Origin of the sequence: Alcaligenes sp. EGD-AK7, assembly GCF_000465875.3 — a bacterium.
In the GTDB taxonomy this organism is placed as follows: domain Bacteria; phylum Pseudomonadota; class Gammaproteobacteria; order Burkholderiales; family Burkholderiaceae_B; genus Alcaligenes; species Alcaligenes phenolicus.
Window position 1 is genome coordinate 1 of the sequence record NZ_AVOG02000003.1, and the last position, 56,150, is coordinate 56,150.

General features: G+C 57.1%; 57 protein-coding genes, 1 tRNA gene and 1 pseudogene (1 of these 59 running past the window's edge). 20 read left to right on the top strand and 39 right to left on the bottom strand.

Features of this window, described 5'->3' with window-relative positions; genetic code table 11:
* Positions 1–3,182: autotransporter domain-containing protein (locus N879_RS06555; protein ID WP_022983229.1), on the top strand; the 3,182-nt coding region annotated here is incomplete at its 5' end.
* A 34-nt stretch (positions 3,183–3,216) separates the two neighbouring features.
* Here N879_RS06555 and mobA read toward each other — a convergent pair.
* From mobA to N879_RS06570, 3 genes are all read right to left on the bottom strand, one after another.
* On the bottom strand, positions 3,217–3,816 hold the full coding sequence (gene mobA, locus N879_RS06560; protein ID WP_009463881.1) for a molybdenum cofactor guanylyltransferase MobA: 600 nt from the start codon (positions 3,814–3,816) through the stop codon (positions 3,217–3,219).
* Positions 3,813–4,916, bottom strand: coding sequence for a GTP 3',8-cyclase MoaA (gene moaA / locus N879_RS06565; protein WP_022983230.1), 1,104 nt, complete (start codon positions 4,914–4,916; stop codon positions 3,813–3,815). The genes mobA and moaA overlap by 4 nt, the downstream gene beginning before the upstream one ends.
* 210 nt (positions 4,917–5,126) lie before the next feature.
* Positions 5,127–6,233 (bottom strand): substrate-binding domain-containing protein, encoded by a 1,107-nt coding sequence (locus N879_RS06570; RefSeq protein ID WP_022983231.1) that lies wholly within the window; start codon positions 6,231–6,233, stop codon positions 5,127–5,129.
* A gap of 200 nt (positions 6,234–6,433) precedes the next feature.
* On the opposite strand from N879_RS06570, the gene N879_RS06575 reads away from it, so the two are divergent.
* Genes N879_RS06575 through N879_RS06595 form a run of 5 tightly spaced genes read left to right on the top strand, consistent with a single transcriptional unit; the run spans position 6,434 to position 12,587 of the window.
* Positions 6,434–6,940, top strand: coding sequence for a formate dehydrogenase subunit gamma (locus N879_RS06575; RefSeq protein ID WP_009463883.1), 507 nt, complete (start codon positions 6,434–6,436; stop codon positions 6,938–6,940).
* Positions 6,937–8,505 carry a formate dehydrogenase beta subunit gene (locus N879_RS06580; protein ID WP_009463884.1) on the top strand — a complete coding sequence of 523 codons (1,569 nt, stop codon included), beginning with the start codon at positions 6,937–6,939 and terminating at the stop codon, positions 8,503–8,505. The genes N879_RS06575 and N879_RS06580 overlap by 4 nt, the downstream gene beginning before the upstream one ends.
* Positions 8,506–8,518: 13 nt before the next feature.
* Positions 8,519–11,440, top strand: a complete 2,922-nt coding sequence (fdhF, locus tag N879_RS06585) for a formate dehydrogenase subunit alpha (RefSeq protein WP_009463885.1) — start codon at positions 8,519–8,521, stop codon at positions 11,438–11,440.
* A gap of 32 nt (positions 11,441–11,472) precedes the next feature.
* Entirely contained in the window at positions 11,473–12,339 is an 867-nt protein-coding gene (gene fdhD, locus N879_RS06590; RefSeq protein ID WP_022983232.1) for a formate dehydrogenase accessory sulfurtransferase FdhD, read from the top strand.
* Positions 12,336–12,587 (top strand): formate dehydrogenase subunit delta, encoded by a 252-nt coding sequence (locus tag N879_RS06595; protein WP_009463888.1) that lies wholly within the window; start codon positions 12,336–12,338, stop codon positions 12,585–12,587. The genes fdhD and N879_RS06595 overlap by 4 nt, the downstream gene beginning before the upstream one ends.
* 60 nt (positions 12,588–12,647) lie before the next feature.
* Here the strand turns inward: N879_RS06595 and N879_RS06600 are convergent, their stop codons facing one another.
* A complete protein-coding gene (locus N879_RS06600) occupies positions 12,648–13,109 on the bottom strand; it encodes a universal stress protein (protein ID WP_009463889.1) in 462 nt (153 codons plus the stop codon).
* An 87-nt stretch (positions 13,110–13,196) separates the two neighbouring features.
* Positions 13,197–13,538 carry a TIGR01244 family sulfur transferase gene (locus tag N879_RS06605; protein ID WP_009463890.1) on the bottom strand — a complete coding sequence of 114 codons (342 nt, stop codon included), beginning with the start codon at positions 13,536–13,538 and terminating at the stop codon, positions 13,197–13,199.
* 50 nt (positions 13,539–13,588) lie between these two features.
* Here N879_RS06605 and N879_RS06610 point away from each other — a divergent pair, with 50 nt between their 5' ends.
* Positions 13,589–14,185 (top strand): GNAT family N-acetyltransferase, encoded by a 597-nt coding sequence (locus N879_RS06610; RefSeq protein ID WP_022983233.1) that lies wholly within the window; start codon positions 13,589–13,591, stop codon positions 14,183–14,185.
* 9 nt (positions 14,186–14,194) lie between these two features.
* On the opposite strand, the gene N879_RS06615 is transcribed toward N879_RS06610, so the two are convergent.
* Positions 14,195–14,953 (bottom strand): ChbG/HpnK family deacetylase, encoded by a 759-nt coding sequence (locus tag N879_RS06615; RefSeq protein ID WP_022983234.1) that lies wholly within the window; start codon positions 14,951–14,953, stop codon positions 14,195–14,197.
* A gap of 60 nt (positions 14,954–15,013) precedes the next feature.
* On the opposite strand from N879_RS06615, the gene N879_RS06620 reads away from it, so the two are divergent.
* Positions 15,014–15,391 carry a GtrA family protein gene (locus N879_RS06620; protein WP_022983235.1) on the top strand — a complete coding sequence of 126 codons (378 nt, stop codon included), beginning with the start codon at positions 15,014–15,016 and terminating at the stop codon, positions 15,389–15,391.
* Here N879_RS06620 and N879_RS06625 read toward each other — a convergent pair.
* Together N879_RS06625 and N879_RS06630 are read right to left on the bottom strand one after the other, a co-directional pair.
* Complete coding sequence (locus N879_RS06625) at positions 15,330–17,000, bottom strand: ArnT family glycosyltransferase (RefSeq protein WP_082453623.1); 1,671 nt, start codon at positions 16,998–17,000, stop codon at positions 15,330–15,332. The genes N879_RS06620 and N879_RS06625 overlap by 62 nt on opposite strands.
* A 124-nt stretch (positions 17,001–17,124) precedes the next feature.
* On the bottom strand, positions 17,125–18,144 hold the full coding sequence (locus N879_RS06630; RefSeq protein WP_009463894.1) for a glycosyltransferase family 2 protein: 1,020 nt from the start codon (positions 18,142–18,144) through the stop codon (positions 17,125–17,127).
* Between the two features lie 343 nt (positions 18,145–18,487).
* Between N879_RS06630 and N879_RS06635 the strand changes: the two genes are divergently transcribed.
* Together N879_RS06635 and N879_RS06640 are read left to right on the top strand one after the other, a co-directional pair.
* Positions 18,488–18,892, top strand: a complete 405-nt coding sequence (locus N879_RS06635) for a group III truncated hemoglobin (protein ID WP_009463895.1) — start codon at positions 18,488–18,490, stop codon at positions 18,890–18,892.
* A gap of 2 nt (positions 18,893–18,894) precedes the next feature.
* Entirely contained in the window at positions 18,895–19,347 is a 453-nt protein-coding gene (locus tag N879_RS06640; RefSeq protein WP_009463896.1) for an RrF2 family transcriptional regulator, read from the top strand.
* 84 nt (positions 19,348–19,431) lie between these two features.
* Here the strand turns inward: N879_RS06640 and serA are convergent, their stop codons facing one another.
* The 7 genes from serA to N879_RS06675 form a co-directional block, all read right to left on the bottom strand.
* Complete coding sequence (serA, locus tag N879_RS06645; protein WP_022983236.1) at positions 19,432–20,640, bottom strand: phosphoglycerate dehydrogenase; 1,209 nt, start codon at positions 20,638–20,640, stop codon at positions 19,432–19,434.
* 219 nt (positions 20,641–20,859) lie between these two features.
* Positions 20,860–21,861, bottom strand: coding sequence for a cytochrome-c peroxidase (locus N879_RS06650; protein WP_009462237.1), 1,002 nt, complete (start codon positions 21,859–21,861; stop codon positions 20,860–20,862).
* 274 nt (positions 21,862–22,135) lie between these two features.
* Complete coding sequence (locus tag N879_RS06655; RefSeq protein WP_009462239.1) at positions 22,136–22,840, bottom strand: ABC transporter ATP-binding protein; 705 nt, start codon at positions 22,838–22,840, stop codon at positions 22,136–22,138.
* Positions 22,833–23,654: an ABC transporter ATP-binding protein gene (locus N879_RS06660; protein ID WP_009462241.1), complete on the bottom strand. Its 822-nt coding sequence runs from the start codon at positions 23,652–23,654 to the stop codon at positions 22,833–22,835. Before N879_RS06660 ends, N879_RS06655 begins: the two co-directional genes overlap by 8 nt.
* Entirely contained in the window at positions 23,651–24,613 is a 963-nt protein-coding gene (locus N879_RS06665; protein WP_009462243.1) for a branched-chain amino acid ABC transporter permease, read from the bottom strand. Before N879_RS06665 ends, N879_RS06660 begins: the two co-directional genes overlap by 4 nt.
* Before the next feature lie 3 nt (positions 24,614–24,616).
* Positions 24,617–25,537 (bottom strand): branched-chain amino acid ABC transporter permease, encoded by a 921-nt coding sequence (locus N879_RS06670; protein WP_022983237.1) that lies wholly within the window; start codon positions 25,535–25,537, stop codon positions 24,617–24,619.
* Between the two features lie 20 nt (positions 25,538–25,557).
* A complete protein-coding gene (locus N879_RS06675; RefSeq protein WP_009462245.1) occupies positions 25,558–26,727 on the bottom strand; it encodes an ABC transporter substrate-binding protein in 1,170 nt (389 codons plus the stop codon).
* 325 nt (positions 26,728–27,052) lie between these two features.
* Between N879_RS06675 and N879_RS06680 the strand changes: the two genes are divergently transcribed.
* The 4 genes from N879_RS06680 (at position 27,053) to N879_RS06695 (ending at position 29,921) form a co-directional block, all read left to right on the top strand.
* Positions 27,053–27,490 (top strand): Ivy family c-type lysozyme inhibitor, encoded by a 438-nt coding sequence (locus N879_RS06680; RefSeq protein ID WP_009462247.1) that lies wholly within the window; start codon positions 27,053–27,055, stop codon positions 27,488–27,490.
* Between the two features lie 74 nt (positions 27,491–27,564).
* Positions 27,565–27,759, top strand: a complete 195-nt coding sequence (locus N879_RS06685; protein ID WP_022983238.1) for a heavy-metal-associated domain-containing protein — start codon at positions 27,565–27,567, stop codon at positions 27,757–27,759.
* A 230-nt stretch (positions 27,760–27,989) separates the two neighbouring features.
* Positions 27,990–29,054, top strand: coding sequence for a bifunctional DNA-binding transcriptional regulator/O6-methylguanine-DNA methyltransferase Ada (gene ada / locus N879_RS06690; protein ID WP_009462251.1), 1,065 nt, complete (start codon positions 27,990–27,992; stop codon positions 29,052–29,054).
* 117 nt (positions 29,055–29,171) lie between these two features.
* On the top strand, positions 29,172–29,921 hold the full coding sequence (locus N879_RS06695; RefSeq protein WP_009462253.1) for an SDR family oxidoreductase: 750 nt from the start codon (positions 29,172–29,174) through the stop codon (positions 29,919–29,921).
* A gap of 11 nt (positions 29,922–29,932) precedes the next feature.
* Here N879_RS06695 and N879_RS06700 read toward each other — a convergent pair whose 3' ends face one another.
* Genes N879_RS06700 through ccmA form a run of 10 tightly spaced genes read right to left on the bottom strand, consistent with a single transcriptional unit; the run spans position 29,933 to position 37,151 of the window.
* Complete coding sequence (locus tag N879_RS06700; protein ID WP_022983239.1) at positions 29,933–30,670, bottom strand: cytochrome c biogenesis CcdA family protein; 738 nt, start codon at positions 30,668–30,670, stop codon at positions 29,933–29,935.
* A 1-nt stretch (position 30,671) separates the two neighbouring features.
* Positions 30,672–31,547: a c-type cytochrome biogenesis protein CcmI gene (gene ccmI, locus N879_RS06705; protein WP_022983240.1), complete on the bottom strand. Its 876-nt coding sequence runs from the start codon at positions 31,545–31,547 to the stop codon at positions 30,672–30,674.
* Positions 31,544–32,017: a cytochrome c-type biogenesis protein gene (locus N879_RS06710; protein ID WP_009462259.1), complete on the bottom strand. Its 474-nt coding sequence runs from the start codon at positions 32,015–32,017 to the stop codon at positions 31,544–31,546. Before N879_RS06710 ends, ccmI begins: the two co-directional genes overlap by 4 nt.
* Positions 32,014–32,544: a DsbE family thiol:disulfide interchange protein gene (locus tag N879_RS06715; RefSeq protein ID WP_009462261.1), complete on the bottom strand. Its 531-nt coding sequence runs from the start codon at positions 32,542–32,544 to the stop codon at positions 32,014–32,016. The genes N879_RS06710 and N879_RS06715 overlap by 4 nt, the downstream gene beginning before the upstream one ends.
* Positions 32,541–34,508, bottom strand: a complete 1,968-nt coding sequence (locus tag N879_RS06720) for a heme lyase CcmF/NrfE family subunit (RefSeq protein ID WP_022983241.1) — start codon at positions 34,506–34,508, stop codon at positions 32,541–32,543. Before N879_RS06720 ends, N879_RS06715 begins: the two co-directional genes overlap by 4 nt.
* Entirely contained in the window at positions 34,505–34,954 is a 450-nt protein-coding gene (ccmE, locus tag N879_RS06725; RefSeq protein ID WP_022983242.1) for a cytochrome c maturation protein CcmE, read from the bottom strand. Before ccmE ends, N879_RS06720 begins: the two co-directional genes overlap by 4 nt.
* The gene (ccmD, locus tag N879_RS06730; protein ID WP_009462365.1) at positions 34,947–35,132 is read right to left on the bottom strand and encodes a heme exporter protein CcmD; all 186 of its coding nucleotides are present in this window, start codon (positions 35,130–35,132) and stop codon (positions 34,947–34,949) included. Before ccmD ends, ccmE begins: the two co-directional genes overlap by 8 nt.
* Positions 35,132–35,863 carry a heme ABC transporter permease CcmC gene (ccmC, locus tag N879_RS06735; RefSeq protein WP_009462363.1) on the bottom strand — a complete coding sequence of 244 codons (732 nt, stop codon included), beginning with the start codon at positions 35,861–35,863 and terminating at the stop codon, positions 35,132–35,134. Before ccmC ends, ccmD begins: the two co-directional genes overlap by 1 nt.
* 5 nt (positions 35,864–35,868) lie before the next feature.
* The gene (gene ccmB, locus N879_RS06740; protein WP_022983243.1) at positions 35,869–36,537 is read right to left on the bottom strand and encodes a heme exporter protein CcmB; all 669 of its coding nucleotides are present in this window, start codon (positions 36,535–36,537) and stop codon (positions 35,869–35,871) included.
* Positions 36,531–37,151 carry a cytochrome c biogenesis heme-transporting ATPase CcmA gene (gene ccmA / locus N879_RS06745; protein WP_039942524.1) on the bottom strand — a complete coding sequence of 207 codons (621 nt, stop codon included), beginning with the start codon at positions 37,149–37,151 and terminating at the stop codon, positions 36,531–36,533. The genes ccmB and ccmA overlap by 7 nt, the downstream gene beginning before the upstream one ends.
* Before the next feature lie 222 nt (positions 37,152–37,373).
* Here ccmA and N879_RS06750 point away from each other — a divergent pair, with 222 nt between their 5' ends.
* The gene (locus N879_RS06750) at positions 37,374–37,910 is read left to right on the top strand and encodes an ureidoglycolate lyase (RefSeq protein WP_009462358.1); all 537 of its coding nucleotides are present in this window, start codon (positions 37,374–37,376) and stop codon (positions 37,908–37,910) included.
* 45 nt (positions 37,911–37,955) lie between these two features.
* Here the strand turns inward: N879_RS06750 and cynR are convergent, their stop codons facing one another.
* The gene (gene cynR / locus N879_RS06755) at positions 37,956–38,843 is read right to left on the bottom strand and encodes a transcriptional regulator CynR (protein ID WP_009462356.1); all 888 of its coding nucleotides are present in this window, start codon (positions 38,841–38,843) and stop codon (positions 37,956–37,958) included.
* Positions 38,844–38,951: 108 nt separating this feature from the next.
* On the opposite strand from cynR, the gene N879_RS06760 reads away from it, so the two are divergent.
* Both N879_RS06760 and N879_RS06765 read left to right on the top strand, forming a co-directional pair.
* Complete coding sequence (locus N879_RS06760) at positions 38,952–39,602, top strand: carbonic anhydrase (protein WP_022983244.1); 651 nt, start codon at positions 38,952–38,954, stop codon at positions 39,600–39,602.
* Between the two features lie 261 nt (positions 39,603–39,863).
* Positions 39,864–41,663, top strand: a complete 1,800-nt coding sequence (locus N879_RS06765; RefSeq protein ID WP_009462350.1) for an autotransporter domain-containing esterase — start codon at positions 39,864–39,866, stop codon at positions 41,661–41,663.
* An 85-nt stretch (positions 41,664–41,748) separates the two neighbouring features.
* Here N879_RS06765 and N879_RS06770 read toward each other — a convergent pair whose 3' ends face one another.
* The gene (locus tag N879_RS06770) at positions 41,749–42,390 is read right to left on the bottom strand and encodes a DsbA family protein (protein ID WP_009462348.1); all 642 of its coding nucleotides are present in this window, start codon (positions 42,388–42,390) and stop codon (positions 41,749–41,751) included.
* Between the two features lie 491 nt (positions 42,391–42,881).
* Here N879_RS06770 and N879_RS06775 point away from each other — a divergent pair, with 491 nt between their 5' ends.
* Entirely contained in the window at positions 42,882–44,495 is a 1,614-nt protein-coding gene (locus N879_RS06775) for an ABC-F family ATP-binding cassette domain-containing protein (protein WP_009462345.1), read from the top strand.
* Positions 44,496–44,583: 88 nt separating this feature from the next.
* Here N879_RS06775 and N879_RS06780 read toward each other — a convergent pair whose 3' ends face one another.
* The 12 genes and pseudogenes from N879_RS06780 to N879_RS06835 form a co-directional block, all read right to left on the bottom strand.
* Complete coding sequence (locus N879_RS06780) at positions 44,584–45,360, bottom strand: aminoglycoside adenylyltransferase domain-containing protein (protein WP_022983245.1); 777 nt, start codon at positions 45,358–45,360, stop codon at positions 44,584–44,586.
* A 161-nt stretch (positions 45,361–45,521) separates the two neighbouring features.
* Positions 45,522–45,839, bottom strand: coding sequence for a helix-turn-helix domain-containing protein (locus tag N879_RS06785; RefSeq protein WP_009462341.1), 318 nt, complete (start codon positions 45,837–45,839; stop codon positions 45,522–45,524).
* Positions 45,817–46,226 (bottom strand): annotated as a pseudogene (locus N879_RS20965) (type II toxin-antitoxin system RelE/ParE family toxin). Before N879_RS20965 ends, N879_RS06785 begins: the two are co-directional and overlap by 23 nt.
* A gap of 79 nt (positions 46,227–46,305) precedes the next feature.
* A complete protein-coding gene (ychF, locus tag N879_RS06795; RefSeq protein WP_009461081.1) occupies positions 46,306–47,397 on the bottom strand; it encodes a redox-regulated ATPase YchF in 1,092 nt (363 codons plus the stop codon).
* Between the two features lie 131 nt (positions 47,398–47,528).
* On the bottom strand, positions 47,529–48,350 hold the full coding sequence (locus N879_RS06800; RefSeq protein ID WP_009461082.1) for a CPBP family glutamic-type intramembrane protease: 822 nt from the start codon (positions 48,348–48,350) through the stop codon (positions 47,529–47,531).
* Positions 48,351–48,353: 3 nt separating this feature from the next.
* Entirely contained in the window at positions 48,354–48,950 is a 597-nt protein-coding gene (gene pth / locus N879_RS06805) for an aminoacyl-tRNA hydrolase (RefSeq protein ID WP_009461083.1), read from the bottom strand.
* Between the two features lie 128 nt (positions 48,951–49,078).
* Positions 49,079–49,678 carry a 50S ribosomal protein L25/general stress protein Ctc gene (locus tag N879_RS06810; protein WP_009461084.1) on the bottom strand — a complete coding sequence of 200 codons (600 nt, stop codon included), beginning with the start codon at positions 49,676–49,678 and terminating at the stop codon, positions 49,079–49,081.
* A gap of 96 nt (positions 49,679–49,774) precedes the next feature.
* Positions 49,775–50,725 (bottom strand): ribose-phosphate pyrophosphokinase, encoded by a 951-nt coding sequence (locus N879_RS06815; RefSeq protein ID WP_009461085.1) that lies wholly within the window; start codon positions 50,723–50,725, stop codon positions 49,775–49,777.
* A 104-nt stretch (positions 50,726–50,829) separates the two neighbouring features.
* A tRNA-Gln gene (locus N879_RS06820) sits at positions 50,830–50,906 on the bottom strand.
* 5 nt (positions 50,907–50,911) lie between these two features.
* Positions 50,912–51,850 carry a 4-(cytidine 5'-diphospho)-2-C-methyl-D-erythritol kinase gene (gene ispE, locus N879_RS06825; protein WP_009461086.1) on the bottom strand — a complete coding sequence of 313 codons (939 nt, stop codon included), beginning with the start codon at positions 51,848–51,850 and terminating at the stop codon, positions 50,912–50,914.
* 21 nt (positions 51,851–51,871) lie between these two features.
* Complete coding sequence (locus N879_RS06830) at positions 51,872–52,462, bottom strand: outer membrane lipoprotein LolB (RefSeq protein WP_128831687.1); 591 nt, start codon at positions 52,460–52,462, stop codon at positions 51,872–51,874.
* Positions 52,463–52,464: 2 nt separating this feature from the next.
* On the bottom strand, positions 52,465–54,210 hold the full coding sequence (locus tag N879_RS06835; protein ID WP_230940630.1) for a tetratricopeptide repeat protein: 1,746 nt from the start codon (positions 54,208–54,210) through the stop codon (positions 52,465–52,467).
* 122 nt (positions 54,211–54,332) lie between these two features.
* Between N879_RS06835 and mutM the strand changes: the two genes are divergently transcribed.
* Together mutM and N879_RS06845 are read left to right on the top strand one after the other, a co-directional pair.
* Positions 54,333–55,160, top strand: coding sequence for a bifunctional DNA-formamidopyrimidine glycosylase/DNA-(apurinic or apyrimidinic site) lyase (gene mutM, locus N879_RS06840; RefSeq protein WP_009461089.1), 828 nt, complete (start codon positions 54,333–54,335; stop codon positions 55,158–55,160).
* Positions 55,161–55,324: 164 nt separating this feature from the next.
* Positions 55,325–56,150 carry the 5' portion of an MBL fold metallo-hydrolase gene (locus N879_RS06845; protein ID WP_009461090.1) on the top strand. Its footprint extends 131 nt past the window's final position, so the window shows 826 of its 957 coding nt (coding positions 1–826); its start codon is at positions 55,325–55,327; the stop codon falls past the right edge of the window.

Consider the following 56,150-nt stretch of genomic DNA (forward strand, 5'->3'; position numbering starts at 1 on the left):
CCCTGCATGAAGGGCGCGTCGTCGTCAGCCAGGACAGCAATTTAGGCTCCGGTGCACTGAACTTCCAGGGCGGCACCTTAGCCACGACGGACTCTTTTGACAGCACACGCCAGCTCACACTGAATCAAGCCGGCCATCTGGGTGTGGCGGCCAACACGGTACTGGGCTTGAGCGGGCAAATCAGCGGGAGCGGCAATCTGATTAAAGAAGGCGCGGGTACTCTGCGCCTATCCAACACCGCCAACCGCTATGGCAATACACAAATTCTGGCGGGCACCCTGATTGGCAATGCCAGCTCCCTGTCGGGCAATGTACTCAATCAGAGTGCGCTGGTATTCGAGCAAGCCTCAGCTGGGCGATTCCAGGGCGAGCTGTCGGGTGCGGGCTCCCTGCTCAAGACCGGTGCGGGAGCCCTGACGCTATCGGGTAACAATAGCGGCTATACCGGCCACAGCACGGTGTCCGAAGGCACGCTGGCAGTCCTGGGTAAGCTTGGGGGTTCGGCCAGCGTCAAGAACGCCACGCTGCAGTTTGGTGACGGCGTAAGCGGAGCCGCCAGCCACCTGGTGGGTAACCTGAATATTGAGGGTGCAGACAGCGCCTTGTCCGTGCAAGGACCCGCCACCCTCCGCGTGGACGGCACCGTCAATTTGCACGACAACACGGTATTAGACATTGCCGCTGGTCCCAACAGCCCTGCACTGCAGGCTGAGCGCGTGATTCTGGGGGACCAGGTTGCCTTCGCACTGGGTGGCATCAGTCACGCAGGCCAACTGGACAAAGTACTGCTAAGCACACGGGACGGCATACAAGGCGACTTCGCCTCGTATCAGGTGGGTGGCTTCAATGGCACGGTGGACTATCTCAACCTGAACACACACAAGTCCGCTGACCAAACTCAACTACTGGCCAGCTATGGCCTGAGCTGGACCGCCAACAACAATCTGGCCCACGGCACCTTCACCTTGAGCGATGCCAGTAACCGTTTCGTCGTCGGCACGGACTTGACGGACCAGACCCCCAACAGCACCACGGGCTGGAATGGCAACAGCTTGCACAAGGCAGGCGCGGGCACCCTGGTGCTGAGCGGTCAAAACAGCTACACCGGCGGCACCACCTTGGCCGGTGGCCGCCTGGAAGTGTCCCAGGACGCGAACCTGGGCGCAGCCAGCAGTGGACTACGCTTCCAGGGCGGCACTCTGGTCGCCACAGACTCCTTCAGTACTGCTCGTGATATCGCCCTGCTGGACGATGGACGCGTACAAGTCGCCGCAGACACAACACTGACCCTGGCGGGTGCCATCGTCGGTCATGCGGACCTGGTCAAATCCGGTGCGGGATCGCTGCGTTTAAGCAATGAAGCCAATGCCTATCGAAACAGCCGCATTGAAGAAGGAAGCTTGATTGCTCAGGCCGCCACCCTTCCCGGCAACGTGGATAACAAGGGCACCTTGATTTTCGACCAAGCCAGCGACGACACCTATGCCGGCGGTATTTCCGGGACAGGCTCCCTGATCAAAGACGGGGCTGGCACCCTGAACCTGACGGGAGACAGCTCTGCGTTCAAAGGCACCACCACTATTACAGCAGGCAAGTTGGTCTTGAACGGCCACTTGGGCGGCTCCACCACCATTGGGGCCGGCAGCATGCTGGCTGGCAGTGGCGTGGTCGGCTCGGGTGCAGGCAGCAACATCACCGTCACTCAGGGCGGGGTCCTCTCACCGGGAAACTCCATCGGCACCTTGACCATTGACGGCAACTTGAACATCGAGCCAGGCGCCCGTCTGCTCGTCGAGGCCGACCCAGGCAGTACCGCCGCCGACCGAATTCAAGTCACAGGCAAGACAAGCCTGAGCGGCGGCTCGGTCGCCCACATTGGCGCCAACGGCAGCTACGATTTACGCTCCAGCTACACCATTCTGACCTCCGAGGGCGGATTGTCCGGCGAGTTTGGTGACGTCACTTCCGACTTCGCCTTCCTGAACCCCTCCCTGTCGTACGACTACCAGAACGGTCGTGTCGCCCTGGTGCTGGAACGCAATGACCAGGCAATGACCTCCGCTGCACGGACACGTAATCAACAGGCCAGCGCCAAGGCCATAGAAAGCATTGGCATACAGGACAGACATGCTGTCTATGATGCTGTCGCCCAACTACCCAATGACATCGCGTTGCTGCGCGACAGCTTTGACAGTCTGTCGGGCGAATTGCACGCGTCAAGCAAAACCGTATTGCAAGAGGACAGCCGCCAGATTCGTGATGCAGTCAATGAGCGCCTGCGTTCAGCCAGCCGTGCTGTTGCGGCACAAGCCGCCCCTGTACGCAATGATCAGGGGCAGTTGTCAGCCGCCGATTCCAGCGGGACACACAGCTGGATTCAAGGCATGGGTAGCTGGCGCAACATTGACGCCACCGACAATACCGCCCACGTAAGCAGTTCCAGCAGTGGCTTTTTGATGGGTGTAGACACCAATGTGTCTGACTCGACACGTCTGGGTCTGCTTGCAGGCTATAGCCGTAGCGACATCAAGCTACGAGATCGCTCCTCCAGCGCAAGCAGCGACAACTACCACCTGGGTGCGTATGGGGGAACTCAGTGGGGTGCGCTGGGACTGCGCGGTGGTCTGGCCTACAGCTGGCATGATCTGTCCACAAGCCGCTCGGTATCCGTACCTAGGCTGTCAAGCACGCTGAAGGCGGACTACAGCAGCCAGAGCGCCCAGGCGTTTGCCGAGTTGGGCTATCGCATAAAGGCTGAGGCTGTGGCGCTTGAGCCCTTTGCTCAAGTAGCTTACGTGCACCAGAAAAGCAACAGCTTCACGGAAACAGGCGGGCCAGCCGCTCTGCACGCCGAGCGTCAAAGCAGCAACACGACATTCATGACCTTGGGGACCCGTGCCATGACGGAGTTTGAACTGGGTCGCACCCAAGTTAGTGCCCACGGCTCCGTGGCCTGGCGGCACGCCATGGGTACGGTCAAACCCAGCGCGACCCATGCTTTCTCGGCAGGTTCAGCGTTCACCGTCGTCGGCGCCCCGATTGCCAAAGATAGCGCCATGCTGGAAGCCGGCCTGGAGTTCAAGATCAACCCTCAGTCGGCAATCGGACTGGCGTATCAAGGCCAGTTGGCTCGCTCCGCCCAGGACCACAGTGTGCAGGCTCGCCTCAACATCCGTTTCTAAGTGAATCGCTTGAGCACGAGCAAGCAGGGCTGGTTTACCAGCCCTGCGCTGTTTCCAGGTCCTGCGGAGTATTGATATTGAAGAAAGCATGTTCAGGCGCATCGCGGAAATCCACTTCCACCGCACCTATGCTCTCCAGCCAGCTCATGACACGGCGCTCGCCGCTAAGCAGATAGTCTTTCAGGCCCGCAGCCTGATCGGTGCGCAGTAACAGGCATAAAGGGTGGCTACGCTCTGCCTGCGCGTAGGCAGCCACAGCGCCCTGCTCCTCAACGGCCTTGATCAAACGCTTGCCCAGATCCACTGGCACAAAAGGCAAATCCACCGGGCAGGACAAGGCCCACGGCGTACTGATCTGATCCAGCACACTGGCCAAACCGGCCAGCGGACCCAGATAGCCCTCCAGCTCCAAGACATCAGGGACCACACGCCCCCAATGAACATACTGCTCGGGATTGCGATTGGCACTGATCAAGACTGGCCCCACCTGCGGACGCAGGCGACGTACCAGATGCTGCACCAAAGGCTGGCCCTGCAAGAGCAGCAAGCCTTTATCGATCTGGCCCGACAAATCAAAACGGCGGGCTCGTCCGCCCGCCAGCACAATACCGCTGATGTCCTGTGTGCTTATCATCCGCCGATATAACTCATTTCGATACGGTCACGACTCGTGGTTTGCTCACCCCGAATCTGGGAATATCGGTCCTGCCGTCCCGTCCAGACGCCGTGCATATAGGCGGCTAACTGTTCGTCGGACGCACCCGAGCGCAATTGCGCCCGCACATCATAACCCTGGGAAGCAAACAGGCACAGAAACAGGCGTCCTTCGGGCGAAAGACGCATGCGCGAACAGTCTCCACAGAAGGGTTGAGTGACGCTGGTGATCACGCCAACTTCGCCCGTCCCATCCTTGAAGCGCCAGCGGCTGGCGACTTCGCCACGGTATTGGGCGGCCACTGGCTCCAACTCGAAACGGGACTGGATACGTTCCACAATCTCCGCACCGCTGAGCACTTCTTGCAGATTCCAGCCATTGCTGGTGCCCACGTCCATATATTCAATAAAACGCAGAATCTGGCCCGAGCCTTTGAAGTGCTCCACCATGGGCAAGATCTGATCATCGTTCAGCCCTTTGCGCACCACCATATTGACCTTTACCGGGCTCAAACCCACGGCCTGTGCCTTGGCAATGCCATCCAGTACGGTGGAGACGGACACGCCGCTATCACTCAATTGAGTAAAGCGGGCATCGTCCAAGGCGTCCAAGCTGACGGTGACACGATTCAGACCCGCGTCTTTCAAGACCTGAGCCTTGCGACCCAGCAAGGTGCCATTGGTGGTCAAAGTCAGCTCCACCGCACCACCTTCCGGTGTACGCAGCTTGGCCAACATGGCAATCAGCACTTCAATATTTCGACGCAATAGCGGTTCGCCACCCGTCAGGCGCAGCTTGCGCACGCCCAGAGCAACGGCCTGCCGTGCTACGCGCTCAATCTCTTCAAAACTGAGCAGGGAAGAATGAGGCAGGAACTCGTAGTCCGTGCCAAAGACTTCCCGCGGCATACAGTAGGTACAGCGGAAATTGCACTTGTCAGTCAGGGAAATGCGCAGGTCACGAAATGGGCGGTGACGCTTGTCCAAAGGTTGCCCTGACACAGCGGCAATCCGCACGGTCGGGCGGCGTGCAAGCTCTGCAGCACCCGCTTGCGCCCCCTGCTCGATGCCGGACGGCATAACTCCCGCTCCAGCAGGCTGCGGGTCACTCGGCTCCAAGGGCCGGGCCTCGGAACCTGGGGGAGCTGCTTCTTGATATGGCCTGTACTGAACCTGGTCTACAGACACCGGTTCACGTTTTGGCCCATGCTCATCGCTCATGGTGTTCTCTTTTTCAAGGACAGGGTTCGTCCCCGTCTCATGGTGTGTGTTTTCGTCATGCAATGGGGTCTAACGCCAGAGCATGTCGGCAGCCTGCCCGAATGCCTGTTCCAGCGTCATGATCTGTCCCAAACCCCGTGGGTCGTAACCCACCAGACCTTCCATGAATTGACTATACGCGGAACCGCCAATCACGTTCATCAGTTCCTGCATAGGAGCCTTATCCAGCGCTTCTTGCTCGACCGCAATGAAATAACGCTCCTGGGCCAGGGGAATGAACTCCAGCCCGCATCGACTGGCCGCTGTTTCCACACCCAGGCCGGTATCGGCCATGCCACTGGCAACGTGAGCCGCCACCGCCATATGTGTCAATTCTGTTGTTTCAAAGCCCAGCACCGCATTCGTGTTTACCCCTAACTGCCCCAGCAGCAAGGTCGCCAGAAAGCGGGTACTGGACCCCATCTGACGGTTCACAAAGCGCACATCGGGCCGCAACAAGTCGGCCATGCCGGTGATGTTCTTGGGATTGCCCTTCTCCACAAACAAGCCAGTCCGGCGAGTGGAAAGGAAAATCAGCCTGTGACGCGCCGGAGACAGCCACTGCCCATAACGGCGCATGGCAGCCACCTCGAACTCACCCACCGGAACCTGGAAACCGGCCAGATCGCAATCCCCGCGCTCCAGCGAAGCCAGCGCTTCAATGGCTGTGCGGTAGCGCAGCTCCAGCGGCAGACCATCGTGCTCATTGGCAAAACGCATCAGGCCTTCAATCGCAAATCCGTGACTGGCCTGAAAGCGCAAACGGTCCAGAGGCTGCGCATACAAGCGGCCCAGCTCCTCTTCCAGCTCGGAAGCCATGCTCTCCAGGGTCGGCGTCAGACGCGCATCCAGTCGCCGATTCGCCCACAGCAAACGCTGGGCGAACTCGGTCAGCTTGGTACCTTTGCGCCGGGAGGTTTCCAGCAAGGCCGCATCAAACTGTTTTTCGGCATTACGCAACAAGCCCCAGGCATGTCTGTAGGAAAACTGGCATTCCTTGCTGGCTCCCGCCAAGTGCCCCAGTCGCTCGATGGCACCCAACAAACGCAACACATCCCCCATGGGAAGGTCCACGCCGTCTGCATTTTCCAGAATCCATTCAGAGCGCAGCCGGGCTTTGAATTTCTGTTTGGTCATGTGTTTTTAAGACCAGTGTGTTTTCGTATTTATGTTCTGTGCTGCATGTACCAAACATTATATATGCGAAATATTGCTTATTGAAGTTATGGACTTAAGTGGTTAGATTACAAGGGAAAACACTGTCAAATAATATGCACCGCTGTGCATAAAAAATATGGAGGCGCAGGCACCCTATTCGGGCACCGCGCACACAGGACATGCAAACAACCCCTCATCACCAGGAGCAGGACCTGTCAGGTCTGGCTCCTGAAGAGGTCGCCTTGCAGGCCGTGCAGGAGCACGCCGGCCAGAAAGGTAACCTGTTGCCTATTTTGCACGCGATTCAGGACCGGATTGCCTGTATTCCCGAGTCCGTGGTGCCGGTGCTGGCCGAACAGCTGGCTCTGTCCCGTGCGGAAATCCATGGCGTTATCTCTTTTTACGCCCATTTCCGCACCCAGCCCCACGCGACTCATACCCTGGAAATCTGCCGGGCTGAAGCCTGTCAGGCGCGGGGCGGACTGGAGCTGACGGCTCATGCCCGTCGCCGCCTGAACTGCGACTTCCATGAAAACAGCGACGACGGCCAGTACACGCTGGAGCCTGTCTACTGTCTGGGCCTCTGTGCTCAGTCCCCCGCCGTCATGCTCGATGGCGTACCCCATGCACGCGTCACCCCCGAAAAACTGGATGCCCTGCTAAGCAGCCAGGAGGCCCAGTCATGAGCACCATTACCGTTTACGTTCCGCGCGACACCGCAGCGGTCGCCATGGGCGCCCATGAGATTGCCCAGCAACTGGCGGCCCAGGCTCAGGAGCGCGGTCTGGATGTGCAGATTGTGCGCAATGGCTCGCGTGGTTTGCTATGGCTGGAGCCCATGGTGGAAGTGCAAACAGCTGAAGGCCGCGTCGCTTACGGCCCTGTCCAGACTGAAGATCTGCCCGGTCTGTTCGACGCTGGTTTTCTGCAAGGCGGTGCACATAAGTTGTGCCACGGTCTGACGGACGCCATCCCTTACCTGAAGAATCAGGAACGCCTGACTTTTGCCCGTGTGGGGATTATTGATCCGGTCAGCGTGGCCGATTACCAATCCTGTGGTGGCTTCGAAGGTTTGCGCAAGGCGCTGAGCATGGAACCGGCCGCCATTGTGAAAGAAGTGACCGACTCCGGCCTGCGAGGTCGTGGCGGTGCGGCTTTCCCGACCGGCATCAAATGGAATACGGTACTGAACACCCCGGCACAGCAGAAGTACATTGTCTGTAATGCCGACGAAGGCGACTCGGGCACGTTTTCTGATCGCATGTTGATGGAAGGCGATCCGCTGTGCCTGGTTGAAGGCATGGCGATTGCCGGGCTGGCTGTAGGTGCGACCTATGGCTACATCTACGTGCGTTCCGAATACCCTCTGGCCGTGCAAGCGTTGAACGAAGCCATTGCGGCGGCGCGCGCAGCAGGCTGGCTGGGCAAGAACATTCAAGGCAGCGGCTACGAGTTCGATCTGGAAGTACGCAAAGCAGCCGGCGCCTACATCTGTGGCGAAGAAACCGCCCTGCTCGACAGTCTGGAAGGCAAGCGCGGCATGGTGCGTGTGAAACCGCCTCTGCCCGCCATCAAAGGCCTGTTTGGTCAGCCTACAGTCATCAATAACGTGGTGTCCCTGGCTTCCGTGCCGGTGATTCTGGCCAAGGGCGGTGCTTACTACCAGAACTACGGCATGGGTCGCTCGCGTGGCACACTGGCATTCCAGTTGACCGGCAATCTGCAAAACGGCGGCCTGGTAGAAAAAGCCTTTGGCGTCACCCTGCGCGAATTGCTGTACGACTACGGTGGCGGCAGCGCCAGCGGTCGTCCCTTGCGTGCAGTGCAAGTCGGTGGCCCCTTGGGCGCCTATCTGCCCGAGCACCATTGGGATGTCCCGCTGGACTATGAGGCCTACATGAAGATCAATGCCATGGTCGGTCACGGCGGTCTGGTGGCCTTTGACGACACAGTAGACATGGCCCACATGGCGCAGTACGCCATGGAATTCTGTGCCATCGAATCCTGTGGCAAATGCACACCCTGTCGCATCGGCTCTACGCGTGGTGTGGAGACCATCCAGAAGATCCGTCGCCGCGAAGACATGGACAACCATGTCGAGCTGCTGCGCGACCTGTGCGACACCATGCTCTCCGGGTCCTTGTGCGCCTTGGGCGGCATGACCCCTTATCCCGTCCTGTCCGCGCTGGAACACTTCCCCCAGGATTTTGGACTGGCCCCGCAAACCGAGCAGGACCTGGCCAAGGTCTAAGACGGAGATCACCATGAAAGAAACAGTCGCCGTACGCGAACGTGACCTGGGCACCCCAGCCTCGACCCAGACCGAGATGGTTAACCTGACCATCGATGGCAAATTGATTGAAGTGCCCGTCGGCACTTCCGTGATGCACGCAGCCGCCTTGGCCGGCATCAATATTCCCAAGCTGTGCGCCACCGATTCGCTGGAGGCCTTTGGCTCCTGCCGTCTGTGCCTGGTGGACATTGAAGGCCGTCGCGGCCACCCTGCTTCCTGCACCACCCTGGTGGAAGAAGGCATGGTCGTCCAAACCGAAAACGACACCCTGCACAAGCTGCGCCGCAACGTGATGGAGCTGTACATCTCCGATCACCCGCTGGACTGCCTGACCTGTCCTGCCAACGGCAATTGCGAACTGCAAGACATGGCCGGTGTGGTGGGCCTGCGCAGCGTACGCTATGGCTTTGATGGTGCCAACCACCTGGACGATACCACCGATAATTCCAACCCTTACTTTGCCTACGACTCCAGCAAATGCATTGTCTGCAATCGCTGCGTGCGCGCCTGTGAGGAAGTTCAGGGCACCTTTGCACTAACCATCGACAAGCGTGGTTTTGAATCGCGCGTCACCGCCGGTCAGAACGATGGCTTCCTGGGCAGCGATTGCGTGTCCTGTGGCGCTTGCGTTCAAGCCTGCCCGACCTCTTCCCTGATGGAGAAATCCGTCATCGATCTGGGGCAACCCGAGCACGCCGTCATCACTACTTGCGCCTATTGCGGTGTGGGTTGCGGCTTCAAGGCCGAGATGAAGGGCGACAAGGTCATTCGCATGACACCCTGGAAAAACGGCAAGGCCAACCGTGGCCACGCCTGCGTGAAAGGTCGTTTCGCCTGGGGTTACGCCACGCACCAGGACCGTATCCTGAGCCCCATGATACGCAAGAGCATTACCGACCCCTGGCAGGAAGTGTCGTGGGACGAGGCCATCAATTACGCCGCCTCCGAGTTCCGTCGCATTCAGGATCAGCACGGTCGTGACGCTGTGGGCGGTATCACCTCCTCGCGTTGCACCAACGAAGAAACCTATCTGGTACAAAAACTGGTTCGCGCCGCCTTTGGTACCAATAACGTGGACACCTGCGCCCGCGTGTGTCACTCCCCTACCGGCTACGGCCTGAAGATGACCCTGGGTGAGTCCGCCGGTACGCAAACCTTTGACTCGGTGATGCACACCGACGTGGTGATCGTGATGGGTGCCAACCCCAGCGCCGCTCACCCCGTGTTTGCATCGCGCCTGAAACGTCGCCTGCGCCAAGGTGCCCGCCTGATCGTGATCGACCCGCGCCAGACCGAACTGGTCAGCTCGCCGCACATCCAGGCCGACTACCACCTGCCCCTGCGTCCAGGCACCAACACCGCCATACTGACCGCCATGGCCCACGTTATCGTCACTGAAAATCTGGTGAACGAGGCCTATGTGGCAGAGCGCTGCGATACCGCTGCCTTCAATGAATGGCGCAGCTTTGTCAGCCAGCCCCAGAACTCGCCAGAAGCCATGGCCGAGATCTGCGGTGTATCCGCCGACGACATCCGTGGCGCAGCCCGTCTGTACGCTACCGGCGGCAACGGTTCGATTTACTACGGTCTGGGTGTGACAGAACACAGCCAGGGCTCCACCACCGTAATGGCCATTGCCAACCTGGCCATGGCCACCGGCAACGTAGGCCGCGAAGGTGTGGGTGTGAACCCGCTGCGTGGTCAGAACAACGTGCAAGGCTCCTGCGATATGGGCTCTTTCCCGCACGAGTTCCCCGGCTACCGTCACGTCTCCGACACCAGCGTACGTCAGCAGTTTGAAGAGGCCTGGGGCGTGTCCCTGCAATCTGAACCCGGTCTGCGCATTCCCAATATGTTTGATGCCGCCTTGAGTGGCAGCTTCAAGGGACTGTACTGCCAGGGTGAAGACATTGTTCAGTCCGACCCGAACACCCAACACGTAGCTGCTGCCATGGCCGCCATGGAGTGTGTGGTGGTACAGGATCTGTTCCTGAACGAAACCGCCAAGTACGCCCACGTGTTCCTGCCCGGTTCATCCTTCCTGGAAAAAGACGGCACCTTCACCAACGCCGAGCGCCGCATTTCGCGCGTACGCAAAGTGATGGAGCCCAAGGCGGGCATGGCCGACTGGGAAGTCACCTGCGCCCTGGCCCGTGCTTTGGGCTACCCCATGAACTACGAGCATCCCGGCCAGATCATGGACGAGATCGCCCGTCTGACACCGACCTTTGCTGGCGTGTCTTACGATCGCATCCAGGAACTGGGTGGCAGCGTGCAATGGCCTTGCAACGAACAGGCACCTGAAGGCACCCCCACCATGCACATCGACGAGTTCGTGCGTGGCAAGGGCCGCTTCATGCTGACTCAGTACGTACCCACCGAAGAGCGCAGCAGCCGCAAGTTCCCCTTGCTGCTGACCACCGGCCGTATCCTGTCGCAATACAACGTGGGCGCACAAACCCGCCGTACCGACAACGTGGCCTGGCATGCAGAGGACTTGCTGGAAATTCACCCGGTGGATGCCGAAGATCGCGGCATTCGCAGTGGCGACAAAGTCTCGGTCAAGAGCCGTGCGGGAGAGACCGCCCTGCGCGCGACGGTGACCGAACGAGTGCAGCCAGGGGTGGTCTATACTACTTTCCACTTTCCCGAGTCGGGCGCCAACGTGGTCACCACCAACAACTCGGACTGGGCAACCAACTGCCCCGAGTACAAGGTGACGGCCGTGCAAATTCAGCGCGTGACCTCCGAGTCGGCCTGGCAAAATCGCTGGAACCGTTTCCACGATATTCAGCAGCGTCTCCTGCAAGGCGAGACCGTCCCGGCCGAGGATTTGGCCCAGGCGGATCACAGCCATTCGCATGAGCATGCCGAGGCCGTCGCGAAAGTATGATGCGTCCCAACAGGCCCTAAGGAGTTGCCCACGTGAGCCAGGCAGATTTTCGTGATGCTAGCGCCCCTGCCACCGTATGGCGGCAGGCGCGTACCCCAGCTGAAACACAAGCTGACACCCTGCCCCAAGAGGATCAGGATGCGCTGGCGCGCGAACAAGCCGTGGCTCTGGAGTTCAATGGCATCAGCCATAGTGCCTTGTTGTGCAGCCCCAGTGATCTGGAAGATCTGGCCTACGGATTCTCCATGACCGAGGGCATTATTCGTACCGCTGACGATATACGCGGCGTGGATGTGCTGGAAGGCGAGCGCGGCAGCCTGCTGCAAATCGAGATTGCCAGTGCCTGCCAGCATCAACTCAAGGCGCGTCGCCGTCAGCTGGCTGGCCGTACAGGCTGTGGCCTGTGTGGTCTGGAAAGTCTGGACGAGGTACGCCGACAGCTACCCCGTCTGGACGCTCCCGAGCACCGCCCCGATGCTGCCGCCATCTTCCAGGCCCTGGATGCCTTGCGCTCCAGCCAACCCTTGCATCGTCTGACGGGCGCTACCCATGCGGCGGCCTGGTGCAATCTGCAAGGTGATATCCTGGCCGTGCGCGAGGATGTAGGTCGCCATAATGCGCTGGACAAGCTGCTGGGCCACATGCTGCGCAACGATATTGATCCCCGCTCTGGCATGGTGCTGATCTCCAGCCGTGCCAGCTTCGAGATGGTCCAGAAGGCCGCTGCCATGGGCATCAACTTTGTGGTGGCCGTATCCGCCCCCACCGCCTATGCCGTGCAGATTGCCGATGAACTGGGTGTCATGCTGGCCGCCTTTGCCCGTGACCGCAGCTTCACGCTGTACAGCCATCCCCACTATCTGAATTCTGCCGAGTCACGCTCGGCCACATCACCATGAACATTGTTCCTTTGATTCCCATGGCCAACCAGATCGGTCAGTTCTTTGAAATCCTGAGCAATCGGGAGCAAGGACTGCGCGAGATTGCGGAACATATCCAGAAATTCTGGGACCCGCGCATGCGCCGCTCCCTGCTGGATTTTGTGGAACAAAATCCCAGCGGTAAAAGCGAAGATGGCGAGCTGCTGCCTATTGTTTTGCAGGCAGTCGTGACCCATAAACAGCAGCTGGAGCCACGCAGCCAATAAGACGTGCCGCAGACACAGAAAAGCCCGCCTAGGCGGGCTTTTTCTTTGGGCTGAAAACGATTAATCGCTTTCTTTGACGCGGTACACCAGCACGGTATTCTTGGCCATATTCAGCACCTTGATGGTCACGCTACCCAGCAACAGGCGGGAAAGACCACTGCGGCCGTGGCTACCGATAAAGATCAGGTCGCAGCCTTCCTGCTCAGCGACCTGCACAATCCCATCGGCCACATTGAAATTCGATACGGATCTACCAGTGGCCTTGACGCCAGCGGTCTCGGCACGGTCCAGAATCTGCTGCAAGTACTTCTGCGACTGTTCCTTGGCAGTCTTGTCGTAGTCCTCGTCGGTGATGGCGTAGGCAGCAGCCATACCATCAAAACCAACGGTGGCAGCAAATGGCTGCGTCACGTGCAAAGCCAGAACCTCGGCACCAATTTGGCGGGCAAAGGTCACGCCTTTGTTGGCTGCTTGGGAGGAGAGCTCGGAACCGTCAGTTGGAATCAGAATTTTCTTGAACATGGCATAACCCCTTTGAATGGAGACAGATAGCTTACCGCTGCATACCGACACAGGACAAGCTAGTACAGACCTGAACCTTGAGCCAGGTCAGGATTCGTTCAATGCGCGGAACAATACGGCACAGCGAGTACCCGTGCGGCAGTAGGCCAAAGTCGGGCCTGGCAAGGCTTCAAGCAATTGACCAAAACGAGCAACATCAGCAGAAGTAATAGCGCTACCCACTACTGGCTGATATTCCACCTGCAAGCCTGCCGCCTGGGCGGCCTTCATCACGTCTGCCGACAAGGGCTGGTCGGGACCGCCTTCCATATCGGGACGGTTGATGATGACACTTTTAAAACCGGCATCGGCCACGGCTTGCATGTCCTCTCCCGATAATTGAGGGGCGACGGCCAATTGCTCGGTCAAAAACTGGTGCGGGAAGGACATAGAAACTCCTGAAATCGGGATAAACTAAATCAGTTCAAAGGAAAAATAGTATGTTCCCCCCCGATAGTACGCAAGTCCCTTTCTCTGCCTCCCTGCCGCAAGGCAATCACGCCAGTGCCTTGCTGATACGTCAGGCCACGTTGGACGATATGGCAGCGGTACAAAACATCTATGCTTATCACGTACTGCACAGCACGGCGACCTTTGAACAACGCCCACCGGACGAACAGGAAATGCGTGCCCGCTTCACGCAAGTGCGCGAGCAGAATTTGCCCTGGCTGGTCGCAGAGCTGGACGGGCAGATCGTGGGCTATGCCTACGCAGGAACATATCGCTCCCGCCCGGCCTATCGCTTCACGATAGAAGACTCCATCTATCTGGCTCAAGGTCAGATTGGCAAAGGTCTGGGCAAAGCCTTGCTGGAACAATTGCTGCTGGAGTGTGAGAAAGGCCCGTGGCGGCAAATGGTGGCCATCATCTCCGGCCATGACAGCCGGGGCTCGATTGCCCTGCACCGTTCGCTGGGCTTTGCCCATGTAGGTACTCAGCCAGCCGTGGGCTATAAGTTCCAGCAGTGGATTGATGTGGTCATCATGCAGCGCAGTCTGGGTGACGGCAGCCAAAGCCAGCCAGCCCAGACGCCCTGATCTTCCTTCTCAGGCAATGCGCAGGCTGTATTGATCCAGCCATTGCTGCATCTCATCGCCAGCCAGCACCTCGTACTCTGCCTGACGTTGCAAGCCCACAGGATCGTCCTGCACGCTGCTCAAGGAGGGATGGCACATCATGCTGTCCCCGTGCTGCATCACCGCCAGCCAGGCTTTGACCAAGGCGCTGTAACGCTCCTTGCCACCCTGAAAGTCGTACACGCCGGTGAAGCCGGTATTCAAGGTGACGCCTTTGGCTCTGGCCAGGCGCAGCAAATCCTTGGAACCCAGCCCGGCAATAATCTGCGCCTTGAATCTGTCTTTAAACGCGAAACTCGTAGCCAGACGCTGGGCGCCGGTATAACGCAGCCAAGGCATGGAAGCGGCATAACGGCGCTCCATTTCTGCCAGCAAGGCCTCGCGTATCATGGGTAGCTGATGCACGTGCTGATGCCCGTCGATATAGTCCGGGCCCTGCCCCATCACCTTCTCAAAACGATCCAGCTGGCGAGCCACGCTATCCTTGACCTTCTGGGCATCCAGACGATGCAGCAGGCTGCGGATAATCACCTGCTTGAGCGGCATGGCATACACGCCCGCTTGGGAAGCAAACTCGGTAAAATTCAGGTGCAAACCTTTTTGCAGCGTGCTCTGGCGCAGTGCTGGTGCATTTTGCACAAAGCTGTCCCCATCGACCAGGCAGGATGTTCCTGTCAGGCGCCGGGCCTGGGCCAATTTCAGTATGGCCTCGTCCACGGCGGGGGCCATGCCAAAATCATCCGCGCATATACTGATCTGCCTGTCCTTGGCCACTGCTCGCTCCGCTTTATGTCTCGTCAAATCATTCTGTTCATACTGGTCGGCACTTTGGCCGCCTTCACGCACTGGGGCATTGTAATCGCCCTGGTGCAAACGCTGAGCCTGTCTCCGCTGCTGGCCAATCTTTTTGGCTGGCTGATTGCGTTCCTGGTGTCCTTTGGTGGCCACTACTGGCTGACATTCCGCTCCCAGAATGCCCGCTTTCTGCCGGCTCTGACACGTTTTTTTCTGGTGTCTGCCGCTGGCTTCGCCGTCAACGAAGCCAGCTATGCGTTTTTACTGAATCATTCCGGTCTGCGCTACGACTTGCTGCTGGGCCTGATTCTTATCGGTTTGGCTGTGCTGACGTTTCTGGCTGGGCGGCTTTGGGCGTTCCGCCGCACATAAGCTCGTACTCGTCGTGATCAAAGCGCCATAGAGCAATACGCTGATCTTCATACAGACGCTGAGCATGGTTAAGCACCTGGCTTTGGCGCACGGCATCTGGCGAGCCGATCAACCAGACGACCGCCTTGCTGTCCCGACATAACTGCTGACGAAGGGTTGCCCGATCTATCAAGGTCAGCGCCCCACGTTGCGGCTCAAAGCGAGCTGCCTCCAGCAGCTCCTTGCGCCAACTATCGGTGCGCATGATTTCCGGATCATCCCAGCGCCCCATCACGCTGATATTCTTCAGGCCCGGAACATAGAAGCCCAGGTCATAACGGTAATTATTCAGAAAGACGACACGGTCACCCTTTTGGTATTCACTGGCCAGTACACGGCCCAAGGCCTGACTGTTGACCTGTGGGCGCAGCATCATCGTCACCACGGCAAACGCACAAATCGCAACACAAACACCCAGGCTCCAGACCGCAAAGCGCTCTACCTTTGCTTCCCCATCCTGCTGACTGCGGCGAATCACCACATCCGCCAGAAAAAAAGCCCAAGGGCCAATCGCAGGCAGGACATAGCCCACCAGCTTGGACGCAGGAATGGAAAAGAAAACCAGCACAGTCAGCAATGCCGACAGCATCAAGCCCCGTATCGCTCCCAAACCGTCGGAAGCATTAACAGAACCACGAAAGCGCTTGAACAAGAATGGCGTCCAACCCAAGGTGGCAACAGGCATCAGGGCAAAGTAGAACCAGAAAGGCTGAGGGTTGTTAAAGCCGGCTTCCAGAAAACGCTGGAAGTGCTGATAGACGATGTAATAGTCAAAAAAACCGGGGTAGCGCGCTTGCATGGCCCACATCCATGGCGTGGCAACCAGCAGCAAAACCCCCAGGCCTGTCACAGAAAACAGACGCAACAAAGTACGCCACTGGCCTCGACCCAGCAGCCAGAACACCAAGATACCGCCGGGGATCAAAATCCCGATCAAGCCTTTTGCCAGAAAAGCCAGGCCTGCGGTGGCATACAGCCCCATCAAGGCCCAACGACAGGAGTACCCCTGCTCCATCTGCAAGGCAGCATGCCCCCCCAAGAGCACACAGCTACTGATCAAGGCAGCAACCGTCATGTCCAGATTGGCGTAATGGGATGCACCGAAAAGCAGGGGGCTGCTGACCAGAATCAACGCCGTCCAGCCCGCATGTTGCTGGCTGGCATGACGCTTCAAGAACGCGTGCATACCGGCAATCAACAAGGCCGCCATCAAGGCAGGTACCAGACGAGCAGCCACAAAATTCACCCCCAACACTTTCAGGCTCAGGGCAGTAAGCCAATAATGCAAGGGAGGTTTATGGAAAAACGGCAGGCCGTCCAGACGCGGCACCAGATAATCACCGGATTCCAGCATGGACAGGGCCACGCCGACATAGCGCCCCTCATCCGGAATCAACAAGGGGTACGCCCCCAGGGTCAGCGCAAACCACAGCAGTGCCAGCAGCCCCACGGACACACTAGAGAGCGTACCCAGGCGCTGGACGCCGCAACGTAAGCAATAGGCCGGTCCACTCGCTTGTCCAAGCGGTAGTGTTGCACCGGAAGAGGAAAAGGAATTATCGATACTCATCGCTCAAAGCCAAACCAATAGGGGTAGGCAGCTACTTGCGTAGCTGTCGAAGCGATTCAGAGTATCGATGTAGCGTTCAATTACAAATGAGAGCAGTTCGCCAATTAAACGATCAGGCTTGCCTTCAGCCTTGCTGCGGGTCCTGATCGGGGGTCGCTAACTGCTTCTGGTCAGGTGCCGGTTCAGAGGCCTGAGCCAGCCCCTGCCCACGGCGACGATGCACCAGATACAAGGGCCGGTGCTTGACCTCGGCAAAGATGCTGGCGACATACTCGCCCACCACACCCAGCGAGAGCATATTCACCCCCGCGAAAAACAGTACCACCGTAATCAAGGTTGTCCAGCCGCGGACGGCATCCCCATACAACAAGTGCTTGAAGATAATGAACAAGCCGTAGCTGAAAGACAGCATGGCCAACACTGCACCTAACAGGCTCAATAAACGCAGTGGCCAGGTGGTGAATGCCGTCAAACCATCCACCGCAAAGCGCAATAGTTTAGTGGGACGGAATCGGCTGACACCATGCAAGCGTTCGGCAGGCGAGTAGTAAATGGGCTCGGACGGAAAACCCACCCAGGCAAACAAGCCTTTCATGAAGCGGCTGCGTTCGGGCAAGGCCATCAAGGCATCAACGACGCAGCGATCCATCAGGCGAAAATCGCCTGCATCACGCGGCACACGCAAACCGTTAGAGGTGCGCATCAGCTTGTAAAACAAACTGGTGCCCGCCCGCTTCATCCAGGTCTCGTCGTCACGGGTTTCCCGCACGGCATAGACCATTTCCAGGCCTGTAGACCAGCGCTCCAGCATAGCTTCGATCAAGGCAGGGGGATGCTGCAAATCCGCATCCATGCACACGACTACCTGCCCGCGGCTGGCCTCCAGCCCTGCCGTCAACGCTGCCTCTTTGCCAAAGTTGCGCGATAACTGCAAATAGACCAGTTGAGGGTAGGTTTGACGCAATTGCTCAATAACCAAAGGCGTTGCGTCTGTACTGCCATCGTCAACGAAAATGATTTCAAAGTCCGGAACCAGTTCGCGCAACTTTGCCACCAAAACCGGCAGCAATGCGGGCAGGTTTTCTGCTTCATTCAAACCAGGGATAACGCAAGAAAGCGTTTGGGCCTGTCGTTTTGTAATCATTATTCCTTGAGCACCGTGCTGTAACAAAACCATGGTCTAGCCAACAAAAAGTAATCGTAGCCCGCCAGACCGCCTAGTGCAATTTACCTTCGGTGATACTTGTCTTTCTTAAAGAGCACCGTTCAAGACTTGTACAGCCCTTGCAAGCCGGCCAGACTGGCCAAACACCGCAAACGCAACATCCATACGCTGAAACGTGCAAGCAGTGTAGGAAAGCAAGCGTTGAATCAGCGTGAAATTCGGCGTGAAAATGTTCCGTTCCCAAGCGTTTTCTTTCCGGCTTGACCCCGATGAGTCATACCAATAAGATAGATAAAATATATATCTTTAAATTCAAAATATTATGGCTCTCAACCCTTTGTGTACCCGCCAGGAAATTCATGACCTGGTCTGGGACTTTTACGATCGTATCCGCATGGACGATGTCCTTGGCCCCATTTTCTCCGAGCGCATCAAGGATTGGGATACGCATCTGGGCGTAATGGAAGAGTTCTGGTCATCTCTATTACTCAAGACCGATGGCTTCAATGGCAATCCCATGGCCAAGCATTTGTCGCTCAAGCATATTCAGGCCAGCCACTTTGAACAATGGCTACGCCTGTTCAAGGAAACCTGCCAGGAGCGTGAAAACCAGGCCATGGCCGCGCTGGCATTGGAATATGCCCAGCGCATCGCCCGCAGCTTCTGGTTTGGCTACCAGTTCCAGCACAACCCCACTCAAGTGGCCAGCGAGCTGCAACTGCCCTGATCATGCGTCTGACCAACCTTACCGACTACGCCCTGCGTCAATTGATGTATCTGGGTCAGAACGAAGACAGGCTCTGTACCATCGCGGAAATTGCCCAGTACCACCAGATTTCCCAAGCCCATCTGATGAAAGTCACCCACCTGCTCGCCAAGGGCGGATGGATTCAGACCCAGCGCGGGAAAAACGGCGGAATGCGGCTGGCCCGTGCGCCGGAAGACATCAATCTGGGCGAGCTGGTGCGCTATACCGAAACCGATCTGGCGGTGGTGGAGTGCCTGGGCAGCGGCACCCACTGCATCCTGAGCGGTCGCTGCAACCTGAGCAACATCCTTAAACAGGCGCTGGTCCAGTTCCTGAGTTATCTGGATAACTACACCTTGCGCGACATTATTGTGCCCGGCAGCAGCCCGGAACAGACGATTGCCTGGCCCACCAAGTCCATGCACTCGGCCTGATAGCAGACGGACGGATAGCAGACGAGCAGACGGCCCCGGACTCAAAAGAATCCGGGGCCGTTTGTTTAGGGTCCGACTACCGCTTCAAGCCGGGAAAATCAGATCGCTCCGTACAGTACCAGGATGGGCACGCACAGCTTCCAGCAAACCCTGCTCGGGCACACGATCCAGATCCGTCATGGCATAACCCAACTCGCCTTGCGTTTGCAGCTGCTGGCGGGTGATGTTGATACCGTGCTGGGCCAGAATATTGTTCAAGCTACCCATCGCGCCGGGAACGTTGCGATGAACATGCAGCAGACGCACAGCACCCTGGATGTCGTAGTAAGACACTTCGGGGAAGTTCACCGCGCCCTTGGTAGCGCCGCTACGCAAGTAGCTAACCAGTTTCTCGGCCACTTCACGGCCAATGTTTTCCTGGGATTCCTGAGTACTACCGCCAATATGCGGCGTCAGGATCACATTAGGCATACCGATCAAGGGGCTCTTCAACGGTTCGTCCACGCTTTTCGGTTCGGTTGGGAACACGTCCAGCGCAGCACCTGCCAGATGACCGCTGACCAAGGCTTGGTGCAAGGCATCAATATCCACCACCGTACCGCGCGAAGCATTGATCAGGATGGAGCCGGGTTTCATGGCCGCAATCGTCTCGGCATTCATGATGTTATGCGTGCCCTGCCCGCCTGGTACGTGCAAGGTGACCACATCGGACTCGGCCAGCATCTGCTTCAGGCTGCCATAGACACGGGCATTGCTCAGCGGCAGTTTGGATTCCACATCATGGTAGAGCACACGCATACCCAGCGCTTCGGCCAGAGTACCGACTTGGGAACCAATATTGCCGTAACCAATCACGCCCAAAGTCTTGCCACGGATCTCGAAAGCGCCATCGGCACTTTTGTCCCAGAAACCCTGGTGTACGCGCAGGTTCTTCTCGGGGATACGACGTAGCAACAAGATGGCCTCACCCAGCACCAGCTCGGCAACGGAGCGGGTATTGGAGAACGGCGCATTAAAGACCGGTACACCATGGTTCTGGGCTTGGTCCAGATCCACCTGGTTGGTACCAATACAAAAGCATCCCAGCACTTTGAGCTGGTCTGCGTGCTCCAGCACCCGGCTGTCAAACTGGGTACGGGAACGAATTCCGACAACTTCGGCGCCTTTGACAGCGTCCAGCAGCTCCTGACCCGACAAGGCTCCCTTGTAGGTCTGAATATCGGTCAAACCCGCAGCCTCAAAAACTTCACGGGCGCTAGGATGAATGTTCTCAAACAGGACAATGCGACTCATGATGGTTCCAGTCATTGAAATAGTATCTAAATGGTACTATTTTTTTAGCCCGCCTGATCGAGCATCAACAATAACAGCAGGGGATTCTTGTCTTGAACGCCAAGCAAGGTCATGAATCCACAGCCAAATACAAAAACCCAGGCCAGGAAAATAAAAATCCAGGACCTGGGTCACTTCATGGCGGCCTAGCTCATGAAAAGCCGCCTGAATAGCCTGCTATCAAGAACCAAATGGCACCGGACGTGGTGTGTTGTCACGCGAAGGTGGCAAGATTGGCAGCACGATTTCAGGCTGTTTGCCCGTCAGCGTTTTCAGGAACGCGACGATCTGGGCATTTTCCTCTGCAGAGAAACTGCGACCCAACTGCAGACGACCCATTGTATCCACGGCTTCAGTCAAGGTATTGACGGCACCATCGTGGAAGTAAGGGTAGGTCAGCTCGACGTTACGCAAGGTAGGAACCTTGAAGTTGAAACGGTCAGCATCCTTACCCGTCACAGCCGCACGGCCTTCAGCCGGGTTGGTGGTTTGGTACGGCTCGATCAGACCCATTTTCTGGAAGGAGGTACCGCCCAGATTAGGACCGTTGTGGCAGGCCACACAACCACTATTCTTGAACAGTTGATAGCCAGCCAGCTCCTGATCGGTAATGGCTTTCTTGTCGCCCTTCAGCCAAAGGTCAAAGCGCGAATCAGGCGTCACCAAGGTTTCTTCAAAGGCGGCAATTGCGGAGGTGACTTCATCAATACCGAAGTCGGCCTTGCCAAAGACTTGCTTGAACTCGGCCTTGTACTCGGGGATGGAGCTCAGGAACTCCATGGCCAGCTCGTGTGTGAACGCCATTTCCTTGGGGTTGGCAATCGGGCCACCGGCCTGCTCTTTCAGGTCGCTGGCACGGCCGTCCCAGAACTGGGCCACGTTCAGGCTGGAGTTCAGGACGGTAGGCGAGTTGATGGGGCCTTCCTGCCAGCGATCCCCGATGGAGGTACGGATATTGTCCGTGCCACCCATGCTCAGGTTATGACAGGAGTTACAGGAGATGAAACCAGAACGGGACAGGCGAGGTTCAAACCACAGTTTCTTGCCCAGTTCAACGCGTGCCGGATCAGTGACAACTGCGGCGGGAATCGGCTGTACAGGCTCATTTTCCTGAGCTTGCGCGGCACTGCCGAGCAGTAGACCGGCGGCCAGAGCAGAGAGAGTGAACAGGCGTAATTTCATAACAACTTCCTTATGGGATGACAGAGCTTCCTGCCAGTGAGTGGTCCGGATAGGACCCATAACCCTGCTGGCCTTATGGACATCGTAAGGAATGCCATTTCATTACACATTGATACATCGCAAGGAAATAATCTTTCCAGAGATGCTTAGGGAACTTTCAGAAGAAAGTGCAACTCCTCCGCCACAATCCCCTATAGCGCCTTGACGATAAGCATAAAAAATGCCGCCTGCAATCAAGCAGGCGGCATCTTGGGATTGTTGCAGTTTGTGTTTTTTACACGCCCAGATAGCGCGTCCACAAGGTGCGATCAGCCCCCAATGCTTCGGAGTTCCCCTGCCAGACCAATTTGCCACGTTCCAGAATAATGTGGTGATCCGACAAGGCCATCAGCCGCTCGACATATTTGTCGATCAGCAAGATGGTTTGCCCTTCTTCACGCAAGACGGCCAGACAGTTCCAGATTTCTTCACGCACCTTGGGCGCCAGTCCCTCGGAGGCTTCATCCAGAATCAGCAGCTTGGGGTTGGTGACCAGCGCACGGCCAATGGCTAGCATTTGCTGTTCACCGCCCGAGAGCTGGTTGCCCATATTGGACGCACGCTCACGCAAGCGCGGAAAAAAGTCATAGACACGCTCGGGCGTCCAGGTCTTGTTGGCTTTGGGGTTGCGGTTGCAAGCAAAGGCCGTCAAGTGCTCGGCCACGGTCAGGTTGGGAAAGCACTGACGCCCTTCGGGCACAATGGCAATCCCGGCACGGGCAATACGGTCCGGATTCCAGCCCGCAATGGACTGGCCGTCGAACTTCACATCGCCGCCGCGCACCGGCAACTGGCCCAGAATGGTTTTCAGCAAGGTGGTCTTGCCCATGCCATTACGGCCCAGCACAGTCACAACCTGCCCGCTACGAATGGACAGATCTACCCCGAACAGCACCTGGCTGGCGCCATAGCCGCTTTGTAATTGAGTCGTTTCAAGCATGGCTTTCCACCTTGGTTGGAACTGGCGTGTCGTCGTCGCCCAGATAAGCTTGACGCACAGCCTCGTTATCGCGGATTTCGGCAGCCGTGCCGGTAGCAATAATGTGCCCCGCCACCAGCACAGAAATCCGGTCAGCCAGACGGAAAACGGCTTCCATATCATGCTCGACCAGCAACATGGTGGCTTTGCCACGCATGGTTTCGATCAATTCAGTCAGGCGCAGCGTTTCGTCCGGCCCCATCCCGGCCATAGGCTCATCCAGCAGCAGAACTTGCGGACGGCTGGCCAAAGCCAAGGCGAATTCCACCTTGCGCTGCTCGCCATGCGGCAACACACCGGCCTGGGTATGCAGCAAGGACGCATCAATGGCACATTCGGCAGCCAAAGCACGGGCTTGCTCGTACAGCTCGGTTTCCGCCTGACGAGCACGCCAGAAGCGGAAGCTGCTGCCACTGCATGCCTGCAAAGCCAGCACCAGGTTATCCAGCACCGTGTAGTTCTTGAAGATGTTGGTGATCTGGAACGAACGTGCCAGACCGGCAGCCACACGCTGGTGACCCGACAAGGAAGTCACATCCCGGCCACCCAGCAAGAGCTGGCCCGAATCCGGGGTCAAGGTGCCCGACAGCAAATGAATCAGGGTCGATTTACCAGCCCCGTTCGGGCCGATCAAACCATGAATTTCACCGGGCACCAGGTCCAGGGACACATCATTGGTAGCCTGCAAAGCACCAAAGCGCTTCATCAGACCACGGGCTTGCAAAGCGGCCGAGCCGCTGCCCGCCTTGGAGGCGGTTGCTATCGTGTTCGTCATGCTTGCTCCTTGGCAGTAGTAGCGGGATCAGCGGCCGAGCGGACACGCACCAGTCCGGCCAGCCCCTTGGGTGCAAAAAACACCACCAGCAGCAACAAGATACCCAAAGGCATGTGCCAGTACTCGGTCCAGTTGCGCAGCAACTCTTCCAGCACCAACATCACGAACGCACCCAGAGCACCGCCATACAGCAAGCCAATCCCCCCCACCAGCACCATGATGATCAGGTCAGCCGACTGGGTCCAGTTCATCAGGCTGGGCGAGACAAACAGGTTGTGGTTAGCCAGCAAGGCACCAGCCAGACCCATGATGGCTCCGCTCAAGGTGTAAGCCGTCAGGCGAATGCGGTAGACGGGGTAACCCAAGGTTGTCATGCGGCTTTCGTTTTCACGCGTGCCCATCAAGGCCTGCCCGAAACGGGCTTTAACCAGACGATTGAACAGGAACAGCACCGCCACCAGAATAGCCAGAACCAGGTAGTAAAAGCTCAGCTCATTGCTCAGATCAATCCCGGGCAAGGAGGAATGGCTGTACATGTTCAGACCGTCCTCGCCACCGTACTGGCGCAAGGAAATGAACAGATAAAAGATCATCTGGGCAAACGCCAGCGTGATCATGATGAAGTACACACCACGAGTACGCAGCGACACGGCACCGGTCAGGAAAGCCAGCAAGCCGGAGATCACCATGGCGGCAGGCCAGGCAATCAGGCCACTTTGCACGCCTTCGGTAGCCAGGATACCCACGGTGTAGGCCCCTGCCCCGAAAAACGCGGCATGGCCCAGGGCCACCATCCCGCCATAACCCAGCACCAGATTCAAGGCACTGGCAGCCAGGGCATAGATGAAGATACGGCGTACAAACGAAATGTAGAACTCAAGTCCGTACATCGGTGCAATCAAGGGGAAAGCCAATAAGGCCACCAGCACCAGGGCGGAAAAAATACGCGAAGTAGACATACATTAACCTCGCGCCGGGAACAGGCCCGAAGGACGGAAAACAAGAACAACCGCCATCAGGACATAGATCGAAATGGCAGCAATCGTAGGACCGACGCTGGAAGCCACATCTGCCGGGAAAACGTTACGCAGCAACATGGGCAGGAATGCACGGCCAGCGGTATCAACCATACCCACCAGCAAGGCACCTACAAACGCGCCACGAATCGAGCCAATCCCGCCAATCACGATGCAGACCAGAACCAGGATCAGAATGTCCTCGCCCATACCGATCTGAACCGCGGTAATCGGACCCAACAAGGCACCGGCCAGCGCAGCCAGAGCGGCTCCCAGAGTGAACACACCCAGGAACAGAATAGGCACTCGCACCCCCATCAGGGTGGCCATTTGTCGATTGGAGGCTCCTGCACGCACCAGCACCCCAGCCCGTGTTTTGGTCACGAAGGCATACAGGGCCAGCGCCATCACCAGACCGACCGCAATAATCATCAGACGGAAGGCGGGATAGAGAAAGTCAGGCAAGAGTTCTACCGGCCCGGACAACAAGGCAGGCATATTCAACATAACGGGGGTTGGGCCCCAAATCATTTTGACCACATCATTGGCGATCAAAATAACGGCATAGGTTCCCAGTACCTGAGCCAGGTGATCACGAGTGACCAGCTTGCGCAGAATGAGAATTTCCAAGGCAATACCGACCAGGGCTGTCACCGCCACCGCCACCACAATGGCGGCGGTAAAAGACCCTGTACGCTGCATGGTTTCCGCGGCCACATAGGCTCCCGCCATATAGAGGGAGCCGTGGGCCAGGTTCATGATATCCATAATGCCGAAGACCAACGTCAGGCCCGCGGCAATCAGAAATAACATCAAACCAAACTGCAAACCATTCAGCAATTGCTCGCTAATCAGAATGAGCGACATGCTTTTACCACCTGTGAATCTTAATTAAGTTTGCATTCTTTGGCGTAGACGTCCTGGTAGGAGTCAAACACCTTGCTGACCATACGGTTCACAAGACGTCCGTCCTGATCCTTGACCACTTCACGCAAGTAGTAAGCCTGCACGGGGAAGTTGTTGTTGCCGTAGGTAAATGGGCCGCGAACCGAGTTGTAGTCGGCGGCTTTCAGTGCCTTGAGCACCGCTTCGCGGTCGGATACCTTGCCATCAACCTGTTTGACGGCGGCGTCAATAGCCAGAATCACGTCATAGGCCTGAGCAGCGTAAACCGATGGATAGCGGCCGTCGTAGGCTTTGCGGAACTCTTCCACAAAGGTCTTGTTGGCAGGAACATCCAGGTCAGGCGACCACTGAGCCGTGTTCAACATGCCCAGGATAGGCTCGCCCACGGCGGGGATGATGTCCTCGTCACCCGAGAAGGCTGGGCCCAGCAACACCACATCTTTATTCAGGCCAGCGGCCACGAACTGTTTGATGAAGTTGATGCCCATGGCACCGGGCAGGAAGAAGAACACGGCCTGGGGCTTGGCCGCACGGATCTGTGCCAGTTCAGCCGAGTAGTCAATCTGGCCCAGCTTGGTGTAGAGCTCGTCGTTGACGGGTTTGCCGTAACCACGCTTGAAGCCGTTCAGGTGATCCTTGCCGGCCGGATAGTCAGGGGCAATGATGAACATTTTTTCGTAGTTGCGATCCGCAGCCACTTTACCGGCGGCCTCGTCAAAGGCGTCGTTCTGGTAGGACACACCAAAGAAGTACGGATTACAACCGGCACCGGCCAGTTGGCTGGGGCCCGGGTTGCTGGTCAGGTAAGGCACTTTGGCCGAGAACAGGGCGGGAGCCACTGCCAGTGCCACGTTGGAACCCACGGGGCCGGTAAAGAAGTCGATCTTGTCGCGCTGCACGAAGCGATTGACCAATTGGCGGGCCTGGTCGGGGTTACCGGCCATATCCTGTTGAATGAACTCGGCCGGGAAACCGCCCAGCTTGCCGTCCAGTTGTTTGATGGCCAGATTAAAGCCATCACGAACTTCACCACCAACGGCAGCGAACGGACCGGATGTGTCCATTGCCATCCCCACTTTGATGGTATCGGCATGAGCCAAAGAACCGCCAAAAGCCGCCGCCAGAGCTACGGTCAATGCAATACGTTTCATGTTATCTCCTTGCGCCACCGCGCTTATAGGCTGTCTTTAAATAAGATGCACAGCAGATCGAACTACAAATTCAACTATGCCAACCATTCATTTATAAATAGTTTAGTTATGAAACAATTTTGCTGGCAAGCTGTGGTTTTTACCTACACCCCTCAAATGCCCTGGTAATTCGACAGGAAACAAAGCCCCGTGCCAATCCCATGGACGGATAAGCACTATAACGACTGTAGGGATAGCCGTTTATGCAGGTTTTCCTTGATTTTGTTAACAATCCCGCACTAAGCGCGCTGCTAAACTGAAGGCTCGCCTCATTATTGGAGATCCCATGCGTATTTCCCATTCTCTGTGCCGCCTTGTCCTTGGCAGCGCCCTGCTCGCCCCTTTCCTGAGCAATGCACAGTCCTCGGAATCCGTTTATCTGGCTGACCTGGCCAAGTCCAACAAGCAAGTGGCCCAGCAGTATCAGAGCCTGATGCAGGACGTCGCCAAAAACGCCAGCTGGGTTAAAGATTTCGGTACGGCTTCGCCGGGCGAAACCGTTTCTCTGGATGGCCGCGACTACCAGGTTTTCCAGGGCTGCAAACCCCATGACTGCACCAGCTCCAGCTACGTAGTGCTACTGGACACTCAAAAGCAGACCATCTCCTACGGTGCTTTTGTGGAAAACAAGGAATCAGGCCCAGGTTTGGCCAGCAGCCAGATTCAATGGCTGGGCAATCCCGAGTTTGATCAGATCCGCCTGATGTCACCGGCCCTGTTTTAAAAAAAACAGCACTTGACCTTGCCCCCGTGGCAAGCCTTAAGCTGACTCCATTGTTTTTATCAAAGGAGTCAGCTATGTCCACCTTCTCCGTACCCGACATGACCTGCGGCCACTGTGTACGCAGCATCACTGAAGCCATTCAGGCTGTCGCCCCTCAAGCCACCGTCAGCACGGATCTGGAAAAACACCAGGTTACCGTTCAAGGTCTGGATGGCGCACAAGCCCTGAAAGTGATTGAAGAAGCGGGTTACACCCCCAGCGCCCTGTAAGCACAATGCGCCTTTCAAGGTGCCAGCTCTTCAGAGCCAATAAAAAGGCCGGTTGATACCGGCCTTTTTTTCATGCTGCTTCGTTTAGCACGCACATACCGTCAACAACTGACAGGCTCTTGTGTGGTGTCAGCCGGGTCTGTCAATATTGACCGCAAGAATCGGAGTGCTTGCGATGAAAGACCCGCGTATTCTGGCTTCGTAATTGATGATGTCAGGATCCCTGCCCTATGACTACGAACCCTGCTTACAAAACCGACGATCAGCGCTGGGCGGCTGTGCAGGCACGAGACCCCGCTGCCGATGGCCAGTTCGTCTATGCGGTGCGTACCACAGGCGTGTACTGCCAACCCAGCTCAACAACACGCTTGCCCAAGCGCGAGAATGTCGAATTTTTCGATTCGCCCCAGAACGCTGAAGCAGCAGGCTATCGTTATAGCCGTAGGGCCCATGGCTCTCAAACCAGCGCCGCAGCCGAACGGGCCGCCATCGTGGCTCGTGCCTGCCGCCTGATCGAAACCTCGGAGACGCCGCCATCGCTGGACACGCTGGCAGCCGCGGTGGGCAAAAGCCCCTTCCATTTTCATCGGCTGTTCAAAGCCGAAACAGGTCTGACGCCCAAGGCATACAGCTCGGCCTATCGTGCTCGCAGACTGCGCGAGGAACTGAGCAGTCCGGATACGACCATCACCAATGCGATCTACGACAGCGGATTCAACTCCAACAGCCGATTCTACGAAGCCTCTGAACAGCTGTTAGGCATGCGTGCACGGGACTACCGGGCTGGAGGGGCCGGTGCTGTCATCCGTTTCGCTGTAGGTCAGTGCTCTCTAGGAGCGATTCTGGTAGCCCAAAGCCAACGCGGCATCTGCGCCATCTTGCTGGGCGACGATCCCGATCAACTGGTTCGTGACCTGCAAGATCAGTTTCCCAAAGCCGAAATCATCGGCTGCGACGGGGAGTTCGAGCAATTGATCGCTCAAGTCGTGGGCTTCATCGAAACGCCCTCTATTGGCTTGCACCTGCCACTGGATGTACAAGGAACGGCCTTCCAGGAACGAGTCTGGCGCGCGCTCTGTGAGATCCCGCCAGGCGTCACCGTCAGCTACACCGACATCGCCGAACGCATAGGCTCGCCCAAAGCTGTGCGTGCCGTGGCCCAGGCTTGCGCCAACAACCACATTGCCGTGGCCATCCCATGCCACCGCGTCGTACGCCGGGATGGCGATCTGGCCGGTTACCGCTGGGGGATAGACCGAAAACGTGAACTGCTACGCCGCGAAGTACAAGACTGATAGTCGGCTACCTGCCCCATCATCAAGAACCGGTTTTGAAGGCAAGAAACGGAGTTCCCCGTCAGGCCAGGACACATACGATGTGAGCTCCCAATAGAAATACAGGAGATTTCACTCATGGCTTTGCTTGATGGAAAGGTTGCCCTTGTTACCGGCGCATCCTCTGGTATTGGACGCGCCATCGCATTGATGTTTGCTGAGCAGGGAGCGGCACTTGTTCTTACGGCAAGGCGTAGCGCATTGCTTGATGCCGTCGCCAAGGAGATCCGGCAGTCTGGCGGCCGTGCCGAGTTTGTGACGGGGGACATTACGCAGGCTGAAATCCATGAGCAACTGATCGAAGCCGCGAACAGCAGATTCGGTGGGCTGGATATTGCGATCAATAACGCCGGTATTGTCGGTGCCCTCAAGCCGCTGGCCGAGATGTCACTGGAAGAATGGCAAACAACACTGGATACCAATCTTGAGGCAGCCTTTCTGGGTGCCCGTAGCCAGATTCCAGCCATGCTCCATCGCGGTGGCGGTTCGATTGTTTTCACCTCGAGCTTTGTGGGCACCAGTGTCGGCCTACCCGGGATGAGCGCTTATGGTGCCGCCAAAGCGGCACTCATGGGACTGGTCAAAGGCATCACTGCAGACTATGCGGCGCAAGGAATACGAGCTAACGCTCTATTGCCTGGCGGAACTGACACAGACATTGCCGGGGATCAGAGCACCAAGGATTGGGCGGCGGGGCTGCACGCCATGAAGCGAATCGCCCAACCTGAAGAAATTGCGTCCGCAGCGCTCTTTCTGGCCAGCTCCATGTCCAGTTTTGTGACCGGATCAGCCCTGTTCGCCGATGGCGGCAATGCTGCCGTGAAGTGATAGACGACGGTTCAGCCCAGTTGTCCTAACACCGGGAATGTCTTGAGCACCCAGATCGCAAACCGCGCCAGCTCGCCGGTTGCCATGGCCCAACCCATCACAATCAGCACCAGACCCGCCCCCCAGCGCACATAGCGCCCGATCTTCCTGATCTGGGTCATGCGCTGCAAGAAGGGGGTCAGGAAGCAGGCGGCCAGGATGAAAGGTACGCCCAGACCCAAAGCGTAGACGGACAACAGGATACTGGCCTTGCCCGCACTGGCCGTGCTGGCTCCCATCATCAAAATGCCCGCCAGAATCGGGCCGATGCAGGGAGTCCAGCCAAAGCCGAACGCCAGCCCCATTACCGTTGCCCCGCCAGGGCCTGCCGCTTTGCCGGATTCAAAGCGATAGTAGCGTTGCAGGCTCATGGGCATGCGCAGCACCCCCATCACACTCAAGCCCGCCAAAGCCACCATGACACCTGCCGCCACATTCAACTCATAGCGATAGGCCATCAACAGCTGACCAAGGTAAGAGAGGCTGGCTCCCAAGGCGATAAAAACCAGCGAAAAGCCAGCCACAAAACAAACGCTGCGGCCCAGTAGCTGGCTGCGCTTGACCTGCGTATACACCTGCCCGTCCCCGGCCAGATAAGACAGATAGCCGGGAACCAAGGGCAAGACGCAGGGGGAGAGAAACGAAGCCATCCCCGCCAGAAACGCCGTTATCAGGGCGATCAGGCCCAAATCCAAAGACACTATTTCCATATCAAGGGGCCGTGGCAGGTTCCGCTGCAGGGGCGGCCGGCATACGCATACGTTCGCGCGCCAGTTGCAAGCCCTGGTTCACGACCTTGGCGGTTTCCGAATCGGGTGGAAACTGCGCCAGCAAACGCTGCCAGTAGTCGATCGCCGCCGGATACTCCTCTTTATGCAAAGCGGCAGCGCCGGCCAGCATCAAGCCCAATGGCTCTTCGGGATACAGCTCCAGCGATCGCTTGACCAAACGACCCGGCAAACCGTCCAAGGTATCGACACCGGCCAGCAGCATGGATTCCGCATACTCAGCCAATGCCGTCGGGTCTCCATCCACCACGGCCATGGCCTTGGCATACGCCTGTGTCGCTTCCTGATGGCGGCCGTAATAGCGATGTGAACGGGCCATCATCAACCAGGCGCCCGGATCGTCCGGGTTTTCTTTCAGACGCTGCTCCAGACGGGCCACCATGGCCTCAATATCCACGGGCTGTGCGTTGGCTTGCTGCTGCACGGCGGCAGGATCGAGCATGGCCGGATTGCCCAGATAAAAGTACAAGGCGATAGCCGCGACCGGAATGCTGACCATCAAGGTCCAGGCCAGCTTCGGTGCGCCTGCTTGCTGCACAGATTCCGTTTTCAGCCCTTCGTTTTCTTCCAGCACACGCTGGCGCAAATCCATCTGCGCCTGTTCAAAGTCCTGGGCAGACAAGACACCGGCCTGCTTGTCCCGTTCGATTTCCTTGAGCTGCTCACGCAAAATCGCCAGATTGGCCTGCTTGTGTTCAACCACACGCTGCACGGCGGGCTTGCGCTTGACGCTCAACATCAAATACACCGCGCACAGCAGCACCAGTAGCGCGGCCACAATATAAAAAACAATAGTCACGATTGTTCATCCCGAGAAGAGCCCTGCAAGAGAGCATCGGCTTGACGACGTTGTTCCTCGGTCAAGGCCGTGTCATCACCCGCGCGGCGTCGACGGCGCAGCGTAAAGGCATAGACCAGAAAGCCAGTCAGCAATAACAGAGCTGGCCCGAACCAGAGCAGCAAGGTGGTGGATTTAAAGGGCGGGCGATACAAAATGAAGTCGCCATAGCGATCCACCATATACGTGCGAATCTGATCGGGGCTGCGCCCCTGCCCCAACTGCTCCATGATCTGCTGACGCAAGTCCACCGCCAGCTCGGCACGCGATGCCGCAATGGATTCGTTCTGGCACACCAGACAACGCAGCTCGGCCGCAATTTCCAGCATCACCGATTCCTGGGCGCCCTGTTCCCCCGACTGGGCCTGCGCCGCCGGCACCAGAAACCACACACTGGCCATCAAGGCCACCATCCATTGACGCATCATCATGGCTGCTGCTCCAAACGACGGATCAAAGGCAACAAGGTTTCCTCCATGGATTCACGCGACACGGGGCCTATGTGCTTGAAGCGCACAATGCCCTGCTTGTCGATCACAAAGGTTTCCGGCACACCGTACACACCGAAATCAATGCCCACACGACCGTCCCTGTCCATGACAGAGACTTCATAAGAATTGCCATTGCGTAGCAGCCACTCGCGGCTTTCTTCAGGTACGTCCTTGTAGTTCAAGCCCACAATCGGCACCTTGTGCTTGGTGGACAGCTCTTTGATGAAAGCATGTTCGGTCAGGCACGGGTAGCACCACGAGGCCCACACGTTCAGCAACCAGACGCGTCCCTTCATTTGCTCACCCGAAAAACTGGCTTCGGGATTGTGCAATTGAGGCAGGCTGAATGCCGGAGCCGGTTTATCGACCAAGGGCGAAGGCACTTCGCTGGGCTTCAAGGTCAAACCAATGCCCAGAAATACCAGCAACAGTACAAAACCGATCAAGGGAACAGTAAAACGGTTCATGCCTGCACCTGCGTATTCATGGCTTTGTTTTGCACAGCGGCACGGGTTTGCTTGGCGCGATAACGTCGATCACTGATTGCCAGCGCACCGCCCAAGGCCATCAGCAAACAACCCAGCCAGATAAAGTCCACCAGAGGCTTGTAGTACAGACGAACACTCCAACCGCCCTGATCAAAGTTGTCGCCCAGCGCCACGTAAATATGACGCAAACCATTGGCGTTAATGGCCGATTCCGTCATGGGCAAGGCCGAGGACAGATAGGTGCGCTTTTCCGGATACAAGGTGGACACCACCTTGCCATCCTGCAGCAGTTCTACCGTGCCGCGTTCGGCCGAATAGTTCGGGCCCGGCACAATACGCACGCCCTGGAAGCGCGCGTCATACGCGCCCACCTGCGCCGTCTGACCGGGTTGCAACAAGACATCGGTTTCTGTCTCGTAGTGGCTGACCATGGTCACCCCCAGGACAAAGACAGCGACCCCGATGTGGGCCAGGTGCTGACCCAGCCAACTGCGTGGTTGCGAGAACACGCCGGAACGCGTGGCGCGCACACGCTTGACCACATCAAACAAGCTGCCCAAAACAATCCATATGGCCAGACCCGCGCCCAAGGCGGCGGTGCCCTGCCACTGGCCGTACAACAAAGGAATGGCTGCACCCAGCACGATACTGAACACGATCACCAGGGCCAGTTGGCGCACCATATCCATCATGCTGGCACGCTTCCAATTCGCCATGACGCCAAACACGATCAGAACCAGAGCCGGGATCATCAAAGGCACAAACACCTTGTTGAAATAAGGTGGCCCCACGGAGATTTTGCCCAGGCCCAGCGTATCCATAATCAGGGGATACAAGGTGCCCAACAGCACCGTGCCCGTCACCACTACCAGCAAAACGTTGTTGACCAGCAGCAAGGACTCACGCGACACCACGGCAAACTGCCCACCTGCTCCGACACGCGGTGCGCGCCAGGCAAACAGGATCAGGGAGCTGCCCACAATGACGGCGAACAGACTCAGAATGAACACACCTCGGGCCGGATCTGTAGCAAACGCGTGTACTGAGGTCAGCACGCCGGAGCGCACCAGGAAAGCGCCCAAAATGGACAGCGAGAAGGTGCTGATTGCCAGCAACACGGTCCAGTTCTTGAAGCTGCCACGTTTCTCCGTGACCGCCAGCGAGTGAATCAGGGCGGTCCCCGCCAACCACGGCACAAAGGAGGAGTTCTCTACCGGGTCCCAGAACCACCAGCCGCCCCAACCCAGCTCGTAGTAGGCCCACCAGCTACCTACGGCAATACCCAAGGTCAGAAACAGCCAGGCCGAGGTTGTCCAGGGACGCGACCAACGCGCCCAACTGGCGTCCAGACGGCCTGCCAGCAAAGCGGCAATCGCAAAAGCAAAGGCCACCGAAAAGCCCACATAGCCCATATACAGCAAGGGAGGGTGAACAATCAGGCCAATATCCTGCAAGAGCGTATTCAGATCCAGACCTTCAGCCGGAACCGGGAACATGCGCTCAAAGGGGTTGGAGCTAATCAACACAAACAGCAGAAAACCGGCGGTAATCAGACCCAAGACGCCCAGCACACGGGCCAGCATGGCTTCCGGCAAGGAACGCGAATAAATGCTGACAGCAAAGGCCCAACCCGTTTGCATGAACATCCACAGCAGCAGCGAGCCCTCATGCCCGCCCCACACAGCAGCAATGCGGTAGAACAAAGGCAGTTTGGTGCTGGAGTTCTGCGCCACATAGGCGACAGAGAAATCAAAGCTCACAAAGGACCAGGCCAGACACAGCAAACTGAAGGCCACCAAACCGAATTGCCAGCGGGCTGCGGGACGTGCAAAAGCCATCCAGGCCAAATTGCCACGCCAGGCACCATACAAGGACACAATGCCTTGGGCCAGCGCCAGTACAAAAGTCAGAATCAGGGCAAAGTGTCCAAGCTCCGGGATCATGGCTGGGCTCCTTGTTTCGCGCGCTCGGCCTGCTCCATGGCATGCATGGCCTCGGGCGGCATGTAGTTTTCATCGTGCTTGGCCAGCACTTCTTCCGCCACAAAATGGCCCTGCTCGTTCAAGCGACCTTGGGCCACCACGCCTTTCCCCTCTTGAAACAGGTCCGGCAAAATTCCCGTATAGCTGACAGGCACCTGGGCCGCGCCGTCTGTCACCACAAAGTTCACGGCCATGCCTTGGGCGCCACCACGGCGGATGCTGTCCATCTGCACAATGCCACCCACCCGGAAGGTCCGGTTTTCAGGGCTTTGCCCCTGGCTGACTTCAGTAGGGGTAAAAAAGAACACCAGGCTGCTTTGGAAGGCATTGAGGATCAGGGCGGTTGCCGCCCCCAGCACGATCAATGCGCCCAGAATCAGGACCAGACGATTTTGTCGCTTAGTCATGGCGCTGGCCCCCCAGGGCGCGCTCGTCACGTACCCGCTGCCAGGCCCGTGCCCGCCCTGCCCGGACGCTGAGCACTTCACCCAGCATCAACACGGTACAGGCCAGCACCGAGCCCCACACATACACGGCATAGCCGCCCATAGCGAAAAAATCGCCCACACTCGACCAATGCATCATCAGCCCTCCGTCAAGTTGCGAACCCAGGCGGTATGCGCCTCACGTTCAAGAATCAAATTGCGCACCCGGTACAGTGCGATGGCAATGCTGTAGCACCACATGGCCAGACTCATCAGCAACATGCCCGTCAGCATGACGGTGGCCATGGATGGCGAGCTGGTCAGCGATACCGAAGCCCCCTGATGCAAGGTGTTCCACCACTGCACCGAGAAATAGATAACGGGCACATTCACCACCCCGACCAGGGCCAGGATGGAAGCGGCTTTGTCAGCGCGACGTGGGTCGTCAATGGCACCACGCAAGCCCATGAAACCCATGTACAAAAACAGCAGCAGCAATTCGGAAGTCAGACGGGCATCCCAGACCCACCAGGCGCCCCACATAGGCTTGCCCCACAGGGCTCCGGTTACCAGGGACAAGACCGTACAGATCGCCCCGGTCGGGGCCAGCGCGGCTGCCATCATGGCGGCGGTGCGACTGTTGAAAACCAGGCAGATCAAGGACCAGAAGCCCATGGCCAGATAGATCAGCATGGACATCCAGGACACGGGCACATGCAGAAAAATGATGCGATAGCCTTCGCCTTGCTGGAAGTCGGTAGGGGCCAAAAAGAAGCCTACATAAGCGCCGACCAGAAACAGCAGAAAGGCCAGGATGGCAGCCCAAGGGATAATGCGTCCGGCCAGAACATAGAAGTTTTGAGGAGCGGCGTAGCGATACAGAAAGTTCATGGAATTTACTCAAGAGCAAGGCGCAACGCCGCTGCCGTGGCAGGTGGCGCAAAGAACAAAGCCAACAGTAAAAAAGCGGCCAGAACGGACAGATGCGCTTGCGCACCCAATCCTGCCTGAACCGCTTGCACCGCCCCCGCCCCGAAAACCAGCACGGGCACGTAAAAGGGCAAAATCAATAAAGCCAGCAAAACCCCTGCCGAGCGCAGGCCCAACACCAGAGCCGCGCCAATCGCCCCCAACAAGGTCAGAACGGGCAGGCCCAGCGCCAGGGACAGCATCAGCACGCCCAGGCTGGACGTAGGCAGGCTGAATTGCAGCCCCAGAATCGGAGCCAGCAAAAGCAAGGGCAGGCCTGTCAAAAAGGTATGCGCCAGCACCTTGCCCAAAACCCAAAGGCTAAGCGGCAGGTGAGAAAACAGAACCTGCTCCAGTGCACCATCCTGCTCGTCCTGTTCAAACAGGCGGCTTAGCGACAGCATGGTCGCCAGCAAGGCCGACACCCACAGCACGCCAGGCGCCATCTTGGACAGCAAGGCCGCATCCGCCCCCACACCCAAGGGAAACAGGCTGCACACCACCAAAAAGAAAACCAGTGGAATCAGGACATCGCCGGGGCGACGCATCGCCAGGCGCCACTCGCGCTTCATCAAGGCTAAAAAGAGACTCAACATGCCTGCCCCAGATCCAGGTGCTGCACCTCCAAATCCCAGGGCAAGGTCTGGTGGCTAGTTAGAATGACAGCGCCCTGCTTATGCAGATGCTGCGCAATCAATTCGCCCAGAAACTTCTGACCGGCGCTGTCCAGCGCAGTCAGCTGCTCGTCCAGAATCCACAAGGGGCGATTGCTCAGAGACAGGCGCACCAGAAACACGCGGCGACGTTGTCCGGCTGACAGTTGCCGTACAGGCACACGACGGTAAGCCAGCAAACCGCCAGCCAACAACGCTTGGTCGCAAGCGTCCTGCTCTAGGGGAACGCGATCCTGCATGAGCAGGCTGTCCAGATTTTCTTGCACCGACAAGCTGCTATTGAGTCCAGGCGCATGCCCACCGTAAACCAGTTGTCGTCGGTAATCGCTATCGTTGCTTTGCACGGGACGGTCGTGCCAGATCAGTTGGCCTTCGTCGGCCTGGGCGATATTGGCCAAGATACGCAACAAGCTGGTTTTGCCGCTGCCATTGGGCCCACTGACCAAACAACATTGGCCAGCTTCAAGCCTTAGGCTCAGCTCGGAGAACACACGACGCTGGCCCCGTCTACAGGTCAGCGAAACAGCTTGAAGCACAGCAACCCCTTGTCAAGAAAGCAAACAGAGCGAAGCCGCCCCTGAAAAAAGGCGGCTTGCTTAGCTCGCTAAGTAAAGACGAGCCCTCTTCAAGACAGGGGATGTTTTACTTAGTTCCACAATACCCACGAGAAACTCAAGCTTATTGATCTAGGCCAATCCGGGTTCAAGGCTGCATTCTTGATAAGATGCTGCCTTAGTACTTTCTCTGAGCAATAAACCATGAGCCCCCCAATCACCCTGACTCCCCAGCCCCTCAGCCCCGAGGCTTTTGCTCCTTATGGCTGGATGTTGGGTAAAGGTCTGGCCACGGCGCCAGCGACGGCCGCCTTCAGCAATGCCGCCACTGACTTCTGGCACGAACATGCGTTTGACACAGGTCCAAGCGGTCAGACCGAAGTGCTATGGGTGAATTACCGCATTCAAGACCCCAACATCACGACCCTGGAAAACCACCTGCTGACGCAACAGGCACTGATCCCGCTGACTGGCGAAGTGATCCATATCGTGGCTGACAGCAAGCCCGAAGGAGGTCCGGATTTGTCGACCCTGAAAGCCTTTCGCATTCCTCAAGGGCAAGGCGTCTGCATGCGCCCCGGTTGCTGGCACAGCAGCCGTGTAGCCGGAGGTGAAGTCGCCTGTCTGATGCTGACGCGTATCTCTACCACGGTAGATCTGGTCGCCCATTTGAACGAGGGCAAACCCGCCACGGAAAGCGAGTTGCGTCCTCTGGAACAAAGCGTGGTGGTGGCGCTATAAGGTGCCCGCAGCAGAGCGCGACCATCGCTCTGCCCGACACCCGCATCAAAACGTCGATGCCGCGCCGTATTTCAGCGCCAGCTCAATAAAGGCGCGCATTGCAGCAGATTGATAGGCACCCTTGCGCTGCATCAAAATGGCCCGCCGTTGCGGCGGGGCCGGGTCCAGACTCACAGCCACCAAATACTCGCTATTGCCGGCAATCGCGGCAGGCAACAAGGTCGCCAGACCCGTGCGCCGAACCACCTCGATCACGGCATTGAGCGAGTTCGACTCCATCGAAACCTTCAAATCCAGATCATGCTGACGGCAATGGCGTTCGATCTGCCCACGCGTGGCGAACTCGGGCGTCAACAAAACCAAAGACTCACGCATCAGCGTGTCCCTATCGATGCTGCGGCGCTCGGCCAAGGGGTGCGTGCGGCTCATCACCAACGCCAGCGTCTCCACCAGTAAAGGCTGAAACTCCACGGCAGCCGAAGTCGGCTTTTCAAAAGCGATACCAATATCCAGCTCGTCTTCGACCAATTGCGTTTCCACACGCTCCTGCAGCATTTCCTGCACCACCAGGCGCACATTGGGATAACGGCGGTAAAAGGCCTCTACCAGAGGGCCAATCAAGTAAGACGTAAAGGTAGGCGCCACCGCCACTCGCAAGGAGCCTCGACTCAAATCGCTGACGTCATGCAAGGCCCGCCGCCCTTCTTCCAGATCCTGCAAGGCTTGCCGGGCATAGCGCAAGTAGACCTCGCCCGCATCCGTCAAACGCACAAGACGTCCGGTGCGATCAAACAGTTGTGCGCCCAGATGTTCTTCCAGCTGGCGTACCTGCTGAGACAAGGCCGGTTGAGACACGTGCAAGGCGCGTGCGGCGCGGGTAAAGCTTTGATACTGGGCAACCGCCAGAAAATAATTAAGATGGCGCAAAAGCATAAGGGACCCTTCTATAAGCAAATCCAATGCAAAGCATCAGAAATCGGTATTTTACCTTATGACCCTGAAGGGTTAATCTTCTATCCAAGCCGAACTACAAGGACAAGGATGAAAGACATTATCGACGGTTTCCTGAAATTCCAACGGGAAGCCTATCCCAAGCGCGCCAAGCTCTTCAAAAATCTGGCCACACAACAAAACCCCCGCGCTTTGTTTATCTCTTGCTCCGATAGCCGTCTGGTCCCCGAGCTGGTAACACAACGTGAACCCGGCGATCTGTTCGTGATTCGTAACGCTGGCAACATCGTTCCCTCCTATGGTCCGGAACCCGGTGGTGTGACCGCCTCCGTGGAATACGCCGTGTCCGCCCTGCGTGTATCCGACGTTGTGATTTGTGGACACTCGGATTGTGGTGCCATGACCGCCATTGCCTCCTGTCAGTGCCTGGACCATATGCCCGCTGTAGAACACTGGCTACGCTACGCCGACTCGGCCCGTCTGGTGAATGAAGCCCGCACCCACGCCAACGAGCAAGAACGAATTTCCTCCATGGTGCGTGAAAACGTGGTAGCCCAACTGGCCAATATTCAGACTCACCCTTCCGTGCGGCTGGCCATGTCCGAAGGCCGTTTGACCCTGCACGGCTGGGTCTACGACATTGAATCGGGCACGATCGACGCCTATGACGGTGGCAGCATGAAATTTGTGTCCCTGGCTGACAACCCGGATGTATGTGCTGCTCCCTTGGTACGCCGATAAGTTCCTAGCGGACAAAATAAAAAACGCCATGCAAATGCATGGCGTTTTTTTTTGCTACCTGCCTACGTTTATCCCCCCCTCAAAAACCTGTGCCTGTCTGTGTCAGGAATAAACGCCTCCCCACTATGATGGTCCTGATCCGATGATCTTTTCATCCCTCTGTTCCATCCGGGTCGCGCGTTCATCTTGAACATCACGATATAACAAGCAAAGCGCTGTTCAGAACATGCCGCTCGGAGACTCTTTTTTAATGGCTGAACAATGAAAAAAACATGTCTTGCCCTGGCCTTGATGGCCTTGCATGCCGGGACACAGGCACAAGGCTTCTCCAACACCTACTTTATCGGCGACAGCCTGACTGACAGTGGGCAGTTCGGCTCGCGCCTTACCACCAATCCAGGCCAGGTCTGGTCCCAGGTACTGGCTCAGAAACTGGGAACCGACGCGGCCCCTAGCAGCCAAGGTGGTAACAACTATGCCGTCGGCGGAGCCCGCGTGGCTATCGATGAGCTGCTGGATCCCAGCAAGCCTCCCAGCCCCACTAATCCCCCTTTGCCCGCCATGACCACGCAGACCGCTCAACTGCTGGCCATGCACAATGGACGCCTGGACGGACAGGCCCTGTACACCGTCTGGGGTGGCGCAAATGACTTGTTTGCCGCCGTAAAAGATCCGTTCAATATGTCCCAAATCGTGGCTGATTCCGTCGGCAATCAAGCCGCCTTGATCAACACGCTATCGCAAGCGGGCGCTCGCTACATTCTGGTCCCCAACATTCCTGATCTGGGCATGACTCCAGAGTTCGCCGGCTCCCCTATCAGCGCGGGTATCGCCACCTTGCTCAGTGACAGCTACAACCAGGCGTTTACCCAGCAGCTCAGTTCCAGTGCTGCCAATATCATCCCCTTGAACGTCTCGGCGCTATTGCACGAAGTGGCTGCCGACCCGCAGGCCTACGGCTTCAGCAACGTCAATACAGCAGCTTGCGGCAGTGTGTCCTCTCGCCTGTGTACGCCTGCCGATCTGGTGGCTCCTGGTGCGGACCAAAACTATCTGTTTGCTGATGGTGTCCACCCCACGTCAGGCGGCCATGCTGTTATTGCCGACTATGCCCACGCTGTCGTCAGCGCCCCCAGTCAGGTCGCCATGCTGGCCTCCGCAGCCAATACCGCCGGGCAGATGCAAATGCAGCACATTGACCGTCGTCTTCAAACCGTCAGTTCGTCACAAGACAGGGATCTGGCAGTCTGGTTCCAGGGCGAGGCCATCACGCGTAATGGCAGCAGTGCGAACTCACGTCTGGATGGCGCGCAGGCAGCCTGGAAGCTGGGTTTGGATAAGCGTCTGGCTGATTGGACGATAGGTGCCTACCTGTCTTACGACAATCTGGATGGCGATACGGACGAAAAAGGCACTTATAGCCAGAAGCGTCAGTCCGCTGGTCTGTACGGCCGCTGGCAGACCGAGAATCTATGGGTGAACGCCCAGCTTTTCTACAGCGATCTGGACAATAAAACCCGCCGTCATATCCGTCTGGGTGCCACCACACGCGAACACCAGGCCAAAGCAGGCGGCAGCCAATACGGCGGCAAGATCAGCACGGGTTACGACTGGCAGGCCGGTGCCGTCACCCATGGCCCGCTGTTAAGCCTGAGCATGCAGAAATCCAAGATCAAGGCTCTGTCGGAAGATGGCCGAGGTTTGTCTACCTCCATGGGTTTTGATGCTCAGGACCAGACCTCGGTACAAAGCAGCCTCGGTTACCAGATCAATGTTGCTGTCAGCAATCAGTGGTCCGTTCATGCCTCCGCACAGTGGCTGCATGAATTCAAGAAACCGGCAGAGCTGCTGGGCGCGCGCTTGCAGGACGGCGTCTACAACCACCGCCACTTTTATCTGCCTACGGATCAGGAGCGCGTGCGTGACACAGGCCTGTTGGAATTGGGTGCGACGGGTCAGCTCAGCAATAACTGGACGCTGGGAGCCGGTGTCAGCACCCAAGTGGGTAAAGGCACCAGCGCTCAAACAGCCTTGTATCTGAATACGGCTTACCGCTTCTAAGTTGGCAAGTCTTCAAAACTATTGCGGCATCCTGGCCTGGCCAGGATGCCGCAATTTCAATCTGCTTTATGTACCGAACTGCTAGTCAGCCCAATAAGGAATCCAGGGTCTGATTCAGCGTTTCCAAAGTGGTACCAACCGCCGGTAGCTTTGTCACTTTTCGACCATCCACAAACAGCAAGGTCGGATAGGATTGCGCGCCCAAAGCCCGAGCCAGGGCAAAATCAGCCAAGGCTTGTTCCCGGCCTGAACCGTCAGTCAAATGGCGTCGCACAGCATCTACGTCCAGGCCATTGACAGCAGCAATCCCCTGGCAGACCTCCGGATCAGACAAGCTGCGTCCGTTCAAGTAGAAAGCCTGCTGCAACTCGTGCACCCAATGAATGGCCTGCTCCGGATCTTGCGCTCGCAGCACCGCCAAGGCCGTGGCCGCTTCCAGTGAATCCATAACAGTCGAGCCCTCCTCTGCCAAGGCCTTATAAGCAGCCCCAAACGTCGCCCCCGTCATTTGCGCGATGCGCTCGTTGGATTCGGAAATATAAGGGTAGCGGGACATGGGAGCAGCCCGGTCACCCACGAACAAGCCACCCGAGACAGCGGTAAAAGGAATGCGATGCTTGTTAGCCGCCTCGAACTCGACCATGCGTTCGGCAAAACCCCAGCACCAACCGCAATACACATCCTGCACATACACAATCGAACGAGCGGGTAAATTGAATGTGTTCATGACATTCCCTAAAAATGGTGTAGCTTCCCGGAATGGGAGAGAAACGGCACTCCTGATCCTAGCCCCCAGACATGAAATGACGCAGAGGATAAAAAGACGAGGACTCCACTTTATTGAATAAACGTCAGGCAATAAACTTCATTTCCTGACGGGTGGCAGCCTCTCGCGGCTCGATATTTCAAGCGGCCTGCAGCAGCACAGGCCTCACCGCGCTGAAGCTTGTAAAACAAGATCCCAAAACTGTGAGACAAGCCCAGGCTTCTGAGCCCAAACCCGCTCCTGTGTTGGAATCACACGACCTTCATGGCTCCCTTGAAAGCCCGACCGGCTTTACCTTCCCGGCAAAATGCTTTTATAGTGTGGCTTCGATTCATTTCCCGTGAGGTATTCGTCCAATGCGCCACTAATGCCGCCGTCCCCTAGACGGCCAGTCTCCACCCGCCCCCACTACGACTCAGGGGGAGTTCCTGGCATTAATGGAAGCATGACGCGTGACGAATCCTTATCTGACGCTGGAAGGCGTGTCCTATACCTTGCCGCAAGGCAAGACCCTGTTTTCCCAACTGAACGAAACCTTCGACTCGCGGCGCACTGGCCTTGTCGGACGCAACGGTGCAGGCAAAACCATTCTGGCTCGAATCCTGGCCGGAGAAATTCAGCCTAGCAGCGGCCGTTGCCTACGCTCGGGAAAAGTGCATTATCTGGCGCAGCAAGTGGCTTCTGTCAGCGGCTTGCGCGTCGCCGATCTGGCGGGCGTAGGACCGGCACTGGACGCCCTTGCCCGGATTGAATCCGGCAGTAGCGCCGTAGAAGACTTCAATCTGATCGAAGACCGTTGGGATATTCGACAGCAATTGCAGGAAGCGCTGGAGCGCAATGGCCTGGGTCATCTGACTGCCGAGACGCCTGCCGAAACATTAAGCGGCGGCCAGGCCATGCGGGTGTCGCTGATCAATGCCTTGCTGTCTCAGGCCGATTTCCTGATTCTGGATGAACCCAGCAACCACCTGGATCGCGACAACCGGCTTGCGCTGATTGAGCAGCTACGACACTGGCCCCACGGCCTGCTGGTCATCAGCCATGATCGCCAACTACTGGACACGATGGAGCGCACTGTGGAGCTGTCTTCCCTGGGGCTGCGTAGCTATGGCGGCAATTACAGCCACTACGCCGAGCAGAAAGCCTTGGAGCAGCAAAGCGCCATGGACCAGCTGGAGCACCGCAAGCTGGAGCGTCAGCGCGCAGAAAGCACCATGCAAGAGCAGCGTCAACGTCAGGAGCGTAGACAGGCACGCGGCAATCAACAGGGCAAGCAGGCCAATCAGGCCAAAATCCTGCTGGACAGGCAAAAAGGTCGCAGTGAAGCCACCACCGGCAAGCTGCGCCAGCAACACGTGACGGCTCAAAAGCAGTTGGCACAACGCGTACAGGAGGCTGCCGAGTTGATCGAGCAGGACACCGCTATCAATCTGCACGCCCTGCCCTTGATGCCGCTGACCCGCCAGCGCGTTGTGGAACTGGATGAGGTGAAGCTCCCCTATGTCCCGGCCAACCAAGCCCTGGTCACACTGCTGTTAAGCGGCCAGCAACGAGTAGGAGTCATAGGTCCGAACGGCTGCGGCAAATCCACGCTGCTCAAGGTCATTACAGGCCAATTGGAGCCCCTTGCTGGCCACTGCAAAATAGTGCCACAACATGTTTACCTGGATCAGGGCTTGGCCGATCTGGACCCGCAGCAAACCGTGCTGGAACAAATACAGGCAGTCAACCGCAAAAGCAGCGAGGGCGATTTACGCATGCGTCTCGCACAGCTGGGACTGGACGCCCAAAAAGTCACCGGCCCCAGCGCTGCCCTGAGCGGTGGCGAACGCCTGAAAGCCGCCCTGGCCTGCGTGCTGTACGCAGATCCTCCACCACAACTGCTGCTTCTGGATGAACCCAGCAACCATTTGGATCTGCCTTCAACCTTGGCCCTGGAAACCATGTTGAGCAGCTACCAGGGCACGCTGATGGTGGTCTCGCACGACGATGCCTTCATGAACAATCTTGGGCTGACGGAACGGCTGGAATTTAGTGAAGAAGGCTGGAGATTGCTACCTTGGTAGCGGCGCAAAACATAAGTGGCGCTTTCCCGCTATCTGAACGACAACCACTTATAGCGGTGGGACCGAGGGCCAAATTCAGGGCGCACTCTTACAAAACCTGCTTAATGTTCCCAAGTAGTGCCTGCGCCAAACGCTCTGCTTCCTTGCCCCTTGTGTCCCAGCGATCAAGCACCTCACCGACATACGCCAGACGCGCATATTCCAAGGTCTTGGCCAGCTCCTCGGACAGCCTGGGAATAGCCCACTCTGCTGCCTGCTCTTTAGTCACAAAATCCCCATGAACACCTGTTCGCCACATGCGCGCCAAAGTCAGCAGAACATTGCGCTCGTCTCCACGCAGCCCTTCATACAAGGGATCTACACCATCCCGCATTGCCTGGCGTATATGCTCGATCGGTGTAGCCGGAACATCTGCCAGCACATCGCTCCCCCATAGCAACTGCGCCTGCTGGCGGGCCTGGGCCAGAAGCAAGGTGTATTCAGGATCAGCGGCGGCTTCGGACAAGTAGCCCTCCTTGAAGGCCTCCCGCAGCCATTCACCGTAAATGAACTCCACCTTGGCCGGATGAACATTGCGTTGAAGATCTGCCAGACGACACACCACCAGCTCGATACAACGCGGACCACCAGGCGTGGCCGGATGAGGGGCTGAAACAGACAATAAAGCCGCAATCAGATCCTGACGCTGTTCATCTGACAGGGGAGCATCAACGACCGCCAATATATCCAGATCGCTTTGTGGCCGGAGCCCTCCGGCCACAGCGGAACCGTGCAAATACAAAGCTTGCAGATCAAGGCTCAGGATTTGTTGCACAAGCGCCAAGGCAGATTGCAACTGGTTGTTTGGATTTTCTGAGGCCAACATTCGACAAGATCTCTTCATAAGCAGTATTAGCGACATAGAACAAGCATTGGGACTAGCAGGCTGCTCCCCCAATGCAGCCCTGCCAGCTCCGAGGACCCAAACGCTTAACGCGTCGCTGGACAGAAGATCGAATACCGATTGGTCAAACAACGGAGAGAGAATCAAGCAATTGCTTGAATGCCCTTCTTCTCAACCACCGTCAACAAACGCAATGCTGGGCCGCCCGGTTTTTTTACACCACGCTCCCAGTCGGAAACCAGGTTTTTACTGACATTCAAATAGAGTGCAAACACAGGCTGCGAAAGATGCTCACGTTCACGCAAAGCACGAATGCGCTCAGGTGTCATAGGCAAGACTGGTGTTAAACAAGACTCATCAAACTCACGCATGGTTTGTTTGTCAATAGCGCCAACTTCCTGCAAGGCCTGCATCGTTTCATGGATTGCTGCGTAAGCTTCACTTCGATATTTTTTTGTCATTATCATGTACCTCCGTAAATTGCCCCTTGCTGATCAACTGGGCCAAATGGGCTTCTGACAAACCCAATACATAAGCGGCAGCCTTCTTGAACGCCGCTTCTTCATCCGCATCAATATTGGCGCGATCACTTTTAGCAAAGCCATATACAAAGAAAGCCAGCTCGTTTGTACGGTAGAAAGTCCGAAATCCGCCCGCCTTGCCTTGACCACTACGGGTCACACGCTGCTTGACCAGGCCCCGCCTAGATCTGCATCGACAAGTCCACGCTCTGCTCGTGTTATTGCATCCAAAAGCGCCAGATCCGCAATGCCCTGTTTGCCGGCGAACCGCTCGAACCATGCATTTTTGAAAACTCTCACCGCGGCCTCAAGCGTGATTAATAACACTAAGTGTTATAGATATTAGCAAAAAAAAGCAGGTACCTGATCCCAGGCACCTGCCACATCTACAACACTTGCAAGAAGCTTAGACGTTAAACAAGAAGTTCAGCACGTCACCATCTTTCACAACGTATTCCTTGCCTTCAGCGCGCATCTTGCCGGCTTCCTTGGCACCTTGTTCGCCCTTGCAGGCTACGAAGTCGTCAAAAGCGATGGTCTGTGCACGGATGAAGCCGCGCTCAAAGTCGGTGTGGATCACGCCTGCAGCTTGGGGGGCGGTATCGCCCACGCGGATGGTCCAGGCGCGGACTTCTTTAACACCTGCAGTGAAGTAAGTTTGCAGGCCCAGCAGGCTGTAGGCGGCGCGGATAACACGGTTCAGGCCTGGCTCTTCCATGCCCAGATCGGACAAGAACTCAATCTTGTCAGCGTCGTCCAGTTCAGCGATTTCAGCTTCTACGGCAGCACATACAGCCACAACAGGAGCGCCATCAGCGGCAGCATAGTTCTGCACGGCTTCCAGGTGTGGGTTGTTGGTGAAACCGTCTTCTTTCACGTTGGCCACGTACATGGTGGGCTTGGCGGTGATGAAGCCGTAGGATTTGATCTGGTGCAGTTCGTCTTCGTCCAGCTTCAGCGAACGCACGGACTTGCCTTCTCCCAGTGCTTTCTCGATACGCTCCAGCAGGGCTACCAGCTTGGCAGCGTCTTTATCACCCGAGCGAGCCAGTTTCTGGTTACGGTGCACGGCTTTCTCAACCACGCCCAAGTCGGCCAGCGCCAGCTCGGTGTTGATGATTTCGATGTCAGCCAAGGGGTCAACCTTACCGGCAACGTGAATGACGTTGTCATCGGCAAAGCAGCGCACCACGTGCACGGTGGCGTCGGTTTCGCGGATGTTGGCCAGGAACTGGTTACCCAGGCCTTCGCCCTTGGAAGCACCGGCGACCAGACCAGCGATGTCTACAAATTCCACCACGGCAGGCAAAATGCGCTCGGGGTTCACGATCTTGGCCAGATCTTGCAAACGCTGGTCAGGAACTTCGACCACACCGACGTTCGGTTCGATGGTGCAGAAGGGGTAGTTTTCAGCCGCAATGCCGGCTTTGGTCAGAGCGTTGAACAGAGTGGATTTACCAACGTTGGGCAAGCCAACGATGCCGCATTGCAGTGCCATGAGTATCCTGAAAATCAAAGAGTTATATAAACGATGCGCTATTGTAGCGCCCTTGGGCGCTACAGAGCCTGCAGACAGATCAGAACAGTCGTGCCGGGGACACAGGATAGCGCCTTGAGACGCGGGCTTGTCTAGACTGGAATGCCGTCAAACAGCTTGAGCAGGCCAATAATCAGCAAGACCGGGCCACCATTGAAGATGGCATGCAGCACGATCGATGCACCAATGCCTCGACGCACTCGCAGCCAGGCCAATACCAACCCTGTCAAACATTGGGGCAGCACCAGCATGGGCAGCAAATACCAGCTCATACTGTTGAGTTGGAAGTTATACAAATGCAGCGCTCCAAAAGCCAGCGTTGCACCATAAAACACCCAGGGAAAGAAACGCCAATAGCGTCGCATGGATGAAAAGCGCCATGCCCTTCCCTGCAAGGCGCCCACCAGTTTGCGCCACCAGCTGCTGCCTGCGGGCAAGGCTTGGCGTGGCATGCCGGTATAACGGCTGATCCAGATTGCCAGACAAAAGACCAGCAAGCCTTGTATCAACCACCAGCCTGGTCCCTGAAACATCAGGAACACTGCCAGCGGAACAACCGTCAGCCATTGTGACGGCCGTCTCAGCACGAAACGAAAGACCAGCTCTTCCACAATGGGTGCCCAGATAATAGCTTGCACCCAGGGAATACGAGTCGGGTCCAGACGATGCTGCGCACCACCCACACCCGCTACCGAGACTGCGATCGGCCCCAGCACCAGCGCATTGATCAGCCAAAGCATGCCCGCCCATTGCAGCAGACGCTTCCAGGGCAAGGGAGCAAACCAGTCCAGATACCAGCCATCACCCTGGACTCTGCCAGGCAAACGCCGGGCGCTGCGAGGGTGACGCAGAAAATAGAAGAAATCTTTAAGCTCGTCCCGGAAACGCATCTGGCTGCTTGGCGCTGGCTTCATGCGTCAAGCCTTCTGGGGCGCGTAAAGCTGGCGGGTCGCCTGCTCAAAGTCGCCACGCAGCAAAGCAGGCATCATGACGCGGCAACGGTTCATACCGTCCTCGATCTCGCGCAGCTCTTCATTGCGAGGGGTATGCAGTACAAAGTTCACCACTTGCTGGGCCAGGCCCAAGGTGCGAGGGTGACCAATGCCCAGGCGCAAGCGCCAGAAATCCGGTGTCCCAAAGGCGGACTGGATGTCGCGCAGGCCGTTATGCCCGGCGTGCCCACCGCCTTTTTTCATCTTCACCTGACCGGGCAGCAAATCCAGTTCGTCATGCAAGACCAGCACCTGTTCGGGCTTGAGCTTGTAGAAACGCATCAAGGCACCGGCGGCTTGCCCGGACTTGTTCATGAAGGTAATGGGTTTGGCGATGATGACGTTTTCACCTTCAAAACGCGCTTTGGCCACCCAGGAGAAAAAGGATTTTTCCAGGTTGAACGTTGCATGCAGATCATCAGCCAACTGGTCTGCCAACCAAAAGCCCGCATTGTGACGGGTGGTTTCGTACTCAGGGCCAGGATTACCCAGGCCAACAATCAAACGGATAGGCTCAGACATGAATGTTTTCGCAGAAAGCGCCTGCTCCGGCAAAGGCGCAGGCACAAATAACAAACCCCCGCCAGCATACGCTGACAGGGGTTGATTCGCCAAGCTGCAAGCCGACCGAAGCCGGCTGGCAATCTTGATTACTCGGCGCTTTCTTCTGTTGCTTCCGAAGCAGCAGCACCACCGCCAACTGGCAAGGCAGCAGCCAGCAGAGGGTTGGCTTCGTTACCAGCGTAAGTAACACCACGTGGCAGCTTGATGCTGTCCAGGTGCACGTTGGCGTTGGCAGTCATGCCGCTCAGGTCCACAGTGATGGACGCTGGCAGGTTAGCTGGCAAGCAGGTGATTTCCAGCTCAGTCAAGATGTGGCTGATAACTTGGCTGCTCAGCTTGACGGCTGGGGACACATCGCCACCTTCAAAGTTCAGAGGAACTTTGGTGGTGATGGCTTGCGAAGCCAGAACGCGCTGGAAATCAACGTGCAGAACTTGCTGCTTGTAGGGGTGCCACTGAACCGAGCGCAACAGCACTTTTTCAGCTTTACCGTCCAGTTCCATCGTCAGGATGGAAGCGTGGAAGGCTTCTTTGCGCAGGTTGTGGTAGGTCTCGTTGTGATCCAGAGCGATCACGACGGGTTGTTCGTCGCCACCGTAAACGATAGCTGGAACCTGGCCAGCGCGACGCAGGCGGCGGCTCGCACCCGTACCCTGTACATCACGCGAAGTAGCGGTGAATTTCATGTAGAACTCCAATTGCAGAACGCTGAATACGTACTGCGGAAAGTGGTAGCGAACTACCAAGTTGACGTGCGCCGCGACCAGCGCACGCTAAAAAACTTAATCAGTGAACAAGGAGCTGACGGACTCGGCGTTGGAGATACGCAAGATGGTCTCGCCCAACAGTGCTGCACAGGACAGCTGGCGAATCTTGCTGCATTCACGTGCCTTGGCGGACAAAGGAATGGTGTCCGTTACAACCAGCTCGTTCAATTGGGACTGCGTAATACGTTCGATAGCTTCGCCCGAGAGCACAGGGTGCGTACAGTAGGCGTAAACCGCCTTGGCACCGCGCTCTTTCAGAGCTTCAGCCGCTTTGCACAGCGTACCGGCCGTATCCACCATATCGTCCATCAGGATGCAGGTGCGTCCATTGACATCACCAATGATGTTCATGACTTCGGAGACGTTGGCACGTGGGCGACGCTTGTCGATAATGGCCAGGTCCACTTCCAGTTGCTTGGCCAGTGCACGTGCGCGCACCACACCACCGATGTCAGGCGAGACAACCACCATATCCTGGTAGTTACAGCGCCAGATATCGCCCAGCAAAATGGGGGAAGCGTAGATATTGTCGACAGGGATATCGAAGAAACCCTGGATTTGGTCAGCGTGCAGATCCATCATCATGACGCGATCGACACCGACCACTTGCAACATATTGGCCACGACTTTGGCAGAGATCGACACACGCGCCGAACGGGGGCGTCGATCCTGGCGGGCGTAACCAAAGTAAGGGATGGCGGCGGTGATGCGACCGGCCGAAGCACGGCGCAAGGCATCGACCATCACCATGATTTCCATCAGATTGTCGTTGGTGGGAGCACAGGTGGGCTGCAGAACGAAAACATCGCGACCGCGCACGTTCTCGTTGATTTCAACCATGGCTTCCCCATCAGAGAAGCGACCCACCGTCATTTTCCCCAGCGACATATCAAGGTGGTTGACGACATCGACAGCAAGGCGAGGATTAGCCGTGCCGGTGAAGATCATGAATCGGTCTTGTGCCATGATGGGAGATAGATTTTGATGCAGGAAAAGCAAAGCTGTTGATCGAAACCCCTACAAGGAAACGACTCAACAGCTTTACATTATCGCAGGCTAGGCCTGAAAGGTGGCTGGGGAAGAAGGATTCGAACCTTCGCATGCTGGAATCAAAATCCAGTGCCTTAACCAGCTTGGCGATTCCCCAAATACTTACTTAATCCAGTCGCGTAGCGGATGATCTTGCAAACCTGAACAAACCCAAGTTTGTTCGACCAGCAATTTACCACTATTTGATTCTTCGCTACCAGAAAAATCTATTTTACTGCTATTTTGGTCAATTTCAAACTGACCTGTCTTGGCGCTTTGTTCGTCTCTGCACTCAACAAACAAACAAGAACCTGAGCCCGTCATTCTAGCATTCAATTTTAATCTTTGCAAGCCCTGTTTTAAATTTTTTAAACCAGGATAAAGACTGAATGCTACTGACTCCAGATTGTTTCTGCCAAAATAAGGATTGTCGTCCTTGGCTTGCCAGAATTTTTCTTGCCAATCAGTAAAGAACGTCATTGTGATGAGTTTTTCATCACGTGTCAAGCATTTGGAGGTAAATATTTCCCCCGTGGATATAAATTGCGGCGGACGGATGATGATGTAGTGTCGTGGCGGCATTTGAATGGCCTGCAACTGCTCGCCTATCCCTTGCGCAAATGCGGCCTGTCCGAATATAAAAACCGGCACATCAGCACCCAGGGGCAGGCCAATATCCATCAAGGCCTGACGGCTCAGCCCCAAGTTCCACAAACGGTTCAAGGCAATCAAGGTCGTGGCCGCATCGCTGGAGCCACCGCCCATCCCCGCTCCCGAAGGGATGTTCTTGATACAAGAGATGTCTACGCCTTGCCGAGTGCCCGTCGCTTGTTGCAGGGCACGAGCCGCTTTGATCACCAGATCCTGCTCAGGCTCCACATCGCTCAAGGTACTGTGTGCCCGATGGATCTGCCCATCGCTACGTGGTACGAAGCTCAGGTAATCATTCAGGTCGACAAAACGAAAAGCAGTTTGCAAGAAATGGTAGCCGTCCTCACGACGACCCGTGACGTGCAAAAACAGATTGATCTTGGCCGGAGCCGGGACGTTGTAGAGCGCCATTACACAAACCTGCTCGGGGCTTTACTGATCCACGACCAAACGCACGCTGATGGAGCGATTGGCCTCATGACGATTCAATTGCAGCAGGCGCGGGCCTTGTTCGTCGTAACGCGAGAGCGTCACACGCCAGCCGGACTGCTCGAAACTGCTTAGCTTTTGCTGATCATCCCGGCGTTCGCTTTGAACCGGGGCACTACCCGTGCGGCCATGCAGCCAGTCACGCAAGCCTGCAACAGGAACAGGACTGCCCAAGACCTGTTCAACCAGGGCATCGGGATGGGAGGCCATTTCCTGACTACCGTCTGTGCGTTCCAGAATGGCGCGCCCCGGTAACACCCAGACTCGCGCCAAGGTATTACCCAAAGGATTGCTCAAATCCAGCATCAGCTTTTGGCCGTCGTCGCGCCAGGAAAAGCCACCCTGCACGGCTTCGACCTGCGAGCTGGAATGAGTCACGCTCAGCGCAAAACGGCCTGAACGAGACAAGGCGCTTGCCTCTTGCAACGCATCCGTAACGCTGCCAAGGTCAGATTTGGGCGGTGTCGCACAAGCACTGAGCAAAGCAACCAGGACCAAAGCCCCTGCTCGGGTCCAAGCCCGCTGTTTCAAGATACTCACGGCAGCGGTACTCCCAGACGCTTGATGGTTTCTGTCAGAGTTCGGTTTTCGGGGTCTTTGCTCAAGCCAGCCCGAAAGACCAGCATGGCATCATCACGACGGCCTTTGACCCACAGTACTTCACCCAAGTGGGCGGCAACGTCCGCTTCAGGCAGGCGCTCGTAGGAACGCTGCAAGTATTCCAGCGCGGCTTGCAGATCGCCAACACGGAACAGATACCAGCCTACGCTATCCAGAATATAAGGATTGTCCGGCTCCAGTTCCATGGCGCGTTCCAGCAAATCCTGGGCCTCGTCCAGACGGCGATTCTGATCCGCATAGGTGTAGCCCAAGGCGTTATACGCATTGGCATGGTCCGGGCGCAGCTCAATAACACGACGCATCAAGGTTTCAAACTTGTCGTGCTTGGCGCGCTGCTCGTACAACATGGCCAGGTTGTATTTGATCTCGGCGCTATCAGGCAACTCACGGTCCGCCCGCTCCAGCACTTCCAGAGCCTGGTCCGTACGACCGCTGTCTTGGTAGATAGAGGAATACGTCAAAGCCACAACGACCTGCTCGCTCATGTCGCGTGGGCGAGAGTTCTCCAGGGTACGACGTGCTTGCGGCAGATTGCCTTGGCGGGCTTGCAGGACGGCTTTATGAATCTGGGCCTGGAAACGCAGCGCGGGCTCTTCAATCAAGTCCAGCTGGCGAATGGCTTCGTTCATATCGCCCTGAGCTTCAGCAATTTGCACCAAGGACAAGCGGGCTTCAGAAATACTGGCCAAAGCCGTGTTGACGGCGTCGTTCAAGGACTGGCGGCGCTGCTGCTGGACCGCAATGTATTGCTCCAGCAATTTACGGGCCTGGTCAAACTCCTGGGCACGAATATGAATTTCGGCCTGGGTGTAGAGCAGATCAAAATCTTCAGGATTGGCGCGTTGCAAGGCGCTGACGATGGATTGGGCTTCGTCGAACTGCTGGCGCTCTACCAGACGGTTGGCCAGCAGCAGTTGCAACTTGCGGCTATCCGGATTGGCTCGCACAAAGATACGTGCACTTTGCAAGGCAGCCGAAGGATCAATCTTGATACCGTATTCCAGCACGCGCTGCGCGGCGGCTTCGGAATGCGGGTCCAGCTTCAGGGCTTCCCGTGCTTCGCGCTCGGCCCGGCTCATGTCCCCGGCACTCCAGGCGGTATCCGCCAAGGCCAGACGGGCTATGGGCAAGGAGCGCACGGGTTGCTGCAAGGCCTTGTCCAGCACTTCCAGCGCCAAACGGCGATCCACCATCTTGCTGACCATGCTCATGGCTTGGACCACGGCCTGCTCTTTATCCTGGGCGCGAGAGATACGCAGCCACAAGGCATCGGCCAAGCCTTCGGTCTGACCGCTGGAGGCTTCCAGGGCCAGAGCCGTTGCTTTAGCTTCGGGATCATTCGGGGCCAGCAAGGCCCATTCTTTAGCGGCACGCAGCGCACGACCCAAATCACGGTCGGCCATGGCGTATTGAAAGGCGTTTTGAGCCAGGCGAGGATCGCTGGTGTCACGCGCCAAAGACAGGAAAGTCTGGCTGGCAACGTCGTATTCACCACGCGAAGCAGCCACTTCGGCAACCAGAATGCGATACAGAATGTCCGAAGTCAGGCTGACCAAAGGCAATTGCCCGCTGCGCAAACGAATCTTGTCAGCAGGCGGCTCCGCCTTGAGTATGGGAAGTGAGGGTTGGGCTTGCACCGAAACCGCTGCAAGCAACGACATCAGGCCCAGCTTTAGTGCTAAGGTCAGAGCATTCATCCAGAAAAACCCGTGCCCTGATACGCGCGACAAAACGCCCGATGGCACAATAAAGGAATCAGATTTGTTGATGGTATCACCCCCCCATGCCTGAACTGCCAGAAGTTGAAACAACTCGTCGCGGAATTGCGACGGTCATCCAGGGAAAAAATGTCCGACAATTCCTGGTTCACGAGCCCCGTCTGCGCTGGCCCGTGCCTGCCTCTTTGCCGCAATGGATTGAAGGCCAGGTCGTCCGGAATTGCACGCGTCGAGGCAAATACTTGTTGTTGCATTTTGAACAAGGTGTCCAGATCGTCCATTTAGGAATGTCCGGCTCCTTGCGTCGTGTGGATCTGGATGAAGAACGCCGCAAGCATGATCATGCGGAATGGATCTTTGATGAGGCCCGCTTCCTGCTGCACGACCCACGACGATTTGGTGCGATATTATGGCATGCCCATAGGGACGGCCCTCTGGAAAACCACCTTTTGCTACGTACTTTAGGCGTAGAGCCTTTCGACCCCCTGTTCACCCCCGAGTATCTGCACCGACATCTGCAAGGGCGGCGCGTCGCCATCAAACAGGCCCTGCTGGGCGGCAAGATTGTGGTGGGAGTCGGCAATATCTACGCTTCCGAATCCTTGTTCCTGGCCGGTATTCACCCCGAACTGCCCGCCGGTGAAGTTTCCTTGCATCGTTGCGAAAAACTGCACTCGGCCATCTTGAGCACCTTGCAATCCGCCCTGGACTCCGGGGGCAGCACCTTGCGCGATTACGTCAATGCAAGTGGTGAACCGGGCGCTTACTTCGACATTCACGCCAATGTGTATGAGCGTGCCGGCAAACCCTGCCCACGCTGCCAACAGCCTATCAAACGGATAGTCCAAGGCCAACGCGCGACCTATTACTGCTCGCGCTGCCAGCGCCGCTAAACCCTCCCCCTTTTTTCTGACAGCGTCTGATGCCGGTTCCGGCAGGCAGGCGCTCGTCTGCTTTTTTTCCAACTAAGCCTACCCTATTCAGGTATTCACCTATATCTAACTGATTCACCATAAACTAATCTGACACCATCCCTATCGACTGTGGAGTCATTTTCATGAGCAAGTCCTTCGCCTCGCATAACGACCTGGAAGACAAAGTCGTTGCCTTTGAAAAACTGTCCGACAACGCCTACGCCTATACGGCTGAAGGTGATCCCAACACGGGCATCATCATTGGTGACGAGGCCATTATGGTGATCGACACCCAGGCCACGCCTGTCATGGCTGAAGACGTGATTCGCCGCATCCGCGAAGTCAGCGACAAACCCATCAAGTATGTCTTGCTGTCGCACTACCACGCCGTACGGGTGCTGGGTGCCTCGGCCTACAACGCCCAGGAAATCCTGGCCAGCCGCGACACCTACGACCTGATCGTGGAACGTGGCGAGCAGGACAAAGCCAGCGAAATCGGCCGTTTCCCCCGCCTGTTCCGCAACGCCGAATCCATTCCTCCCGGCCTGACCTGGCCCACCATGACCTTTGAAGGTCATATGACGGTGGACCTGGGCAATCTGGAAGTACACCTGATGCAAGTGGGTCGTGGCCACACCAAGGGCGACACCATCGCCTGGCTACCCAAGCAGAAAATACTGTTCGCCGGTGACCTGGTGGAATACCAATCCACCCCGTACGCAGGCGACTGCTACTTTCGCGAATGGCCCCGCACACTGGACCGTCTGGGAGACTTCAAAGCTGAACAAATGGTTCCTGGCCGTGGCCCGGCACTGAAAAACGCCACCGAAGTGCGTCAGGCCCTGGCCGGCACGCGCGCGTTTTTGACAGACCTGTACTCCAGCGTGCAGCAAGGCGCGGCAGCCGGTAAAGATCTGAAGACCATTTACCGCGAAACCTACGATTTCATGAAGCCTCGCTACGCAGACT

Excerpts from the sequence above, each read along its gene's own strand:
- mobA (WP_009463881.1), bottom strand. The coding sequence starts at position 3,816 with ATGATAAGCACACAGGACATCAGCGGTATTGTGCTGGCGGGCGGACGA.
- moaA (WP_022983230.1), bottom strand. The coding sequence starts at position 4,916 with ATGCCGTCCGGCATCGAGCAGGGGGCGCAAGCGGGTGCTGCAGAGCTT.
- N879_RS06570 (WP_022983231.1), bottom strand. The coding sequence starts at position 6,233 with ATGACCAAACAGAAATTCAAAGCCCGGCTGCGCTCTGAATGGATTCTG.
- N879_RS06575 (WP_009463883.1), top strand. The coding sequence starts at position 6,434 with ATGCAAACAACCCCTCATCACCAGGAGCAGGACCTGTCAGGTCTGGCT.
- N879_RS06580 (WP_009463884.1), top strand. The coding sequence starts at position 6,937 with ATGAGCACCATTACCGTTTACGTTCCGCGCGACACCGCAGCGGTCGCC.
- fdhF (WP_009463885.1), top strand. The coding sequence starts at position 8,519 with ATGAAAGAAACAGTCGCCGTACGCGAACGTGACCTGGGCACCCCAGCC.
- N879_RS06595 (WP_009463888.1), top strand. The coding sequence starts at position 12,336 with ATGAACATTGTTCCTTTGATTCCCATGGCCAACCAGATCGGTCAGTTC.
- N879_RS06600 (WP_009463889.1), bottom strand. The coding sequence starts at position 13,109 with ATGTTCAAGAAAATTCTGATTCCAACTGACGGTTCCGAGCTCTCCTCC.
- N879_RS06605 (WP_009463890.1), bottom strand. The coding sequence starts at position 13,538 with ATGTCCTTCCCGCACCAGTTTTTGACCGAGCAATTGGCCGTCGCCCCT.
- N879_RS06610 (WP_022983233.1), top strand. The coding sequence starts at position 13,589 with ATGTTCCCCCCCGATAGTACGCAAGTCCCTTTCTCTGCCTCCCTGCCG.
- N879_RS06615 (WP_022983234.1), bottom strand. The coding sequence starts at position 14,953 with ATGGCCCCCGCCGTGGACGAGGCCATACTGAAATTGGCCCAGGCCCGG.
- N879_RS06620 (WP_022983235.1), top strand. The coding sequence starts at position 15,014 with ATGTCTCGTCAAATCATTCTGTTCATACTGGTCGGCACTTTGGCCGCC.
- N879_RS06625 (WP_082453623.1), bottom strand. The coding sequence starts at position 17,000 with ATGAGTATCGATAATTCCTTTTCCTCTTCCGGTGCAACACTACCGCTT.
- N879_RS06630 (WP_009463894.1), bottom strand. The coding sequence starts at position 18,144 with ATGATTACAAAACGACAGGCCCAAACGCTTTCTTGCGTTATCCCTGGT.
- N879_RS06635 (WP_009463895.1), top strand. The coding sequence starts at position 18,488 with ATGGCTCTCAACCCTTTGTGTACCCGCCAGGAAATTCATGACCTGGTC.
- N879_RS06640 (WP_009463896.1), top strand. The coding sequence starts at position 18,895 with ATGCGTCTGACCAACCTTACCGACTACGCCCTGCGTCAATTGATGTAT.
- serA (WP_022983236.1), bottom strand. The coding sequence starts at position 20,640 with ATGAGTCGCATTGTCCTGTTTGAGAACATTCATCCTAGCGCCCGTGAA.
- N879_RS06650 (WP_009462237.1), bottom strand. The coding sequence starts at position 21,861 with ATGAAATTACGCCTGTTCACTCTCTCTGCTCTGGCCGCCGGTCTACTG.
- N879_RS06655 (WP_009462239.1), bottom strand. The coding sequence starts at position 22,840 with ATGCTTGAAACGACTCAATTACAAAGCGGCTATGGCGCCAGCCAGGTG.
- N879_RS06660 (WP_009462241.1), bottom strand. The coding sequence starts at position 23,654 with ATGACGAACACGATAGCAACCGCCTCCAAGGCGGGCAGCGGCTCGGCC.
- N879_RS06665 (WP_009462243.1), bottom strand. The coding sequence starts at position 24,613 with ATGTCTACTTCGCGTATTTTTTCCGCCCTGGTGCTGGTGGCCTTATTG.
- N879_RS06670 (WP_022983237.1), bottom strand. The coding sequence starts at position 25,537 with ATGTCGCTCATTCTGATTAGCGAGCAATTGCTGAATGGTTTGCAGTTT.
- N879_RS06675 (WP_009462245.1), bottom strand. The coding sequence starts at position 26,727 with ATGAAACGTATTGCATTGACCGTAGCTCTGGCGGCGGCTTTTGGCGGT.
- N879_RS06680 (WP_009462247.1), top strand. The coding sequence starts at position 27,053 with ATGCGTATTTCCCATTCTCTGTGCCGCCTTGTCCTTGGCAGCGCCCTG.
- N879_RS06685 (WP_022983238.1), top strand. The coding sequence starts at position 27,565 with ATGTCCACCTTCTCCGTACCCGACATGACCTGCGGCCACTGTGTACGC.
- ada (WP_009462251.1), top strand. The coding sequence starts at position 27,990 with ATGACTACGAACCCTGCTTACAAAACCGACGATCAGCGCTGGGCGGCT.
- N879_RS06695 (WP_009462253.1), top strand. The coding sequence starts at position 29,172 with ATGGCTTTGCTTGATGGAAAGGTTGCCCTTGTTACCGGCGCATCCTCT.
- N879_RS06700 (WP_022983239.1), bottom strand. The coding sequence starts at position 30,670 with ATGGAAATAGTGTCTTTGGATTTGGGCCTGATCGCCCTGATAACGGCG.
- N879_RS06710 (WP_009462259.1), bottom strand. The coding sequence starts at position 32,017 with ATGATGATGCGTCAATGGATGGTGGCCTTGATGGCCAGTGTGTGGTTT.
- N879_RS06715 (WP_009462261.1), bottom strand. The coding sequence starts at position 32,544 with ATGAACCGTTTTACTGTTCCCTTGATCGGTTTTGTACTGTTGCTGGTA.
- N879_RS06720 (WP_022983241.1), bottom strand. The coding sequence starts at position 34,508 with ATGATCCCGGAGCTTGGACACTTTGCCCTGATTCTGACTTTTGTACTG.
- ccmE (WP_022983242.1), bottom strand. The coding sequence starts at position 34,954 with ATGACTAAGCGACAAAATCGTCTGGTCCTGATTCTGGGCGCATTGATC.
- ccmD (WP_009462365.1), bottom strand. The coding sequence starts at position 35,132 with ATGATGCATTGGTCGAGTGTGGGCGATTTTTTCGCTATGGGCGGCTAT.
- ccmC (WP_009462363.1), bottom strand. The coding sequence starts at position 35,863 with ATGAACTTTCTGTATCGCTACGCCGCTCCTCAAAACTTCTATGTTCTG.
- ccmB (WP_022983243.1), bottom strand. The coding sequence starts at position 36,537 with ATGTTGAGTCTCTTTTTAGCCTTGATGAAGCGCGAGTGGCGCCTGGCG.
- N879_RS06750 (WP_009462358.1), top strand. The coding sequence starts at position 37,374 with ATGAGCCCCCCAATCACCCTGACTCCCCAGCCCCTCAGCCCCGAGGCT.
- cynR (WP_009462356.1), bottom strand. The coding sequence starts at position 38,843 with ATGCTTTTGCGCCATCTTAATTATTTTCTGGCGGTTGCCCAGTATCAA.
- N879_RS06760 (WP_022983244.1), top strand. The coding sequence starts at position 38,952 with ATGAAAGACATTATCGACGGTTTCCTGAAATTCCAACGGGAAGCCTAT.
- N879_RS06765 (WP_009462350.1), top strand. The coding sequence starts at position 39,864 with ATGAAAAAAACATGTCTTGCCCTGGCCTTGATGGCCTTGCATGCCGGG.
- N879_RS06770 (WP_009462348.1), bottom strand. The coding sequence starts at position 42,390 with ATGAACACATTCAATTTACCCGCTCGTTCGATTGTGTATGTGCAGGAT.
- N879_RS06780 (WP_022983245.1), bottom strand. The coding sequence starts at position 45,360 with ATGTTGGCCTCAGAAAATCCAAACAACCAGTTGCAATCTGCCTTGGCG.
- N879_RS06785 (WP_009462341.1), bottom strand. The coding sequence starts at position 45,839 with ATGACAAAAAAATATCGAAGTGAAGCTTACGCAGCAATCCATGAAACG.
- ychF (WP_009461081.1), bottom strand. The coding sequence starts at position 47,397 with ATGGCACTGCAATGCGGCATCGTTGGCTTGCCCAACGTTGGTAAATCC.
- N879_RS06800 (WP_009461082.1), bottom strand. The coding sequence starts at position 48,350 with ATGAAGCCAGCGCCAAGCAGCCAGATGCGTTTCCGGGACGAGCTTAAA.
- pth (WP_009461083.1), bottom strand. The coding sequence starts at position 48,950 with ATGTCTGAGCCTATCCGTTTGATTGTTGGCCTGGGTAATCCTGGCCCT.
- N879_RS06810 (WP_009461084.1), bottom strand. The coding sequence starts at position 49,678 with ATGAAATTCACCGCTACTTCGCGTGATGTACAGGGTACGGGTGCGAGC.
- N879_RS06815 (WP_009461085.1), bottom strand. The coding sequence starts at position 50,725 with ATGGCACAAGACCGATTCATGATCTTCACCGGCACGGCTAATCCTCGC.
- ispE (WP_009461086.1), bottom strand. The coding sequence starts at position 51,850 with ATGGCGCTCTACAACGTCCCGGCTCCGGCCAAGATCAATCTGTTTTTG.
- N879_RS06835 (WP_230940630.1), bottom strand. The coding sequence starts at position 54,210 with ATGTCGTTGCTTGCAGCGGTTTCGGTGCAAGCCCAACCCTCACTTCCC.
- mutM (WP_009461089.1), top strand. The coding sequence starts at position 54,333 with ATGCCTGAACTGCCAGAAGTTGAAACAACTCGTCGCGGAATTGCGACG.